Origin of the sequence: Actinoplanes italicus, from assembly GCF_003001815.1 — a bacterium.
Classification (GTDB): Bacteria; Actinomycetota; Actinomycetes; order Mycobacteriales; family Micromonosporaceae; genus Actinoplanes; species Actinoplanes italicus.
Genome location: NZ_PVMZ01000030.1, coordinates 1 through 56,809, shown reverse-complemented (window position 1 = coordinate 56,809; position 56,809 = coordinate 1). Strand labels below are relative to the sequence as shown.

Annotated in this window: 52 protein-coding genes and 1 riboswitch; of the genes, 29 read left to right on the top strand and 23 right to left on the bottom strand. The window is 70.7% G+C overall.

The features are described from left to right. Positions 1-946: 946 nt before the first annotated feature. The gene (locus CLV67_RS44920) at positions 947-1,186 is read left to right on the top strand and encodes a DUF4190 domain-containing protein (RefSeq protein WP_106330025.1); all 240 of its coding nucleotides are present in this window, start codon (positions 947-949) and stop codon (positions 1,184-1,186) included. A 6-nt stretch (positions 1,187-1,192) separates the two neighbouring features. Here CLV67_RS44920 and CLV67_RS44915 read toward each other — a convergent pair whose 3' ends face one another. Both CLV67_RS44915 and CLV67_RS44910 read right to left on the bottom strand, forming a co-directional pair. Beyond that, positions 1,193-2,635, bottom strand: a complete 1,443-nt coding sequence (locus CLV67_RS44915) for a serine/threonine-protein kinase (RefSeq protein WP_146169548.1) — start codon at positions 2,633-2,635, stop codon at positions 1,193-1,195. A gap of 9 nt (positions 2,636-2,644) precedes the next feature. Continuing rightward, entirely contained in the window at positions 2,645-3,268 is a 624-nt protein-coding gene (locus tag CLV67_RS44910) for a TetR/AcrR family transcriptional regulator (protein WP_170154243.1), read from the bottom strand. Between the two features lie 75 nt (positions 3,269-3,343). Between CLV67_RS44910 and CLV67_RS44905 the strand changes: the two genes are divergently transcribed. The 4 genes from CLV67_RS44905 (at position 3,344) to CLV67_RS44890 (ending at position 8,053) form a co-directional block, all read left to right on the top strand. After that, complete coding sequence (locus tag CLV67_RS44905; protein WP_203737137.1) at positions 3,344-5,440, top strand: MMPL family transporter; 2,097 nt, start codon at positions 3,344-3,346, stop codon at positions 5,438-5,440. Positions 5,441-5,457: 17 nt separating this feature from the next. Then, entirely contained in the window at positions 5,458-5,880 is a 423-nt protein-coding gene (locus tag CLV67_RS44900) for a hypothetical protein (RefSeq protein WP_203737138.1), read from the top strand. Positions 5,881-5,958: 78 nt separating this feature from the next. Beyond that, positions 5,959-7,719, top strand: coding sequence for a hypothetical protein (locus CLV67_RS44895; protein ID WP_106330019.1), 1,761 nt, complete (start codon positions 5,959-5,961; stop codon positions 7,717-7,719). After that, positions 7,712-8,053: a hypothetical protein gene (locus CLV67_RS44890; RefSeq protein ID WP_146169547.1), complete on the top strand. Its 342-nt coding sequence runs from the start codon at positions 7,712-7,714 to the stop codon at positions 8,051-8,053. Before CLV67_RS44895 ends, CLV67_RS44890 begins: the two co-directional genes overlap by 8 nt. Before the next feature lie 222 nt (positions 8,054-8,275). Here CLV67_RS44890 and CLV67_RS44885 read toward each other — a convergent pair whose 3' ends face one another. Further along, positions 8,276-9,085: a hypothetical protein gene (locus CLV67_RS44885; protein ID WP_146169546.1), complete on the bottom strand. Its 810-nt coding sequence runs from the start codon at positions 9,083-9,085 to the stop codon at positions 8,276-8,278. Between the two features lie 65 nt (positions 9,086-9,150). Here CLV67_RS44885 and CLV67_RS44880 point away from each other — a divergent pair, with 65 nt between their 5' ends. Both CLV67_RS44880 and CLV67_RS44875 read left to right on the top strand, forming a co-directional pair. Further along, positions 9,151-9,501, top strand: a complete 351-nt coding sequence (locus CLV67_RS44880) for a GntR family transcriptional regulator (RefSeq protein ID WP_106330013.1) — start codon at positions 9,151-9,153, stop codon at positions 9,499-9,501. Further along, positions 9,498-10,478 carry a DUF1648 domain-containing protein gene (locus tag CLV67_RS44875; protein ID WP_106330011.1) on the top strand — a complete coding sequence of 327 codons (981 nt, stop codon included), beginning with the start codon at positions 9,498-9,500 and terminating at the stop codon, positions 10,476-10,478. Before CLV67_RS44880 ends, CLV67_RS44875 begins: the two co-directional genes overlap by 4 nt. Positions 10,479-10,585: 107 nt before the next feature. Here the strand turns inward: CLV67_RS44875 and CLV67_RS44870 are convergent, their stop codons facing one another. Together CLV67_RS44870 and CLV67_RS44865 are read right to left on the bottom strand one after the other, a co-directional pair. Then, a complete protein-coding gene (locus CLV67_RS44870; protein ID WP_170154242.1) occupies positions 10,586-11,974 on the bottom strand; it encodes an MFS transporter in 1,389 nt (462 codons plus the stop codon). Positions 11,975-12,042: 68 nt separating this feature from the next. Beyond that, entirely contained in the window at positions 12,043-12,975 is a 933-nt protein-coding gene (locus CLV67_RS44865; RefSeq protein ID WP_106330007.1) for a DUF1963 domain-containing protein, read from the bottom strand. Positions 12,976-13,019: 44 nt separating this feature from the next. On the opposite strand from CLV67_RS44865, the gene CLV67_RS44860 reads away from it, so the two are divergent. Next, positions 13,020-13,379, top strand: coding sequence for a hypothetical protein (locus CLV67_RS44860; RefSeq protein WP_106330005.1), 360 nt, complete (start codon positions 13,020-13,022; stop codon positions 13,377-13,379). Positions 13,380-13,385: 6 nt separating this feature from the next. Here CLV67_RS44860 and CLV67_RS44855 read toward each other — a convergent pair whose 3' ends face one another. Beyond that, the gene (locus CLV67_RS44855) at positions 13,386-13,928 is read right to left on the bottom strand and encodes a CGNR zinc finger domain-containing protein (protein ID WP_106330003.1); all 543 of its coding nucleotides are present in this window, start codon (positions 13,926-13,928) and stop codon (positions 13,386-13,388) included. Between the two features lie 69 nt (positions 13,929-13,997). On the opposite strand from CLV67_RS44855, the gene CLV67_RS44850 reads away from it, so the two are divergent. The 3 genes from CLV67_RS44850 to CLV67_RS44840 all read left to right on the top strand — a co-directional run bounded on the left by CLV67_RS44850 (position 13,998) and on the right by CLV67_RS44840 (position 17,017). Then, entirely contained in the window at positions 13,998-14,990 is a 993-nt protein-coding gene (locus tag CLV67_RS44850) for an EamA family transporter (protein ID WP_106330001.1), read from the top strand. 9 nt (positions 14,991-14,999) lie between these two features. Further along, positions 15,000-16,304, top strand: a complete 1,305-nt coding sequence (locus CLV67_RS44845; protein WP_146169545.1) for an SMI1/KNR4 family protein — start codon at positions 15,000-15,002, stop codon at positions 16,302-16,304. A 71-nt stretch (positions 16,305-16,375) separates the two neighbouring features. Then, complete coding sequence (locus CLV67_RS44840; RefSeq protein ID WP_106329997.1) at positions 16,376-17,017, top strand: sensor domain-containing protein; 642 nt, start codon at positions 16,376-16,378, stop codon at positions 17,015-17,017. On the opposite strand, the gene CLV67_RS44835 is transcribed toward CLV67_RS44840, so the two are convergent. From CLV67_RS44835 to CLV67_RS44825, 3 genes are read right to left on the bottom strand one after another with little or no spacing between them, the layout of a single operon-like run. Further along, positions 16,941-18,197, bottom strand: a complete 1,257-nt coding sequence (locus CLV67_RS44835; RefSeq protein ID WP_239166358.1) for an RNA polymerase sigma factor — start codon at positions 18,195-18,197, stop codon at positions 16,941-16,943. The genes CLV67_RS44840 and CLV67_RS44835 overlap by 77 nt on opposite strands. Continuing rightward, a complete protein-coding gene (locus CLV67_RS44830) occupies positions 18,182-18,523 on the bottom strand; it encodes a YciI family protein (RefSeq protein ID WP_106329995.1) in 342 nt (113 codons plus the stop codon). Before CLV67_RS44830 ends, CLV67_RS44835 begins: the two co-directional genes overlap by 16 nt. Further along, positions 18,520-18,990: an SRPBCC family protein gene (locus CLV67_RS44825; RefSeq protein WP_106329993.1), complete on the bottom strand. Its 471-nt coding sequence runs from the start codon at positions 18,988-18,990 to the stop codon at positions 18,520-18,522. Before CLV67_RS44825 ends, CLV67_RS44830 begins: the two co-directional genes overlap by 4 nt. Positions 18,991-19,073: 83 nt before the next feature. Here CLV67_RS44825 and CLV67_RS53990 point away from each other — a divergent pair, with 83 nt between their 5' ends. After that, positions 19,074-20,207: a GNAT family N-acetyltransferase gene (locus CLV67_RS53990; protein WP_239166359.1), complete on the top strand. Its 1,134-nt coding sequence runs from the start codon at positions 19,074-19,076 to the stop codon at positions 20,205-20,207. Positions 20,208-20,332: 125 nt separating this feature from the next. Here the strand turns inward: CLV67_RS53990 and CLV67_RS44810 are convergent, their stop codons facing one another. The 4 genes from CLV67_RS44810 to CLV67_RS44785 form a co-directional block, all read right to left on the bottom strand. Next, positions 20,333-20,806, bottom strand: a complete 474-nt coding sequence (locus CLV67_RS44810) for an NUDIX domain-containing protein (RefSeq protein WP_239166360.1) — start codon at positions 20,804-20,806, stop codon at positions 20,333-20,335. Between the two features lie 1,020 nt (positions 20,807-21,826). After that, positions 21,827-22,312 (bottom strand): cupin domain-containing protein, encoded by a 486-nt coding sequence (locus tag CLV67_RS44795; RefSeq protein ID WP_106329991.1) that lies wholly within the window; start codon positions 22,310-22,312, stop codon positions 21,827-21,829. A 10-nt stretch (positions 22,313-22,322) separates the two neighbouring features. Then, on the bottom strand, positions 22,323-23,375 hold the full coding sequence (locus CLV67_RS44790; protein WP_106329989.1) for an NAD(P)-dependent alcohol dehydrogenase: 1,053 nt from the start codon (positions 23,373-23,375) through the stop codon (positions 22,323-22,325). 3 nt (positions 23,376-23,378) lie between these two features. After that, entirely contained in the window at positions 23,379-23,846 is a 468-nt protein-coding gene (locus CLV67_RS44785; protein ID WP_106329988.1) for a DUF4334 domain-containing protein, read from the bottom strand. Between the two features lie 79 nt (positions 23,847-23,925). Further along, positions 23,926-24,139, top strand: a riboswitch (cobalamin riboswitch). Positions 24,140-24,261: 122 nt separating this feature from the next. Between CLV67_RS44785 and CLV67_RS44780 the strand changes: the two genes are divergently transcribed. Both CLV67_RS44780 and CLV67_RS44775 read left to right on the top strand, forming a co-directional pair. Beyond that, complete coding sequence (locus CLV67_RS44780; RefSeq protein WP_106329986.1) at positions 24,262-26,616, top strand: ribonucleoside-diphosphate reductase subunit alpha; 2,355 nt, start codon at positions 24,262-24,264, stop codon at positions 26,614-26,616. Then, positions 26,616-27,611, top strand: coding sequence for a ribonucleotide-diphosphate reductase subunit beta (locus CLV67_RS44775; protein WP_106329984.1), 996 nt, complete (start codon positions 26,616-26,618; stop codon positions 27,609-27,611). Before CLV67_RS44780 ends, CLV67_RS44775 begins: the two co-directional genes overlap by 1 nt. A gap of 50 nt (positions 27,612-27,661) precedes the next feature. On the opposite strand, the gene CLV67_RS44770 is transcribed toward CLV67_RS44775, so the two are convergent. Next, entirely contained in the window at positions 27,662-28,675 is a 1,014-nt protein-coding gene (locus tag CLV67_RS44770; RefSeq protein WP_106329982.1) for a hypothetical protein, read from the bottom strand. A gap of 97 nt (positions 28,676-28,772) precedes the next feature. Here CLV67_RS44770 and CLV67_RS44765 point away from each other — a divergent pair, with 97 nt between their 5' ends. From CLV67_RS44765 to CLV67_RS44745, 5 genes are all read left to right on the top strand, one after another. After that, on the top strand, positions 28,773-29,384 hold the full coding sequence (locus CLV67_RS44765) for a TetR/AcrR family transcriptional regulator (RefSeq protein WP_170154241.1): 612 nt from the start codon (positions 28,773-28,775) through the stop codon (positions 29,382-29,384). Beyond that, on the top strand, positions 29,381-29,884 hold the full coding sequence (locus CLV67_RS44760) for a hypothetical protein (protein ID WP_106329978.1): 504 nt from the start codon (positions 29,381-29,383) through the stop codon (positions 29,882-29,884). The genes CLV67_RS44765 and CLV67_RS44760 overlap by 4 nt, the downstream gene beginning before the upstream one ends. 130 nt (positions 29,885-30,014) lie before the next feature. Continuing rightward, positions 30,015-32,021: an NAD-dependent DNA ligase LigA gene (ligA, locus tag CLV67_RS44755; RefSeq protein ID WP_106329976.1), complete on the top strand. Its 2,007-nt coding sequence runs from the start codon at positions 30,015-30,017 to the stop codon at positions 32,019-32,021. 50 nt (positions 32,022-32,071) lie between these two features. After that, positions 32,072-32,365, top strand: coding sequence for an ArsR/SmtB family transcription factor (locus CLV67_RS44750; RefSeq protein WP_106329974.1), 294 nt, complete (start codon positions 32,072-32,074; stop codon positions 32,363-32,365). 2 nt (positions 32,366-32,367) lie between these two features. Further along, complete coding sequence (locus CLV67_RS44745) at positions 32,368-32,754, top strand: VOC family protein (RefSeq protein ID WP_203737148.1); 387 nt, start codon at positions 32,368-32,370, stop codon at positions 32,752-32,754. A 499-nt stretch (positions 32,755-33,253) separates the two neighbouring features. Here the strand turns inward: CLV67_RS44745 and CLV67_RS44740 are convergent, their stop codons facing one another. From CLV67_RS44740 to CLV67_RS44720, 4 genes are all read right to left on the bottom strand, one after another. Beyond that, positions 33,254-33,565 (bottom strand): hypothetical protein, encoded by a 312-nt coding sequence (locus CLV67_RS44740; protein ID WP_239166361.1) that lies wholly within the window; start codon positions 33,563-33,565, stop codon positions 33,254-33,256. A 505-nt stretch (positions 33,566-34,070) separates the two neighbouring features. Then, positions 34,071-34,748 carry an SPRY domain-containing protein gene (locus CLV67_RS44730; protein ID WP_106329970.1) on the bottom strand — a complete coding sequence of 226 codons (678 nt, stop codon included), beginning with the start codon at positions 34,746-34,748 and terminating at the stop codon, positions 34,071-34,073. Between the two features lies 1 nt (position 34,749). Further along, positions 34,750-35,229, bottom strand: coding sequence for a sigma-70 family RNA polymerase sigma factor (locus CLV67_RS44725; RefSeq protein ID WP_106329968.1), 480 nt, complete (start codon positions 35,227-35,229; stop codon positions 34,750-34,752). A gap of 8 nt (positions 35,230-35,237) precedes the next feature. Further along, positions 35,238-36,062, bottom strand: coding sequence for an alpha/beta hydrolase (locus CLV67_RS44720; RefSeq protein WP_239166362.1), 825 nt, complete (start codon positions 36,060-36,062; stop codon positions 35,238-35,240). 4 nt (positions 36,063-36,066) lie between these two features. Between CLV67_RS44720 and CLV67_RS44715 the strand changes: the two genes are divergently transcribed. The 3 genes from CLV67_RS44715 (at position 36,067) to CLV67_RS44705 (ending at position 39,492) form a co-directional block, all read left to right on the top strand. After that, positions 36,067-37,026, top strand: a complete 960-nt coding sequence (locus CLV67_RS44715; protein WP_239166363.1) for a GlxA family transcriptional regulator — start codon at positions 36,067-36,069, stop codon at positions 37,024-37,026. 162 nt (positions 37,027-37,188) lie between these two features. After that, positions 37,189-38,421, top strand: a complete 1,233-nt coding sequence (locus CLV67_RS44710) for a DJ-1/PfpI family protein (RefSeq protein ID WP_239166364.1) — start codon at positions 37,189-37,191, stop codon at positions 38,419-38,421. Positions 38,422-38,493: 72 nt separating this feature from the next. After that, positions 38,494-39,492: a GNAT family N-acetyltransferase gene (locus CLV67_RS44705; RefSeq protein ID WP_106329966.1), complete on the top strand. Its 999-nt coding sequence runs from the start codon at positions 38,494-38,496 to the stop codon at positions 39,490-39,492. A 288-nt stretch (positions 39,493-39,780) separates the two neighbouring features. Here CLV67_RS44705 and CLV67_RS44700 read toward each other — a convergent pair whose 3' ends face one another. Further along, positions 39,781-41,055 carry an alpha/beta hydrolase gene (locus CLV67_RS44700; protein ID WP_239166365.1) on the bottom strand — a complete coding sequence of 425 codons (1,275 nt, stop codon included), beginning with the start codon at positions 41,053-41,055 and terminating at the stop codon, positions 39,781-39,783. Positions 41,056-41,189: 134 nt separating this feature from the next. On the opposite strand from CLV67_RS44700, the gene CLV67_RS44695 reads away from it, so the two are divergent. Continuing rightward, positions 41,190-42,413, top strand: coding sequence for a sensor histidine kinase (locus CLV67_RS44695; RefSeq protein WP_106329964.1), 1,224 nt, complete (start codon positions 41,190-41,192; stop codon positions 42,411-42,413). A gap of 7 nt (positions 42,414-42,420) precedes the next feature. Then, entirely contained in the window at positions 42,421-43,065 is a 645-nt protein-coding gene (locus CLV67_RS44690; protein ID WP_106329962.1) for a response regulator transcription factor, read from the top strand. Positions 43,066-43,279: 214 nt separating this feature from the next. Here CLV67_RS44690 and CLV67_RS44685 read toward each other — a convergent pair whose 3' ends face one another. Together CLV67_RS44685 and CLV67_RS44680 are read right to left on the bottom strand one after the other, a co-directional pair. After that, complete coding sequence (locus CLV67_RS44685) at positions 43,280-48,676, bottom strand: ATP-binding protein (RefSeq protein ID WP_106329960.1); 5,397 nt, start codon at positions 48,674-48,676, stop codon at positions 43,280-43,282. Positions 48,677-48,975: 299 nt separating this feature from the next. Next, positions 48,976-49,416, bottom strand: a complete 441-nt coding sequence (locus tag CLV67_RS44680) for a GNAT family N-acetyltransferase (RefSeq protein WP_106329958.1) — start codon at positions 49,414-49,416, stop codon at positions 48,976-48,978. Positions 49,417-49,484: 68 nt separating this feature from the next. Here CLV67_RS44680 and CLV67_RS44675 point away from each other — a divergent pair, with 68 nt between their 5' ends. Beyond that, positions 49,485-50,189, top strand: coding sequence for an MOSC domain-containing protein (locus CLV67_RS44675; protein ID WP_106329956.1), 705 nt, complete (start codon positions 49,485-49,487; stop codon positions 50,187-50,189). A gap of 283 nt (positions 50,190-50,472) precedes the next feature. Here the strand turns inward: CLV67_RS44675 and CLV67_RS44670 are convergent, their stop codons facing one another. Then, positions 50,473-51,264, bottom strand: coding sequence for a GNAT family N-acetyltransferase (locus tag CLV67_RS44670; protein WP_106329954.1), 792 nt, complete (start codon positions 51,262-51,264; stop codon positions 50,473-50,475). 165 nt (positions 51,265-51,429) lie between these two features. After that, positions 51,430-52,071 carry an SIMPL domain-containing protein gene (locus CLV67_RS44665; protein ID WP_203737144.1) on the bottom strand — a complete coding sequence of 214 codons (642 nt, stop codon included), beginning with the start codon at positions 52,069-52,071 and terminating at the stop codon, positions 51,430-51,432. Between the two features lie 49 nt (positions 52,072-52,120). Here CLV67_RS44665 and CLV67_RS51470 point away from each other — a divergent pair, with 49 nt between their 5' ends. The 4 genes from CLV67_RS51470 to CLV67_RS44645 all read left to right on the top strand — a co-directional run bounded on the left by CLV67_RS51470 (position 52,121) and on the right by CLV67_RS44645 (position 56,014). Then, positions 52,121-52,654, top strand: coding sequence for a hypothetical protein (locus CLV67_RS51470; RefSeq protein WP_203737145.1), 534 nt, complete (start codon positions 52,121-52,123; stop codon positions 52,652-52,654). Positions 52,655-52,884: 230 nt separating this feature from the next. After that, on the top strand, positions 52,885-53,484 hold the full coding sequence (locus CLV67_RS52950; RefSeq protein ID WP_203737146.1) for an excalibur calcium-binding domain-containing protein: 600 nt from the start codon (positions 52,885-52,887) through the stop codon (positions 53,482-53,484). A gap of 57 nt (positions 53,485-53,541) precedes the next feature. Next, a complete protein-coding gene (locus CLV67_RS44650; RefSeq protein ID WP_170154240.1) occupies positions 53,542-55,323 on the top strand; it encodes a substrate-binding and GGDEF domain-containing protein in 1,782 nt (593 codons plus the stop codon). Between the two features lie 22 nt (positions 55,324-55,345). Further along, positions 55,346-56,014, top strand: coding sequence for a GTP pyrophosphokinase (locus CLV67_RS44645; RefSeq protein ID WP_239166366.1), 669 nt, complete (start codon positions 55,346-55,348; stop codon positions 56,012-56,014). The last annotated feature ends 795 nt before the right edge of the window (positions 56,015-56,809 follow it).

Genomic DNA, 56,809 nt, shown 5'->3' with positions numbered 1-56,809 from the left:
CTCGGGCAGGCCCGCCCTCTCGGTTGCGTGGTGATTGGTGGTGCGTATGTGGGCGCAGGTCACCACGTGGTCGGTGGTGCTGGGTCGCGTGGTGATTGGTGGCGCGTATGTGGGCGTAGGTCACCACGCAGCCGGCGGGGACAGGGCGCGTGGTGATTGGTGGCACGTATACGGGCGTAGGTCACCACGCAGCGGATGTGACGACGAACGAGAGTGCGGAAGTCGCGGGACTGCGAGCGGCCAAGATCGTGATGGCGTGGCCGGGCGACTTCACGACGTGGGCTCGGGTGCTGGCGGCCGGGTGCGATTCTGATGGCTTCCAAACCGCAGGTCATGACCGGAACCGCCGATAAGGGCCGCCATGCATTGCCATATCTGCGGTTTCGCCGTACCGGTCTCGGCGGCCACCTGCACCGGCTGCGGCAGCCCGATCGGCGTACGCCCACAGCCGGCCCCCACCTACGAGATGGCCGGCGCCGGACCCTCCCCGCAGCCGCACGCCGCCCACTCGGCGCCCGCGGTGCCGCACGGCGGATATGCACCACCGCCGGTGCCGCATGGCGCGTATCCGCCGGTCGAGGCGCCGACTGCCGCTTATCCGGCACCCACGGATCCACCTGGCGCGTATCCGCCACCCGCGGCCGCGCACGAAGCGTATCCGTCGCCTGCGGTTCCGGTTGCTGCTTACGCGGCGCCTGTGGCTCCGGCTGGGGCGTATCCGCCACCCGCGGCCGCGCACGAAGCGTATCCGTCGCCTGCGGTTCCGGTCGGTGCGTACCCGCCGCCTGTGGCTCCGGCTGGCGCGTATCCGCCGGCCACGGGTTCTGTCGGCGCCTACTCGGGACCCGCGGTTCCTGCTGGAGCGTACCCGCAGCCTGGTGTTTATCCGCCGGGTGCTGCTTCGCATGCCGGGTCCGCGCCGCGGGAGAGTCATGGTCCGGGCAGCGTGCTGCACTGGGTGGTGCCGGTCGGGCGTTCCTGGCAGTCGGTGGTCGCCGGCTACCTCGCCCTGTTCTCGATCGTCGTGTGGGTCCTCGGCCCGCTGGCCCTCGGGCTGGGTGTCTGGGCACTGGCCCGCGCCCGCCGGGAGAAGGCACGCGGCACCGGGCGGGCAGTGTTCGCCGTCGTCGTCGGGCTGTTGTCGACGTTCGCGATGGGGGTTCTGGTGCTGAGTGCCCTGTCGTAGGAGCGGTCAGGACCGGCGGAAGTAGCCCCCGGTGGACTCGCCGCCGGGGGCGCTGGCAATGCAGTGCAGGGTGGTGTCGGCGCCGACCGGGATCGGCCAGGCGTCGCGCCGCCAGCGGCGGGTCTTCGCCGGCTCGACGCTGCGAGAGGTCATCGCCTGTTCCGAGCAGGACTCGGCCAGGTCGTCCCGTTCGATCAGCGGGGCGTCGCTGTCGATCGTGACGCCGCCGGCGGGCAGGGGCACGGCCCGGAACGTCTCCCAGTAGTGCGGTTCCTCGCAGTCGACGCGGCGCGGTGGCAGGGGGACGCCGCTGTTGGCGGTCATCCCGCCCCAGCACATCGGCTCGACCGGGCAGTACGCGTCACCGCAGGTGGTGAAAAGCTCGGGCTCCCACTGCTGCCCGGGCTTGCCGGGCTGGCCGCCGGACTGCGCGGCCGCGGCCCCCGGCATCTGCAGGAGCGCGTCGGGCTCGTCGTCGCCGAGTACTCCCCAGGCGATCGCGCCGCCGCCGATCACCAGCAGCGCGGTCAGCGCGGCCAGCAGCACCGGCAGGCGCTTCGAGCCTGGCTTCGGCGAGAGCGAGAACGAGAGCGATGGCGGTGTCTGTGCCGGCGCCGCGATCGAGGCCGAGGGCGGGCCGGACAGCACCTGACGCACGGCTGCGGCGAACGCGGCTGCGGACGGCCAGCGGTCCCGTGGGTCGATCGCCAGTGCGCGTTCGACGGCCGCCTGGACCGGGACCGGCAGCGTCACCTTGATCGTGCGCGGGCCCTCCTGCAGACGCTGGAGGGCTACCGCGTATGGGCTGTCGCCGACGAACGGCTTGTCGCCGGCCAGGCACTCGTAGGCGACGAGGCCGAGTGAGTAGACGTCGCTCTGCGGGCCCGCGGGCTCACCGCGTACCTGCTCGGGGGAGAGGTACGTAGGCGTACCGAGAATGGCTCCGGAAACCGTGAGGCGGCTTGCGGCCTCGTGCCGGGCGATGCCGAAGTCGGTGATGACCACCGTGCCGTTGCGGCGGACCAGCAGGTTCGCCGGTTTGATGTCGCGGTGCACCAGGCCCTGGTCGTGGACGGCCTGCAGCCCGATTGCGGCCTGCTCGATGAGCCGCATCGTCTCGTCGGGGGCGATCCGCCCGTCCCGGCTCAGCCGCTGCGCCAGCGACTCGCCGTCGACGAACTCCATCACGAGGTAGAGGACGCCCTGGTCCCGGCCGAAGTCGTGGATCGACGCGACGGCCGGGTGGTTGATCCGGGCCATCGCCGTGGCCTCGGCCTCGAACCGCCTGGCGAAGTCCGGGTCGTCGGCGACCGAAGGCAGCATGACCTTGACCGCGACGGTGCGCCGCAGCACCTCGTCGACGGACAGCCACACCTCGCCCATCCCGCCTGCGCCGAGGCGCTGTTGCAGGAGGTAGCGGTTGCCTAGTCGTACGCCGGCCTGAAGCACCGCGACAGCTTAGAGGCCCGCCGGCTGATTCAGGTATCCGGTGAGTGCCCGTTTCAGCTCGTGGACCAGCGCACTCCGCTCCGGCTCGGGTGCCGCGACAATGCCGCCCATCAGCGCGGCGACGATCTGTACCGCTACGGCCGAACTGCGCCGCACGTCGTCGTCGGGCGACTCGGATGAGCGGGCCCGCAGCAGTGCCGCCACCCGGTCGGCGACGCCGGTGTGCAGCGGCTGGCCGCGCTCGCCGATGAGGACCTTGGCGCCGGGGTGGGTCACGTGGAAGGAGACCAGCGGGTCGACCACCCGGGAGACCAGGTCGGGCAGTGGCAGCTCGGTCACCGCGGTGTCGTCGAAGGCGGCGGCGTGCGCCTCCCGCAGCTCATCGAGCAGCCGCTGGGACAGGGCGTCGGCGATGGCCTCCTTGTTGGGGAAGTACTGGTAGAGGGAGCCGGGGGACATGCCGGCGCGGGCGGCGATCGCGTTGGTCGACGTCTTTTCGTAGCCCGTCTCGGCGAACTGGGCGAGCGCCGCGTCGAGGATCTCGCGGATCCGCTGCCGCCCGCGCGCCTGCCGTTTGACCACAGTGCACCGTCCCTTGACGAATGCGAGCGACCGCTCGTATTCTCGTTTCACGAGCGACCACTCGTATTTTCTCTCCGCTCGGAAGCCTACCAGGGGGTGCTCCCTGTGCCATTTCGTCACCGACGCTTGATTCTGCTGCTCACCGGCCTGTTGACCGTGGTTCTCGGTGCGGTCGCCGCCGGGGCGATGAACGCCATGGTGCTCAGCCGCTGGGAGGCGCCCGGCAGTGAGTCCGTCCAGGTGCAGGAGCTGCTCGCCCGCGACCACGGCACCGGCAACGCCAATCTGGTGCTGCTGGTCAGCGGGGCGATCGACGATCCAGCCACAGCCGCGGCGGCCACAGCGGTCGCCACCGAACTGCGCGGCGAGCAGGCGGTGGGCGACGTCTGGTCCTACTGGTCACGCGGCGGCGACCCGACGATGCGCAGTTCCGACGGCCGGCACGCGGTCATCCTCGCGCACGTCACCGGCGACGCCACCAGTGCGCGCCTGCTGATCAGGGAGCGGATCCTGCCCACCTACACCCGCGACGACGGCGTCCTCCGGGTCGACGTGGGCGGTGCCGAGGCGGTGTCCAGTCAGGTCAGCCAGCAGGCCACCCGCGACTTCCTGCGCGCCGAGCTGCTGATCCTGCCGGTCATGACGATCCTGCTCGTGTGGCTCTACCGCCGGGTCCGGCTCGCTCTGCTCACCCTCGCCATCGGATTGTTCGCGGTGCTCGGCACCCTCGCCGGGCTGCGGATGCTCACCGGATTCACCGAAGTGGCCACCTTCGCCGCGAACATCACCCTGGTGATGGGCATCGGTCTCGGCATCGACTACAGCCTGTTCGTCATCGCGCGGTTCCGCGAGGAGCTCACCGCGGGTGCGACGATCAAGAACGCGATCATTTCCACGGTACGCACAGCGGGGCGCACGGTCGTCTTCAGCGGACTGACCGTGGCCGCGTCGCTGTCGGCGCTGCTGCTGTTCCCGTTCGCCTTCCTCCGGTCGTTCGCCTACGCCGGCATCCTGGTCGTGGCCCTGGCCGTCCTCGGCGCCCTCACGATCCTTCCTGCAGCCCTGGCCGTTCTCGGCCCGCGGGCGCTCCGACGCAACCCTCGGCCCGAGGCCGACGACGGATTCTGGGTCCGCGCCGGTGGGGCGGTCATGCGCAGGCCGGTCCTGTTCGCCGCGTTCGGCCTGCTCGTCGTCGGCGTGCTCGCCGCCCCGGCTCTCGGCCTGCGCCTCGGATTACCCGACGATCGGGTGCTCCCGCCGACCGCCTCGACCCGGCAGACCTATGACGTGATGCGTGACGTGCTGCCCACCGAGCCGCAGGACGCCCTGCACATCGTGACCACCTCGACGGATGTGGCCGGCTATGCCGCGGAGGTGTCGCGCGTTCCCGGCATCGCACAGGTCAACGCGGCGGCCGGGGTGTTCGTCGGCGGCGTCCGTGTCGGCCCGGCGCCGTTCACCGGTTCCCGGCTCGAAGCCGTGCCCACCCGCGAGATCCTCTCCGGCACGGAGACGCCCGCGCTGGTCGCGGCCGTGCGTGCCGTGCCGCAGCCACCCGGTGGCGCGCTGGTCGGCGGCTACCCGGCGGAGCTCACCGACTTCCGGGCCATGCTCACCGACCGTATCCCGCTCGTGGCCGCCGTGCTGCTGGCCATCTCGTTCGCGGTGCTGTTCGCGATGTCGCGCAGCCTGCTCATCCCGGTCAAGGCGACCGTCCTCAATCTGCTGAGTCTCGCCGTCATGTTCGGAGTGCTGGTCACCGTGTTCCAGAACGGCTTCCTCGCCGGCGTCCTGGGCTTCACGCCGATCGGCACCCTCGACCCAGCGTTCCCGATCCTGATGTTCTGCGTCGCCTACGGCCTGTCCATGGACTACGAGGTGTTCCTGCTGTCGCGTATCAAAGAGCGCTACGACGCGACCGGTGACAACACCCGCGCCGTTCTGGAGGGGCTGCAACGCAGTGCCCCGTTGGTCACCGCGGCCGCCGCGATCCTGGCCGTGTCGTTCGCCCTCTATGCCACCGGTGAGGTCATGTACCTGCAGATGGTCGGCGTCGGCACCGCCGTCGCGATCATTGTCGACGCCACGATCATCCGCGCGATCCTGGTGCCCGCACTGATGCGGCTGGCCGGACGCGCCAACTGGTGGCCTGCCCGCCCGGCCGCACCACGCCCGCATGCCGCGAGGTTGACGCGAGTGGAGGCACTTCCCGGTGATCGGTGAGCGGAATACTGCGACGCATGATCGAAGCGCATCTGCCGCGGCGCCGTCTGCACCGCGCCGTGTTCGTGGCCGCCGGCGTCTACAACATCGCGTGGGGGCTGTATGCCGTGGCCGACCCCCAGTGGCTGTTCCGGGTGTCCGGCATGACGCCGCAGAATCAGCCGCAGATCTTCATGACACTCGGCATGGTTCTCGGGCTGTACGGCCTGCTGTACCTGGAGGTGGCACGCCGTCCCGAGGACGGGTTCGCGATCGCCGCGGTCGGGCTGGCCGGCAAGCTGCTCGGGCCGATCGGGTGGCTCGGTCTCTACATCACCGGCGAGTGGCCACTCGCGTCGGGCGTCATCCTGCTCACCAACGACCTGATCTGGTGGCTCCCGTTCGGTCTTTATGTGCGCGACGCGTGGCCGCACTGGCGCCGGACCCTGACACGCCGATGACGATCAGCCGCTCGGCGGACCCCTTCCGCCCCGGCGAGCCGATACGTTGGCCATCTCGTTCCATATCGGAGGGTGGCGATGGTCGATCCGGAGGTTCCGTCCGAACCGTTGTTGAGCACCCCGGGGTACCGGCCGCCCGAGACGATGAACGCCACCACCCGGCACCTGTGCGCGGCGCCCTATGTGGATGTGACGTTTGCCGACGACGTCATCAGGGAGGTCGTCGAGTCGGAGCGCAAGGCGGTGCCACCGTCGTACGGCTTCGACATCGATCCGGTGGTCCGGCACAGCCTGCGGGCCCGGCGGCTGCTGGTGCTGCGGTACGCGCTGGTCACGTTCGTACTGATCGTCGGCTACTGCCTCAGCCCGCTCGCGACGTTCTGCTGGCTGCTGCTGTGCGGGTTCGTGGTGGCCGTCCGCTCGCGGGTGATGCGGGCACTGGCACCGCAGGTCCGGTGGGCGATCGTGGCAGCGATCGTGGTGGTCGGCTTCTGCTCGGTCGCCTTCTCGATGCTGCAGAGCATGGGCGACCTCGAGGATCTGCTCCTCTTCAGCGACTACGGGAGCGGCACCTACGGATCCGACTTCGGCGAGAGCGGGTTCGATGGCGGCGGCTTCGGGCTGACGGTCTTCGACTTCCTCTACCCGTTGCTGCTGGCCTCGGCCATGTTCGCGGTGCTGTTCCTGTCGCGCCGGCACGTGTTCGGCATCATCACCACCGAGCTGGCGCCGGGCACCCCGACGACCGCACCGCGCAGCACCAACCCGCGGGTGGAACGGCGGCTCGCCGTCGTCGCCGGGATGCAGCGGGGCAACATCGCCGTGCACGACCGGGACCCGTTCCTCGGTGCGGGCTGGTTCGAGCACGGGTGGGAGTTCGCCATCACCCTCGGCCCGGCCGAGCGGCCCGAGGGCGAGACCGTGCCGGAGCGCGTCCACCTCGACGGGGCGGAGCTGAACCGGCGGGTATCGAAGGCGATCCTCGACCTGCGGTCGGAGCAACTCGGCGACGGCGAGAAGATCCCGAACGTGTTCGTCGTGCCGTACGTGGCCGCCGACGGGTGGCGGCGCACCGACGACCCTCTCGTCGACCCGGCCACGCGGGCGCCGTACACCATGGCCTCGCCGGAGACCCTCGCCGCGATCGAGGCGTGCCCGCAGGGCGGCATGCGGCACTATCTGCGGGCGGTCGTCCCGGCCCACGGCAAGGAGGTCCGCACCCCACAGGGCAGGCCCGTGCTGCCGGCGCAGGACAGCGGCGTCGCGGTCACCGCCTTCGTCCATCTGGCGCTGGAGGGCGGGTTGCTCTACGCCGAGTTCGTCGCCACCGTGATGCCCGAGGTGCGACGGCTCTACCAGCTCGGTGACATCCTGAAACCCGAGCGGGTGCCGGTGCACGCCGCCGAGACGACGCTGCGGCACTTCTTCCGTGACAACCTGTTCGGCGTGATCCACCTGGCCCGGATCGGCTGGAACGTGATCCGCCTGCAGGGCCGGATGTCCAAGTCGGCGCGAGACGCCGACGAGTTCCGCTTCTACGACTACGGCGCCGACCTCAGTGTCCGGGAGCACGGCTCGGACTGGCCGACCGGCAAGTACATGCACCATCTTGACGCCGCGAAGTACATTGCGCTTCTGGACAAGGCCGTCACACAGTCGATTCTGGACTTTCTGGACGAGCACGGGGTCAACACCACCGAGTTCCGCGCCAAGGCGGCCAGCATGTCCTTCGACTTCAGCACGAAGACGTTCCACGGCGGCCAGCAGGTCTTCGGCAGCCACAACCGGATCAGCCAGACGAACATCCCGAAGACGCCCAGAGGAGGTGCCGGTGGCTGAGCAGCGCTTCGAGAACTTCACCTTCCACGGTGGACAACAGGTCTTCGGCGACCACAACACGGTGAGCCAGACCAACCACTACGGCGACGAGCGGGATGCCATCGTCGGCCAGTTGGAGACGATCCGGCGTACCGCGCCGGACCCGGCGGCCGTCGAGTCCGACGTCGCCGCCATCGAGCAGGCGCTGGCCCACCCGACCGAGGAGAATCGCGGCCGGATCCAGCAGGCGATCGACGGGCTGACCAGCAAACTCGGCACCGTGCAGACCGCCGCCGAGGCGTTCGCGGCGGTCGGTGTGATCGCCGGCATCGTGGCCGCGAACTGGCCGTTCTGAGCCGCCAGCCGTTCTGGGTAGCCAGCCGTTCTGGGTCGCTGGTCGTTCTGGGTCGCTGGTCGTTCTGGGTCGCCTGCCGTTCTGGGTCGCTGGTCGTTCTGGGTCGCTGGTCGTTCTGGGTCGCTGGTCGTTCTGGGTCGCTGGTCGTTCTGGGTCGCTGGTCGTTCTGGGTCGCTGGTCGTTCTGGGTCGCCGGCCGTTCTGGGTCGCCGGTCGATCCGGGTCAGATGTCGTTGGCGGACCGGGTTTTCAGGCCGTTGGCCCGGGCGACCGGGTTCCACTCCCTGAGGAAGGCGCGCTTCGCCGTGCCCGCACTGTCCGAGGCGCTGCGGCCACGGGCGTAACCGGCCTCGTCGGTCGCGTCGCATCCGCCCCGCAGGGTGGGCTCGGCCCAGGTCAGGAAGCCCTGGTCGGCCTCCCACGCGAAGCGCAGCGCCTCGATCAATCCGGCCCGCAGCGTCTCGCCGCCGGACACGGCGCTCAGATCGGCGTTGCGCACGGTGTCCATCTGGGACTGCCGCTCGACGCCGACGGCCCGGATGTCCGCGACCGCGCCGGACAGGTTCTCGCAGTCGCCGACCCGCTCGATCGCCACGTTGAGCTTGCGGCGGCTGGCGACGCTCTCCGACAGCACCGCGTCGACGACCCGAGCCTGCGCCCGCGGGTCGGCGAGGGCCGTCGGCGATGCCGAGCCGGTCGGCGTGGTCACCGCGCTCGGCGTGGTAGCTGCCGCCGCCGGCGGGGTCACTGCTGTCGTCGGATCCGTCGTGGGCACGGTCAGGGACGAGCCGGCCCGCACAGGCGGATCCGGTTCATCGCGGCCGGATCGCAGGTAGAGCCCAGCGGCGACCGCGAGGAGCAGGACCAGCACGCCGACACCGGCGAGCAGCGGGATCCGGATGGTCCGCCGGTTCGGCGGCGGCGGAACCGGTGCGGGCGGGTGAACCGCGGTCTGCCGGGTCAGCGCGGAGTTGCACCGGGCGCACAGCGTGCTGGCCGGGTCGTTGTCCAAGCCGCAGGTGGGACAGACCATGTCACCCATCGTATCGATCGGCATATAACTGGCGCTTGCCTTGATTGTTTGCATACAATGCGAACATGTTGGTTCGCATAGACCCGGCCTCGAGCATGCCGCTCGCCGACCAGATCGCCTCGCAGGTGCGCGGGGCGGTCGCCGCCGGACGCCTCGTTCCCGGCGATCGGCTGCCCGCGGCCCGTGAGCTGGCCGAGGCGCTGGAGGTCAACATGCACACGATCCTGCGGGCCTACGCGCAGTTGCGTGACGAGGGTCTGATCGAGCTGCGCCGCGGGCGTGGCGCCACGGTCCGCCGTGACGAAGCGGCCGACCGGGCCCGCCTGGTCGACGCCGTGCACACGCTGCTCGACGCGGGCCGGCGGCTGGGACTGGACATCGACGAGGTAGTCGAGGAAGTACGGAGGCTGGCATGACCATCGACAACGGAGGCCGGGCGCGCTGGTTGCCGGGCGTCGCACTGACAGCGCTGCCCGCTCTGCTGGTGCCGCTCATCGAGCGGGCCTGGGTGGACCGGCTGCCCGACCCGCTGCCGATCCACTGGAACATCGCCGGTCACGTCGACCGCACCGCGAGCGTCGCCGGGATGACCACCACGACGCTCGTGATCGCGGGTCTCGCGGTCCTGGTCGCGCTCGTGGTGGCCCTGGTGCCGGCCCTGTCCTGGCGGGTGCGGCGGGTCGTGATCACCGTGGCCGCCGTCCACTCGGCCGGTGCTGCCGGCATCTGGATGATGACCGCGGGGATGTCACTGGACGCGGCCACGGCCGAAGACGTGACCAACCCCGGCTGGCAGGTGACGGCGTTGCTGCTCGGCGCGGCGGCGTGGGGCGTGGTCGTCGCGCTGTCGTGCGGGAGGGCTCCGGCACGGTCCGGCGTCACCGACCCGCCGCCGGCCGGGCTCGCCCGTCTCGACCTCGCGCCCGGCCAGCGTGCCGCCTGGACCGAGATCGCGCCGATCCCGCGTATCGCCTTCTGGGTGCTGGCTGCGCTGCTCGGGATCGCCGCCGTGCTCGCCGTCGCCGTGAACGCCTGGGTCGCCGTGCCGCTGGTGCTCGTCGCCGGGATCGTGATGGTCGCGCTCCAGGCCCGGTTCACCGTCGATGGCAGGGGAGTGACGATCGGGTTCGGGCCGTGGGGATGGCCCCGTGTGCGGGTGCCGTTGCGCGAGATCGTCTCGGCCGCGCCCGGCTCCGTCCAGATCGCACAGTGGGGCGGCTGGGGATACCGGGTCAGCCTCGACGGCCACGGTCGTGGGCTGATCCTGCGCAGCAGCGGTCCGGCCGTACGGCTCGAACTGTCCGACGACCGCTACCTGCTGGCCACCGTCCGCGACCCGGAGACCGTGGCCGCCCTGGTCAACAGCCTGCTCGACACCGCCCGAACGTCCTGACCGCCGGTCCTCCACGGGACAGGTGATCCGCGATACCTGTCTCAGGGACGGCGGCTTGCGACAAGGGGTGACGGCGAGCGGGCCGGAGGGGCGGGTGGCGGTGCCGGTCAGGCGGGGACGGCGAGGTGCGGGGCGGCTCGCGGGGTGCGGAGATCGAGGGCCGCGCAGGCGGCGGAGGCGGTCATCATCGCCAGACAGATCGCCAGCGCCGCGGTCACCTGCTGGCCGGCCGCCATCAGGCCGGTGACCGCGGCCGTCGCCAGGGTCGCCGAGATCCGCTGCGAGACCTGCAGGAACGCGCCGGCCAGCCCGGCCGCTCCGGCGGGGGAGTGTGCCAGGGTCAGAGCCTGGTTCGGCGACATCATCAGGCCGCCGCTGAACCCGGACAGGAACTGGGTGGCCGACAGCGCGATCCCGATCGCCGGTTCGGGGACGGTGTGCAGCACCACGATCGTCGCCGCGATCGAGACCGCCGAGCCGATCAGCGCGCCGACCACCCCGGCGCGGCCGAAGCGGGACAGGAGCCGCCAGCTCTGCGACGCGGCCACCGCGAAACCGACCGCCCCGAAGACCGTGGTCGACGCCGCGGCCAGCGGTGACCAGCCGAGCCCGTCCTGCAGATACAGCACCAGCACCAGCACCGTCGACAGCGACGCCCCGAACTGGAACATTGCGGTCAGCGTGCCCAGGCTGAACCCGCGCGAGCCGAGGAGTTCCGGCATCAGCACCGGCGTCCGGCCGGAACGGGCGTACCGCCGCTCCCACCAGGCCAGCGCCAGCAGCGCGACCACGGCCATCGCCGGCCACGCGGCCGTCGGCAACCCCTGCCGGGACGGCAGCACGAACGGCAGCAGCAGGCACAGTGTCACGGTTCCGAGCAGGGCCAGCCCGGGCAGGTCCAGTGTGGTGCGACGTGCACCCGCGGGCCGGCCACCGGGCAGGAACTTCATTGCCATCGGTACGGTGAGCAGCCCGAACGGCACGGTCAGGAGGAGCACGACCCGCCACCCGTGCTCATCACCGGCGGCCCCGAGGACCGCGCCCCCGACGAGCGGCCCGAGCACGGAGGCGATCCCGGCGGCCGTGGCATAGGCGCCCAGCGCACGGGCCCGTTCCCGGCCGGCGAACAGGTCCTGGATGATGCCATAGACCTGCGGGTTCACGATCCCGGCGCCGGCACCCTGCACCAGCCGCGCGACAGCCACCACCCACGGCTGCGAGGCGGTGCCGGCGACCACGGCGGCCGCGGTGAACAGAGCGATCCCGCCCGCGAACAGCCACTTGCGGCCGTGCGCGTCACCGAGCCGCCCGGCCGGGACCATGACCAGCCCGAACGTCAGCGAATACCCCGCGACGATCCACTGGATGGTGGCCGGTCCGGCACCCAGCGACTCGCGTAGCGCAGGGATCGCGGTGTTCAGGCTGGCCTGGTCGACCAGCGTGGTGAAGGCGGCGGCGAGGCAGACGGTGAGGACGACAGTGTTCCGGCGGGGCACCCACCGAATCTATCGAGTACGGGCCGATCCGCGGTGGTGGCCCTTACCACTCGAAGGGCGGCGAACGGTCATTGCATGGCGGTCGCGGTCGGGTGGCCGAACGAGGCCGGGCAGCGGAAGACGTACAGCGAGTAGCCGCGCCCGATGGTGATCCCGGTCGGGGTGAACGGCGTGTCCTCCGACGGCGCCCAGACGCACTCCCGGCCGTTGCGTTCGGAGGAGGCCGCGGTGAACAGCAGCGTCATCGGTGTGCCGCACTCGGCGCAGTCCATCGGCGCCGGGTCGGTGAGCGACCAGTTGGCGTGACCGCCGACCTTGAAGCCCGGCGCCTGGGACACCTCGAAATAGCCGATCACCTCGTCGTCGTCCTCGTCCTCCTCCGAAGCGGTGACCAGTGCTTGCAGATCCTCGGGCAGCAGGTCGGGGTACGGGTACTCGACGACCTGCTCGGGGTGGACCACGCAGGGCGCCGGCAGATAGTCGTCGCGGACGACCAGCGGCTCCGGTGCCGTGCTGAGGGGCGAGGTGATGTCGGCGGTCCGCCGCCAGTAGACCCGGGGCCGGGGGTTGTAGCCCTCCTCCGGGTGATCGAGCGGGCACCACAGCACCTGCAGCAGATCGGTGTCGCCGGGCCCGGTGTAGTCGGGGATGTCGCGGCGGTACAGCTGCGCCACCGGGACCAGGGAGATCGGCTGCTCGATCAGGTGGCCTAGATCCTGGCCGGTCAGGTCGTTGAGTTCTCCGGAGGCCCCCGCGATGATCGCCCGGCTCCGGTGGACCGCCGCCGGGGTGCTGAGCTGGAACACGTAGTGATGGCCGCCGTCCTCGCAGACCGGCCACGGCTCGTCGGCCGGCCACAGCAGCGGGCCACCGATCGAGCTGTCCGCGATGGTCGGCGCTCCGGGCCTCGGGTGCAGCCGGGTGGCGGTCGCCGCATGCCCGGCCAGGTCGGGGAACAGCTCGAGTACGTCGAGTGGGAGCGGCGGCGTGATCGGCGTCATGGCCGGTGATCATAGGCGGCGGTGCGGGACGGTATCTTGCCCCGATGCAGCAGAGCGTCACCGTTCCCGCCCGGCGTCTGACCTGGTTTCTCGTCGTGCTCCAGACGGTCGTGGCGGCCGCCTACTTCTACGGGGTCGTGGCCTTCGCCGCCACCGAGGCCGAGTCCTTTCCCGAGCACGCGCCGCCGGCCTGGGCGATCCCCGCGGTGCTGGCCACGCTCTTCGGGCCGGTGCTGGGTCTGATCGGTGTGGTGGGCGGGCTGGTCCTGCTGCGGGGCGGTGAGTACCGGGCCGGCAACGACCACTGGCGCCTGCTGGCGGCCGCTACCACGGTCTGTGCCCTGATGCTGGTGACGATGCTTTCCCCGTACGGCTGGAAGGTCTTTGACTGGTATGTCTCCTGAGGTGATCTAGCGGTTCCTGCGTGCCCGGAAGGCCGTCATGTTGACGCGGTTGCCGCAGCGGACCGAGCAGAAGCGCTTGGAGCCGTTGCGGGAGAGGTCGAGGAAGAGGCCGTCGCAGTCGTCGGCGCCGCAGACGCGGAGGCGGCCGGTCTCGTTCATCCGGATCACGTCGATGAGGCCCATGGCTGCCTCGACCCGGATGCGCTCGGCGAGGGGCGCGTCGGGTTCGGTGGCGTGGATGTGCCAGTCGTAGTCGTCGTGGCGGACGAGGTGGGGCACGGCGTGTGCCTCGCGGAGCATGCGGTTGACGGCGTCGACAGCGTCGTCGCGGTCCAGCACCCAGACCTCGCGCAGCAGGTCACGGGTCTCGCGGACGGCGGCGAGCTCGGCCTTGTCGCGGTCCTTACGGCCGGTGTAGCCGACCAGTAGCGCGTCGAGCTGTTCGAGGGTCGTCAGCTCGTCGCCGCCGGACCGGGAAGCGCCCGGTGAGGTGTTGGCGAGGTCCACGACGAAATTCAGCGCCTCCTCGGTGTCAGGGGCAAAAAGCAATTTGACTCCTTATCCAGAGCGGCCTAGCGTCAGGGGCGTAAGTAATTTAGCCCATCACAAGGGGATGCCGTGAAATCGCCGCAGCTCGTCGGGCTCGCCGCCGCGGTCACATCCGCAGCCACCTTCGCCACGTCCGGCGCCTTCATCAAGCCACTGCTCGAAGCGGGCTGGTCACCGGCCGCCGCCGTCACCGCCCGCGCGCTCGTCGCCGGCCTTCTCCTGCTTCCGCTCGTGGTGTTCTCCCTGCGCGGCAGATGGGACGCACTGTGGCGCGGCCGCTGGCGCATCCTCGGCATGGGTCTCATCGCGGTGGCGTTCACGCAGCTCACCTACTTCGCGGCGATCCGGCTCATCCCGGTCTCCACGGCGCTGCTCGTCGAGTATCTCGCGCCGCTGCTGCTGGTGATCTGGGTCGCGGTGACCACCCGGCGCGTGCCCCGGCCGATGGTGCTGCTCGGGTCGGTGCTCGCGATCGGCGGGCTGGTCCTGGTCATCGGGCCGGGAGCAATCAACGCCGTCGACCCGGTCGGCGTGGCGCTGGCGTTCGCGGCGGCGGTCGGCTGCGCGGTCTACTTCGTGGTCGCGGCACGGCCCTCCGACGGGCTGCCGCCGGTGGCGCTGGCCGGGATCGGGCTGCTGCTCGGCGGGCTCGCGCTGGGCCTGGCCGGTGCGGTCGGGCTGGTGCCGATGGAGGCGCGCTTCGACCAGGTGCCGCTGCTCGGCGCGATCGTTCCATGGTGGGTGCCGCTCATGGTGGTGGCGTTCTTCGGGACCGCGGTGGCGTACGCGGCGGGGATCTTCGGCTCCGGCCGGCTGGGCTCGCGGCTCGCGTCGTTCGTCGGGCTGCTGGAGGTGGTGTTCGCCTCGGTGCTCGCGTGGATCGTGGTCGGGGAGGCGCTCACCCCGCTGCAGATGGCCGGTGGCCTGCTGATCCTGGCCGGTATCGCGGCCATCCCGGCTGAGCCTGCCGTTCCCGCTGAGCCCGCCGTGCCTGCTGAGCCTGCCGTCCCGGCGGAGCCGGTCGTTCCGGCAGGGGCCGCATACCGGACTCCCGGTGTCTAAAGTGTCCGAGTGGAGCGGGGATGGGCGGGCCGCGGCCCGTGGGTGATTGCGGCGACCTCGGCTGACATCGAGGTGAACGACGCGGTGAAGGCCCTGGTCGAAGGGGACCATGTCGCGACGGTGCTCGTCGGTCCCGGAGATGCGGTGCCGGCGGCCGGGGCCCTTCACCTGACCGATGCCGAGAGTGTGAGTGTCGAACGGGCTCGGGACCTCATCGGTGCGATGACCAGGGCGTACGACCTCGTGTTGATCTCCGGAGGCGCCGGGCTCCTCCTGCCGCTCGGCAAGGACGGCTGGACCCTCGTCGACCTGGCCGTGCGGCTTCCCGCCCCCGTTCTGGTGGTGGCCGCCCCGGGGAAGGACACGGAGAACCATCTCTCGCTGGCCCTCGACGCGCTCTCCGGCCGTGGCATCCCTGCGTCGGTGCTGACCATCGAGGACGGCGACCTCTCGGTGAAACCCGTCGGGCCGGTCCCGGTCGAGACGCGGCCGCCGCTCCCGGCCGAGCCGCGAGCCGAAACGATCAGCGGCAGAAGGTTCGTGGTCTCCCTGGCCGGCGTCTTCGCGGTCATGGTCCTTGCCCCGTGCGGGCTGGCGTTCTGCAATCGGACCGAGACGACCGCCACGACGTCGTTCACCCCTACCGCCGTCCTCTCGATGGCGGCGCCACCCCCGGTTCCGTCGGTGCGTCAGCGGCTCTCCACCGACGTCTGCCCCGAACACGCCGGCCCGGTCACCGTCGGCCGTCCCGGCCGGGCCGCCACTGCCCGGGTCGACCGGGCCTGGCAGCGGATCGAGAAATGGCTGGCCGCCAACGCGCCGGTCAGCCACGATTCCCTGCGACCTCCGGCCTCGTCCGCCTCGATCGACGTTGCCCAGCGGCGGATGTCGGTAGCGTTCCCCGACGATCTGGTCGCGTCACTGCGGCGGCACGACGGCGGCAACCGGTTCAGCCTGCCACCCTTCTTCGCCCCGGAGAGCGTCGACCAGATCTACCGTGACTGGCAGGTCAACTGCAAGGTGCTGGCGGGTGCCGCCGGCGAATGGGCCGAACCCTGGTGGCACCCGGACTTCGTGCCGTTCGCCGAGGCGGGTGACGGCGGCAGCCTGGTCGTCGACCAGCGGCCCGGAGGCCACGGCCGGGTCGGCGAGTTCTACCCCGAGGACGGAACGAACTTCGAGCGCTGGCCCGCGTCGGTCGCCGAACTGCTGGAGAGGACCGCGACGTCGCTGGAGACGGGGAAGCCCTACGAGGGGCGCTACAAGCCGCGGGTCGTGAACGGTGCGGTGGACTGGGAGATCCTCCGGAGGTAGTGCCAGCACTACCATCGAAGGGGAAGCCTGCCATATCCACAACGGACTCCCGCGTGAATAGCGTCTACGGCATGACGACGACGCAGCTCGAACCGGTCCTCACACCCGCCCCGGTCGCCCGTGTCCTGCCCCGGCTGGCCGCCGACACCCGCTACGTCCTGACCGGCCTTCCGCTGGCGGTGGCCGCCGTCGTCGTCTGTGCCACGGCGATGTCCGCCGGGCTCGGTCTCGCGGTGCTCTGGGTGGGCGTGCCACTCACCTTCTTCGCCCTCATGCAGGCCCGCGGTTTCGCCGCCACCGAGCGCGAGCGCATCGCCGGGGTCCTGGGACGAGAGATTCAGAACCCCTCATATCGTACGTCTGAAGTGTCCCGCCTCCTGCCGCGTCTCTGGGCCGTGCTCATCGACGGGCAGACCTGGCGCGATCTGGCCCACGCCACCCTGCGCTGGATCCCGAGCACGATCGCCTTCACCGTCGTCGCGACGTGGTGGGCCGGCATCCTCGGCGGCCTGAGCTGGGTGCTGTGGGGCTGGTCGCTGCCCGACGGCGACCGCGAGCTGCCCGAGCTGCTGGGTTTCGGCGACGCCTACCTCACCAACGTCGCCTTCTACGCCGCGATCGCCGCTTTCCTCGTGGTCACCCTGCCGGCGGTGGTCCGGAGAGCGGCCCTGTTCGAGGCCCGGTTCGCCGAGAAGCTGCTGACCGCTCGGTGAGCAGGCGCCGCTCGGCCTCGGTCGGCGCCAGGTCCACGGCCCGGCTCAGGCTCTTCGCGGCCTCGTCGGCCCGTCCGGCCCGCACCAGCAGCTCGGCGCGGGTGGCGTGCAGCAGGTGATAGCCGTCAAGACCGTCGATCGTGTCCACCAGCGCCAGCCCGGCCTCCGGTCCGGAGGCCATCGCCACCGCGACCGCCCGGTTCAGCTCGACCACCGGCCCCGGCGCGACCGTCCGCAGCACGTCGTACAACCCCACGATCTGCGGCCAGTCCGTCTCGTCCATGCTCGGCGCGGTCGCGTGACAGGCCGCGATCGCCGCCTGCAACTGGAACGCCCCGGCCCGCCCGCGACGCAGCGCCCGCTCGACCAGTGCCGCGCCCTCGTCGATCCGTCGACGGTCCCACCGCGACCGGTCCTGTTCCTCCAGGGTCAGCAGCTCGCCGTCCACCCCGGTCCGGGCCTCGCGGCGGGCGTCCTGCAGCAGCATCAGCGCGAGCAGGCCCAGCGCCTCCGGCTCGTCCGGCATCAGCACGGTCAGCGTCCGTCCGATCCGGATCGCCTCCACCGACAGCTGCTCCCGGCCCGACCAGCCCTCGTTGAACAGCAGATACAGCACGTGGAGCACTGCCGACAGCCGCTCCGGCAACAGGTGCCCCGGCGGCACCCGGAACGGTATGCCCGCCTGCCTGATCCGCTGCTTGGCGCGGAACAGCCGCTGGCCGAGGGTCTTCTCCGGCACCAGGAACGCCCGCGCGATCTCCGCCGTGCTCATCCCGGCGACACTGCGCAGGGTCAGCGCGACCTGCGCCTCGACGTTGAGCGCCGGATGACAGCAGGTGAACATCAGCTCGAGGCGCTCGTCCGGGATGTCGGCGTCCCCGGCGTACGGCGGAGGCACCGGTTCCATCGCCACCTCCCGCAGCTTCTCCCGCTCCACCCCGGCACGCCGGATCCGGTCCAGCGCACGACGGCGCGCCACGGTCGTCAGCCACGCGAGCGGCTGGTCCGGGACACCGTCGGCCGGCCACACCCGCAACGCCTGCGCGAACGCGTCCTGCGCGCACTCCTCGGCCAGATCCCAGTCACCGCCGGTGAACCGGATCATCGTGGCGACGATCCGGCTCCACCCGTCGGCGTAGATTCCGGCGATGGTGTCGTCCATCGTCAGTCGACGCCCCACGGCCACACCGGACGCAGCTCGATCGCGCCGGTCCAGGCCATCGGGTGTTTCGACGCCACCTCGATCGCCTGGTCCAGGTCCTCGCACTCGAGCACGTCGAACCCGCAGATCACGTCCTTGGTCTCGGTGAACGGCCCGTCCGTGACCAGTACCTCCCGGTCCCTGACCCGGACCGTGGTGGCGGCGCTCGACGGCCTGGTCCGGTCACCCATGAGCCGGATGCCCTTGCCGTCCATCTCACCGGCCCAGTCGTCGACCTCCGGCTTGCCGTCGTCCTGCCCCGGCGTGAACTCGGGATCGATGCAGACCAGCATCAGGTACTTCATCGTGCAACCCCCGTCATCGCGTTGATCGTGGACATCATGTTGCTACAGAGGACCGTGAGCCGACCCTCGATCGGGCCGCCCAGCCGCGCGCCGGTCACACCCGGCCCGTGCCGGAACGACTGCCGGACGATCGTGGTGCCCGGCGTGGTGCCGCCGGACAACTCGTACCGCCACGACGACCCGGTGGCCCCGTTGCCGTCGAGCACGTCCCACGCGAACACCTCGGGCTCGCGTGCCTCCGTGACCAGGCACGTGACCGTGCTCTCGAACCCGTTCGGGAACCGGTTCGTCCCGGTGAACCGCGCACCCGTGACCGGCCCCGGCGACTCGTCGCACCAGCGGCCACCGGTCGCCTCCGGGCTCCACTCGCCGATCCGGTCGACGGCCGTGACCAGCTCCCACACCTGCTCCGGTGGTAGCGGCACAACGAGTTCGACCGTCACTCCCGTACCCGTCACCAGGTCCATGTCCCTGTTTCTCGTATCTCTCACACCGGCATGACGAACGGGCGGGGCGGTCTACTACACGTCTGGCGAATAAAGTTTTCCGGGTGACCGAGCCGACCGCAGTGACCGTCCGCCCGATGACCGCCGAGGAGTACCAGCAGTGGCAGCACGAGCTCGCTGTCGGCTATGCCGCCGAGAAGGTCAGAGCCGGTAACTGGCCGGAGGAGGGCGCCTACGACCGTGCCCTCGCGGACAGCGCGTCCCGCCTGCCGGACGGCCTCGGGACCGAGGGCATGCTGCTGCTGGCCGGCGAGGTCGACGGGTCGCTCGTCGGCCGTCTGTGGATCGGGCTCACCCACCCGGCCGGGGTCGCCGACTGCGCGTTCATCTACGACATCGACGTGATCGAGGCCCGCCGCGGTGAGGGGCTGGGCCGGGCACTGCTCACCGCCGGTGAGGAGGCGGCCCGAGCGCGCGGGGCGGCCGCACTGGAACTCAACGTGTTCGGCGCCAACCCGGTGGCCGCCGAGCTCTACCGCACCTCCGGCTACCGGGTCGTCTCCCAGCAGATGCGCAAGGACCTCCGCAAGGACGCCGACGCACCGGTCGCGGCGGCGCCGGAGGCCATCCGCCGGGCGGCCGCCGCCTACGACCGGGCAGCCTTCGCCGGTGACCCCGGCTCGCTGACGGGCGCCGAGCGCGATCTGGCCACGCTGGAGGCGGACCTGTACCTGTCCCGGGCGAAGCTGGCCCACGCCCGCCTGATCACCGGAACCGGCGACCACAGCGAGGAGTCCAGCCTGCTGGACCGGGCGCTCACGCTCTACCGGGGCATCGGTGACGTACGCGGCGAGGCTGAGGCACTGTGCTGGATCGGGATCTACCACCAGTTCGTGCTGAACGACGATCCCGCGGCGCTGCCGTACCTGCGCCGCGCGGCCGATCTGGCCCCCGACCCGCTGCTGCGCTCCTACGCGCTGCGGCACCTCGGCATCGCCGCCCACCACGCCGGCGACCTGCCCGAAGCCCGGGCCCTGCTGGAGGAGTCGACGACCTTGCGGCGAGAGGCGGGCTTCATCATCGGCGTCGCCGCCAACCTGGTCGGCCTGATCTACCTAGCCGCAGCCGAGGGCCGCGACACCGCCCCCTTGATCACCGAGGCGCGGGAGCTGGCCACCGAAGCCGGAGCGACCAGCATCCTGGCCCAGGTCGAGGAGGCAGCCGCGCAGGCGGCTTAGGCAGCCGCGCGGGCGGCTTAGGCGGCCGCGTCCAGCCTTTCCCGCCGTCCGCGGCCTGTAACCCGTTCTCTTTCCCGGCTTCGTCAGGCGGCCTCGTTCGCCTCTGACGCGGCGTCGTTCGCTTCTCACGCGGCCTCGTATCCGTCCTCCAGGTAGGCGCACCCGCCCGCCGGCAGGACCCGCACCGCCGCGGCGATCCGCCGGGCCAGCAACGGCAGCAGCCGCTCACCGGCCTCTGCCGCGGTGCACCAGGCCCATCCCCGCAGCTCCTCAGCGGGAACCCGGATACCAGCGGTCTCCTCAGCCGAGAGGACACCACCATCAAAGATCAACATCAACCCTTCGGTACGCCCATCGCGCGCCGGAACCCAGTCGGTGACGAGCAGCCGCCCCACCGGCACGGAAAGCCCCAGTTCCTCCCGCAGCTCCCGCCCGGCCGCCGCCCGAGGCGACTCGTCGGCCTCGACGCAGCCACCGGGAACCTCCCAGTGCGACTTGTACGTCGGCTCGACCAGCAACACCCGCTCCCGCTGATCGCGAAGCAGAACGCCGGCTCCTATCCGCTTACGGGGCAACGTAGCCGTCCAGTCCACACTCACCACCCCAACCTAGGCACCATCCGCCACCAGTTCACCGCCGTCCGCCGCGACCGGCGCCGCCCGCCGTCCGCCGTCCGCCGTCCGCCGTCCGCCGTCCGCCGTCCGCCGTCCGCCGTCTGCCGTCTGCCGTCTGCCGTCCGCCGTCCGCCGTCTGCCGTCCGCCGTCTGCCGTCTGCCGTCTGCCGTCCGCCGTCTGCCGTCTGCCGTCTGCCGTCTGCCGTCTGCCGTCCGCCGTCCGCCGTCCGCCGTCCGCCGTCCGCCGTCCGCCGTCCGCCGCCCGCCGCCCGCCGTCCGCGGCCCGCGGCCCGCGGCCCGCCGATCTTGTGGGGTTGTGCCGTCGGCGTAGCCGGATCCTCACAAGATCTGGGAGGGTTGTAGTCAAACACCGACCGCCGACCGCCGTCCTGCCCCGCTGCTTGTTGCGCTTGCCGCCGCCCACGCGTTGTCTGCGCCGTTTGCGGTCCGCTGCCTGCCGATCTTGTGGGGTTGTGCCGTCGGCGTAGCCGGATCCTCACAAGATCTGGGAGGGTTGTAGTCAAACACCGACCACCGACCGCCGACCGCCGACCGCCGACCGCCCCCTCCCGACTGCCGCTCGCCGACCGCCCTCTCCCGACCGCCGACCGCCCCCTCCCGACCGCCGACCGGAAGGGGCGGTCTGAACTTGTTCGGTTTGGCCGTGGAGGCGACCCGAACCTCACAAGATCCGCAGATGGGTGGGTGGCGCAGGATCGCCGCTCGTCTGGATGGACAGATCTTGTGTGGCGGCTGCGGCTCGGCGAAGTCGCCGATCACATCGGCAGGCGCCGTTGTGGATATGGGTGCTGGTGGTCGTTGGGGCAGTGATTTGCCCACCAGGCCGCCACAAGCGGATATCGCCGGTGACAAGGGACCAAGATCCTGGTGCGTGGGTGCGTGGGTGCGTGGGTGCGTGGGTGCGTGGGTGCGTGGGTGCGTGGGTGACGGTGGCTGAGGGACGTGGCCGGGACGGCCGGCGGGGTGGCCGGCCGTCGCGGGTGGTCAGTCCAGCCAGTAGTTGTCGTGTTCCAGGTAGAACGCGGCCTTCTCCGAGTCGCTCATCGTTCCGATGTCGGCGAGGCCCTCGAAATAGCCCTCGCGCGGCGCGCCCGGCGAGAAGTGCAGCAGCATCGAGGCGGGTTCGCCGGAACGGTTCTTGAAACCGTGGATGCCGCCGATCGGGACGTGCACCCAGTCGTGCGGCTGGGCTTCGATCCAGCGTGTTCCGTCGTAGATGCTCATCACGCCGGACAGGATGTAGAAGGACTCGCTGATCGTACGGTGGAAATGGGGGTCGGGTCCGGTGACGCCGGGCCCGCATTCCCAGCGGTAGAGGCCGAAAAGTCCTCCGGTCGAGGCCCCGCTGGACAGATAGTGGACCTGGGTGCCGTTGTTCGGATAGACGAAGTCGGGGGCCGTGCCGGCCGGCCGGTAGACCGCGCTCTTCTCCCCGTCGTCCCCGTGGTATTTCGGCGGCGGATATGTCATGGATCTATGTCTACCCGAAGGTCAGCACCGGTTTGACGACTTTGCCCGCCGCGGCGTCGGAAGCGGCGGTCTCGATGGCGTCGAACGGGTATTCGGTGACCAGCCTCTCGACGGGCAGGCGGCCGAGCCGGTGCAGGTCGACGAGCTGGGGCAGGAATGTGGCGGGTGCGGCGTCGCCCTCGATGACGCCGCGGATGCGCAGGCCGTTGTACATCACGGTCATGATGTCGATCTCGGCCTTGCCCCCGAGGCCGACCAGGGCGAGGGTGCCGCGGCGGCGCAGCAGGCCGAGGGCCTGGGCGATCACGTCGGCGCGGCCGGTGGTGTCGATGGCGTGGTCGGCGGTCTTCGGGTCGGTGCCGAGGGCGGTGCTCGTGGCGCCGAGGGACACGGCGAGTTCGCGGCGGGCGGGGACCGGGTCGACGGCGATGACCTCGCAGCCGAGGGAGACGGCTGCCATGACGGCGGACAGGCCGACACTGCCGGCGCCGAAGACGATGACGGTGTCGCCGGGGGCGGGGCGTAGCACGTTGAGGACGGTGCCGGCGCCGGTCTGGACGCTGCAGCCGAGCGGCGCGGCCACGCTCGGTGACAGGCCGGCGGGCATCCGGACGATGTTGCTCTCGTAGGCCAGGACGTGGGTGGCGAAGCTCGACTGGCCGAAGAAGTTGCCGAACACCCGGTCTCCGCCGCTGCTGAGCGGGCTGCTGCCGTCAGCGCGGGTGCCACGCATGTTGAGGTCGCTGAGCAGGCAGTACGCGGGATGGCCGCCCCGGCACAGTTCGCAGCTGCCGCAGCTGCGGTAACTGAGCGCCACGGTGTCGCCGGCCGCGACCGAAGTGACCGCGTCGCCCGCGGCTTCGACCACGCCGGCGCCCTCGTGGCCGAAGACCATCGGGGAGATCCGGGCCGGCCAGCGGCGGCGCATGGTCAGGTCGGTGTGGCAGATGCCGGCCGCGGTGATCCGGACGAGCACCTCGTCGGAACGGGGTGGTTCGAGGTCGATGTCACGGATGGTGAACGGCCCGCCGGCCGTTTCGACGAGGGCCGCCCGGATACGCATCGGTCACTCCCGATCGAGGACGAAGTAGTAGTGCCGGCCGTTGTCGAGGACGCCCTTGCCGTTCATCACACCGAGCAGGGTGTCGTCGTCGATCCACTTGAAGTGGTCGAGCACCGGCTGTCCGTCGTAGACCATCGTCGCGGTCGGCTCGCCGCGGAACTCGACGGTCCACAGGCTCGCGCCGCCCTTGGCGCGTTCCAGGTCGTCGAAGAGCTCGCCGTTCTCGTCGCGGCAGACGAGCGGGGCGACATCGGTGTACGAGGTGAACCGCTTGCCGTGCCAGCGGATCTTCGGCAGGTAGCCCTCGAAGCGGTGGCCGCTGGTGAACTCGCTGCCTTTCCAGGAGCCGAGGATGTCGTCGGGGCGGGCCGGTGGCAGGGCCGCCCACAGTCCGTCCAGCTCATCGATCGTGGTCTGTCCGCCGGTGGAGCGGATCTCCGTGATGCGGGTTCGAGCTGCTGTGGCGTCCATGGCCGACCCCTCTTATTGGCGTTCCGCCAATATAAACGACACGCCATGTGGTGTCGACGGTCGCGAGGAGCGGCCATATATAGTGCCTTTCGCAGCTGGTTCGGCCGCGTCCATCAGGGCGTGTCCGAGGCAAGAGGGAACCCGGTGTGAATCCGGGACTGCCCCGCAGCGGTGAGTGGGAACGACCGCCGTCAGGAAGCACTGGGCCTTCACGGGCCTGGGAAGCGACGGCCAGTAGGTGGCGTCAAGCCGTGCCCATGAGTCCGAAGACCTGCCAGCGCGCCGTACGCCATCGTGGTGTCCGGCGGTCGAAGGCCGCGTGGGACGGCCGACGCCGGATGTGTCCTCGCGGCCGTGTGCCCGGGGATCGTTGGTGTCTGCCTCCACGCGCCGAGCTCGCGAGGAGAGAGCAGGCATGACACTCACGCCGCAGAAGTCGGGCGTGCCGGAGCAGCGCAGGCACGTGATGCAGGTGCGCAAACGCAACGGCGACCTGGTGCCGGTGGACGTCAACAAGATCGTCAAAGCGGTCGAGCTGTGGGTCGCGGACCTCGACGAGGTCGACCCGCTGCGGGTGGCGACCAGGACGATCAGCGGACTGTACGACGGTGCGACCACCGCTGAGCTGGACAAATTGTCGATTCAGACGGCGGCCGAACTGATCGGCGAGGAACCGCAGTACTCCCGCCTCGCGGCCCGGCTGCTCGCCGCGTACGTCGGCAAGGAGGTTCGCGGGCAGGGCGTCGAGAGCTTCAGCCAGTCGATCCGCTTCGCGCACGGCCTCGGCCTCATCGGCGACGAGACCGCGGCGTTCGTGGCCCGCAACGCCCGCAAGCTCGACGACGCCGTCGACCCGGACGGTGACCGGCGGTTCGAGTATTTCGGGTTGCGCACTGTCGCCGACCGCTACCTGCTGCGCCACCCCACCGGCCGCGTCGTCGTCGAGACGCCGCAGTACTGGCTGCTGCGCGTCGCCTGCGGGCTGTCGCGGAACGCGAACGAGGCGATCGGCTTCTACCGCCTCATGTCGAGCCTGGCCTATCTGCCCAGCTCACCGACCCTGTTCAACTCCGGCACCCGGCACACCCAGATGTCGTCGTGCTTCCTGGTCGACTCCCCGAAGGACGAGCTCGACTCCATTTACGAGCGTTACCACCAGGTCGCGAAACTGTCGAAGTTCTCCGGCGGAATCGGCATCGCCTGGTCGCGGATCCGCGGTCGCGGCGCGCTGATCCGGGGCACGAACGGGAAGTCGAACGGCATCGTCCCGTTCCTGAAAACGCTCGACGCGGGTGTGGCGGCGGTCAATCAGGGCGGCCGGCGCAAGGGTGCGGCCTGTGTCTACCTCGAACCGTGGCATCCGGACGTCGAGGAGTTCCTGGAACTGCGCGACAACACCGGTGAGGACTCCCGGCGTACCCACAATCTGAATCTGGCCAACTGGATCCCGGACGAGTTCATGCGCCGGGTCGAGGCGGACGCCGAATGGTCGCTCATCGACCCGTCGGACGCCCCGGAACTGCCCGATCTGTTCGGCGAGGCCTTCGACGAGGCCTACCGCGGGGCGGAGAAGAAGGCGGTCAAAACCATCAAGGCACGGGATCTGTACGGGCGGATGATGCGCACGCTCGCACAGACCGGCAACGGGTGGATGACGTTCAAGGACCGTTCCAACGCGTTGTCGAACCAGACCGGTGAGCCGGGCAACACCATTCACCTGTCGAATCTGTGCACCGAGATCCTCGAGGTCAACAGCGACGACGAGACGGCGGTCTGCAACCTGGGATCGATCAATCTCGGCGCGCACGTCGGCGCCGACGGTGTCGACTGGGTCAGGCTGCGGGAAACGGTCCGCACGGCGGTCGTCTTCCTGGACCGGGTCATCGACATCAACTATTACCCGTCGGCGCAGGCCGCCGCGTCGAATCCGCGCTGGCGGCCGGTCGGGCTCGGGCTGATGGGCCTGCAGGACGCGTTCTTCCGGCTGCGCCTGCCGTTCGACTCGGCCGAGGCTCGCGAACTGTCGACCCGCGTACAGGAGGAAATCCTTCTCACCGCCCTGGAGGTGTCGGCCGATCTCGCCGCGAACCACGGAGCGCATCCGGCGTACGCCCAGACCCGTGCCGCCAAGGGTGACCTGCATCCGGACCTATGGAACGCACCGATCTCGCAGCCGGACCGCTGGAATGCGCTGCGGACCCGGATCGCCGGGCACGGCCTGCGCAATTCCCTGCTCGTCGCGATCGCGCCGACCGCGACGATCGCCTCGATCGCCGGCGCCTACGAGTGCATCGAGCCGCAGGTGTCCAATCTGTTCAAACGCGAGACGATGTCCGGCGAATTTCTTCAGATCAATACCTATCTGGTACGGGAACTGAAGTCCCGGAATCTGTGGACCGCCGGCATCCGGGAGCGGATCAAGCGCGCCGAGGGGTCGGTGCAGGGCATCACCGAGCTGCCCGAGGACGTGCGGCAGCTGTTCCGTACCGCCTGGGAACTGCCGCAGCGAGCCCTGATCGACCTGGCCGCCGCGCGGGCCCCGTTCATCGACCAGTCGCAGTCGCTGAACCTCTTCATGGCGGCGCCCACCATCGGCAAGCTGTCGTCGATGTACCTCCACGCCTGGAAAGCCGGACTGAAGACCACCTATTACCTGCGGTCGCGCCCCGCGACCCGGATCCAGCAGGCCACCGTGTCGCTCATTCCCGAGCTCACCCCGGCTGAGACCTGCTCCCTGGAGAACCCCGAATCGTGTGAGGCCTGTCAGTGATGCTGCTCGACCCCGGAATGGACCTGACCCTGCGGCCGATGAAGTACCCGCACTTCTTCGACCGCTTCAAGGACGCCATCAAGAACACCTGGACGGTGGAGGAGGTCGACCTGCACTCCGACCTCGCCGATCTGGCCCGTCTGAGTGACGCCGAGAAACACCTGGTGTCGCGGCTCGTCGCGTTCTTCGCCACCGGCGACACGATCGTGGCGAACAATCTGGTCCTCAACCTGTATCAGCACGTCAACTCGCCCGAAGGCCGTCTCTATCTGTCGCGGCAGCTCTTCGAGGAGGCCGTGCACGTCCAGTTCTATCTGAACCTGCTCGACACCTATGTGCCCGATCTCGACGAGCGCGCGGCCGCGTTCGCCGCCGTCGACAACATCCCGTCGATCGCGCGCAAGGCCGAATTCTGCTTCAAGTGGATCGACTCGGTCTTCGAGCTGCGCCGGTTGGAGACCCGTGAACACCGGCGGGCTTTCCTGCTCAACGTGATCTGTTTCGCCGCGTGCATCGAGGGCCTGTTCTTCTACGGCGCTTTCGCGTACGTCTACTTCCTGCGCTCCCGCGGCGTCCTGCAGGGTCTCGCGTCCGGGACGAACTGGGTGTTCCGCGACGAGAGCATGCACATGGCGTTCGCTTTCGACGTCGTCGACCAGGTGCGCGCCGAGGAGCCGGATCTGTTCGACGCCGAGATGGAACGGCAGGTGCGCGACATGCTCGCCGAGGCCGTCGAGTGCGAGGTCCAGTTCGCCGGGGACCTGCTCGAACAGGGCGTCTCCGGGCTTTCGCTCGGCGACATGCGCGAATACCTGCAGCACGTGGCGGACCGGCGGCTCGCCGCGCTCGGCATCGACCCGATCTACGGCAGTAAGAATCCGTTCGCGTTCATGGAGTTGCAGGACGTCCAGGAGTTGTCGAACTTCTTCGAGCGCCGCGTTTCGGCGTACCAGATGGGGGTTTCGGGTTCTGTCGGTTTCGACGAGGATTTCTAGGTAGGCAGCGGGAAGCGGCCGCCCCGAGAGGCGGCCGCTTCCCTTTCCGGTCAGACCGTGACCGGCTCGGTTTCCCGCGAGGCCGGTCCGGCGGCAACCGCAGCCGGCCGCCGGCGGGCACGCAGCGCGCTCGCCACGCAGAGCAGGGCGCCGAAGGCGAGCCAGGAGAGCAGGACGACGACCGCGTGCGTGGCGCCGGCGCCGTCGAAAAAGGCGGTCGAGCGCAGCAGCGACCCGCCGGCGCCCGGCGGCAGCAGCTGGCCGAGCTCGCCGGCCCAGCCGGGCAGCATCTGCGGGGCGCTCGACACACCCGACAGCGGGTTGCCGACCAGCATCATCACGGCGGCGCCGAGACCCAGACCGGCGGTGCCGAGCAGTGACTCCAGGCCGAGCAGGGTGAGCGCCGTGGCGCCGATGCTCAGCGCGATGCCGCCGGCGTTGGCCGGATAGTCGCCTTCGAGCGAACCCAGCCAGTACTGCAGGATCGCGGCCATCGCCAGCCCGCCGGTGATCGCGAAGGCCAGGGCGCCGGCCACCCGGCGGCCGGTGCCGCGAAGATGTGCGGTGAGCAGGGCGGCCGCCATGATCCCGCCGATCACCAGGGGGAGGGCGCCGGCGGCCAGGCCCGCACCGCGCGGATCGTCGGCCGGCAGCGGCACGAGGTCACGCGCCGCCACCGCGGGCGACTCGCCCTGTGCCAGACCGGCGGCCAGTGCCTGGAGGGTCTGCGCCACCGGGGCGCTGGCCGCCGAGGCGGTGATGACCTGGGGTTTTCCGCTGGTCAGATCGATGGCGCCGTACGCCTCGCGGTCGCGGACGAGCTGCTCGGCGGCAGCCGTGCCGTCGACGGCGGTGACCTCGAACGCACCGGGCAGGCGCTGTTCCAGGGCCGCCGTGACCTGCTGGACGGCCGGGGCGGGCCCCGCGACGGCGATCGGGATGTCGTGCACCGTGGATCGCACGGCCGGCCAGGCGAAGGCGGTCAGCAGCACGCTGATGATGACCGTGAGCAGCCCGACCGTCGCGGCTACCTGCGGCCAGGACGACGGTTTGTCGCTGGTCATGTCGACTCCCTGTTTTAAGAGAACGGTTGTTCGTTTTCGAGAGTCCTCCGAGTTCTGTCGTTTGTCAAGAACGACCGTTCGTTTTAACTTAGGACGCATGCCACGTATCACCGAGTCGCACCGGGCCGAGCGCCGCGCCGAGATCCTGGCCGCGGCCGCCCGGCTCTTCGCCGGCAACGGATTCCACGCCACCTCGATGGCCGGGATCATCACCGAGTCGGGCCTGTCGGCCGGTGCCGTCTACAGCTACTTCCGGAGCAAGGAGGAGCTGATCGGGGCGGTCGCCGACCTGGTCATGTCCACCGCCGACGAGGTCTTCGCCGGGTTGCTGGCCGGGGACGCCGTCCCCTCGCCGGCGGACGTGGCGAGCGCGATGGTCGAGGGCATCACCGCGCAGCTCATCGACGATCCGGAGATCGGCGTCGACCTGACTCGCCTGGCCGTTCAGGTGTGGGCCGAAGCACTCCGCAACCCCGAGGTGCTCGCCCGGGTCTCCGGCGTCGTGGTCCGGCTCCGCGGACACTGCGCCGAGGCCGCGCGGCGCTGGCAGGAGGCGGGGAACCTGCCCGTCGACGCCGTACCCGACCAGGTCGGCGCGGCCATGCTGAGCCTGGTCCAGGGCTACATCCTCCAGCGACTGCTGCTGCCGCCCACGTCCGCGCCCGAATACGTGGCGGGAGTGCGGGCGCTGCTGCTCCCGGCGTCGTGATCCCGGTCTGGCTGCTCGACGTGGACGGCGTGGTCAACGCCTTCCGCGCCGGCTGGTACACCGGCCCTCGCCTGGTCCAGGTCTACTCGGCGGCCGACGACTACCTCTACCGGATCCGGTACGAGCCACGCGTGCTCGAAATGATCCGCCGAGTCCATGAGGGCGGGCTGGCCGAAGTAACCTGGTGCTCCACGTGGTGTGGCGACGCGACCGCGCTGGAACAGGGTCTCGGGCTGCCCGAGCTGCCCCGCGCGTTCGCCTCGACCGCCGCCGGGGAAGCCGCCTGCCAGGCGAAAGCCGCCGCTGCCCGCCGGGTGATCGCCTCCGGGCGTCGCCTGGTCTGGACCGACGACGTCGAGATCGCCCACCACGCCGGCGAGTGCGGGACCTGGACGGCCGACGGGCGGGCGCTGGTCGTGGCTCCGAACGAGAGCCGCGGTCTGCGCCCTCGCGACCTGCGCCGCATCGAGGAGTTCCTGGTGCGGCCGGACCTCTCCTGACCCGTCGGTGCTTCTCGCTTCTCCTGACTCTGTCGGTCGTGCCGCGGCCCGTCGCGTGATCGCGCTGAGGGCGGGCAGGTGGGCGATGGAAGGCGCAAAATTTGTCGGACCCTGGCCGTACCCTTCGGGCATGGTCAATCGTTCACCGGAAACATCCGCCTTCGCCGGCCGTGCCGAGTTCGACGAGGCGGTGGAGCAGGCTCGCGGCGCCGCCCAGGCCTATTACGACACCGGCGACGCGGTGATGACCGACGCGGATTACGACGAGCTGGCCGACCGGATCGCGGCGTCGGTCGCGGCGCATCCCGAGTGGGACGACCGTGGCGTCACCACCGCAGTGGCCGCGGGGGCCTCTGCGGGCGGCGACGTCCGGCACCCGACCGCGATGCTGTCCCTCGACAAGATCAAGACGCCGGAGGAGGCCGACGCTTTCGTCGCCACGCTCGGCGGTGACGGCTGCCTGGTCGAGGTGAAACTCGACGGCCTCGCCATCCGCGCCGAGTATGCCGACGGCAGGCTCACCCTTGCCGCGCTGCGCGGTGACGGCGCCACCGGTGAGGACGTGACCGCCCAGGTGCGGCGTGGGATCGCCGGTCTGCCGTCCGAGCTGGCCACGCCATGGAGCGGCGAGGTGCGCGGCGAGGTCTACATGACGGTCGAGGACTTCGAGGCGGCCAGCGCCAACCGGGTCGCTGCTGGCGGCAAGGCGTTCGTCAACTCGCGGGGTGCGGTGGCCGGGGCGATCCGCAGCATCGACCGGGCCTACGAGGCGCCGATGACCTTCGCGACCTATGAGATCACCGGTGACGGCATCGACCCTGCCGGCACCCACCTCGGCCGGATGGACAGGGCCCAGGAGCTCGGTTTCCCGGCCGCCTGCCGGCTGATTCCCGAGGTCGCGGGCGAGTGCTTCACCGCCGAGCAGGTCAACGCCGCCATCGAGGTGATCGGCGGCAGGCGTGCGGCGCTGGTCTTCCCGATCGACGGCGCGGTGATCAAGGCGAATGCCGAGTCGACCCGGCGCCGCCTGGGCCTGGCGAGCCGCACGCCCTACTGGGCGGTCGCCTTCAAATACCCGCCGGACACGGCGTCCACCGTGCTGCGCGACATCGAGGTGCGGGTCGGCCGGACCGGGCGGATCAGCCTGCGCGCCATCATCGACCCGGTCGTGGTCGGTGGCACCACGGTCACCAGGGCCACCCTGCACAATCCGCAGTGGGTCGCCGAGCAGGGCCTCGCCCTGGGGCAGACCGTCGCGGTGTGGCGGGCCGGTGACGTCATCCCCCGGGTGACCTCACCGATCGGTGAGCAGCCGCACGGCCTCACCCCGTGGCTCGCACCGGAGTTGTGCCCGCAGTGCGGCGAGGCGTGGGACAAGTCCTCCCTGCTCTGGCGCTGCCACACCGCGTCGTGTGCGGCCGCGAACGCGCTGGCCTACTGGTGCAGTCGCGAGGCCCTCGACGTGGACGGCGCCGGCGACTCGTTCTGTGACGCGGTGATCGAGGCCGGGCTGGCCCGCAACGTGGCCGACCTCTACGCGCTGACCGCCGACGACATCGCCGAGCTGCCGGTCGGCAAGACCACCGCCGGGGGCACGGTCATGCTCGGCCGTTCCAACGCCGAGCGGATCATCGCGGGCCTGGAGGCCAGCAAGCAGCAGCCTTTCAACCGGGTCGTGACCGGCCTCGGCATCCGGATGACCGGGCGCAGCGTCGGCCGCTGGCTGGCCGCCCGCTTCAAGTCGATGGAGGCCCTGCGGGCCGCCTCGGTGGAGGAGATCGCCGAGATCGACAAGATGGGTCTGATCAAGGCGCAGCACGTGGTCGACGGCCTGATCGCGATGAGCGACGTGATCGACCGCCTCGCCGGCCACGGGCTCACCATGCGGGTCGTCGACGACGGCGGGGCGAAACCGCTGGCCGGCCAGACCTACGTGGTGTCCGGCTCGGTTCCCGGCTACACGCGCACCACGGTCAGCGAGCGGATCGAGGCCCTCGGCGGCTCGGCCAGCAGCAGCGTGTCGGCGAAGACCACGGCGCTGGTCACCTCCGAGACCACCACGAGCAAGGCCAAGAAGGCCGCCCAGCTCGGTATCCCCGTCATCGAGCCGGAGGAGTTCGCGCGCATGCTCGCCTGACGGTTCGTCGCTCCTTGACATGCAAGTGGTGACTTGCCTATGAAGGTTCTGTGGGTGAGGGAGCCGATCTGTTCAAAGCGCTCGGCGACGCTACCCGGCGCATCATCCTGGACGAGTTGACCGAGCGTGACAGCCAGACCCTGTTCGAGATCTGCGGCAGGCTGACCATGAAGCACGGGCTGGCCTCCTCGCGGCAGGCCATCTCGCAGCACCTGGCGGTGCTCGAGGAGGCAGGTCTGGTGCACACCCGGCGACAGGGGCGATACAAGTTTCACCATCTCGACACGAGTCCGCTGCGGGCGATCGTCGAGCGGTGGCCCGCACGGCGAGAGGAACCGAGTTAATGATCCGCGTCAAACTCACCAGCGTGTGGGTGGACGACCAGGCCAAGGCGCTGGCGTTCTACACCGGGAAGCTGGGCTTCATCAAGAAGACCGACGTGCCCACGGGCGACGCCCGCTGGCTGACCGTGGTGTCACCCGCCGACCCGGACGGGGTCGAGCTCCTCCTGGAGCCTGCGGGCCACCCGGCGACCAAACCGCTCAAGGACGCCCTGGTCGCTGACGGTATCCCGTTCACCCAGTTCGCGGTCGACGACGTTCACGCGGAGGTCGAGCGGCTCAAGGGGCTGGGCGTCGTCTTCACGCAGGACCCGATCGACTACGGCCCGGTGGTGACCGCCGTCCTCGATGACACTTGCGGCAACCTGATCCAGCTCGCCGCGATGAAATAGCCCTCGACCCTGGCCCGGCCGGCCGCCGTCTGTCGGTTGGTCGGCTCGGGCGTTTGTCGGTTGGTCGGCTCGGGCGTCTGTCGGTTGGTCGGCCCGCGCGTCTGTTGCATGGTCGGCTCGGGCGTCTGTCGCATGGTCGGCCGCCGTCTTTCGCCTGGCTGGCTCGCCGACCCGAGCCGGGTGCCTTGGCGGGGTCCCTGATATCGAGCTCGGCCTGGGCCTCCTCTGCAGCTCGGACCCGTCGGTCTTGGCCTGGCCATTCGCCTTGAATTGGCTTGCGGCCTTGGATTGGCTTGCGGCCTTGGATTGGCTTGCGCCCTTGGATTGGCTTGCGGCCTTGGATTGGCTTGCGCCCTTGGATTGGCTTGCGCCCTTGGAATGGCTTGCGCCCTTGGAATGGCTTGCGCCCTTGGAATGGCCGTTGGCCCGGACCTTTGACCGCCATGACTCGAGCGTCGGTGCCGAGCCGGGCCGCTGGGTCAGGGACGCTTGGCGACGGTCAGCAGGATGACGCTGCCCTGCAGAGCGTCGAGCCGACGCGGCGCGTCCGGGATGACGAGCAGTTCACCGCTGGAGGCGTCGGCGCTGTCGTCGCCCGCGCTGAGGCGGACCCGGCCACGCAGTACTTGCAGGGTGGCTTCGCCGGGCTCTCGTGGTCGCCGAGACTCTGTCCGGGGGCCAGGGCGATGAGGGACTGGCGCAGGATCGCGTCGTGGCCACCGGGGACGGTGTGCGCGCTGCGGCCGGCTGGTGGGGTGCGGGCGGCGGCGAGGTGCTGCTCGACGAGGTCGGCGAGCGACGTCTTCTGCATCCGAGGCGAGGCCTTTCACGGATGGAGGGGTAGGCCGGTCAGCCGTGGGTGGCGGGCCCTCCCAGCCGGGGCGGTGGGGCGCAGGCCGGCGCGATGGGGGGCGCCGGCCCGCGCGCGGGCCGCGGGAGCGGTAGACGACGTAGGGGCGGGTCAGGTTCCGGATCAGCGCAAGACGGGAAAATCGCCCTGGCGACGACCCGCGCCCGGGGTGGTGCCGGCCGAGGTGGCCGGGGACCTCGGGCCGCGTCTCCTCGGCGCGGCCGAGTGCGGGACTGGCGGGTGGCCGCCTACGAGGTCGTCGACGGCGTGACCGTCGATTCCTGCCGAGCTGGAGAGCCGGTGGCTCGACGCGCTTGCGCCGGGTCATGCGCCGCACCACGGTGACCTGCGCCGCGACAACGTCATCCGGGAACCCGGCGGCCGTTTGCGGATCGTCGACTGGACGCATCCGTGGGCGGCGCCCGGATGGATGGACCCGGGCCGGTGACCTGCCTGGTCGTCCGGTTCAGGCGGGGGTGAGGCCCACGGCGACCGCTTTGAGTTCCTCGGCGGGGACCTGCGTGTTGGCCTCGATCGTGATCACCGAGAGGTCGGTGGCCATGATCACTACGCCGTAGCCTTCGGCCTTTCGCGTGAGGTGGGCGGTCCCGGCCGGAACGCTGAAGGTCTCGACGGGGGTACTGCCCGCCGTCGATCGGTTCGCCAGGGTGTTCAGGAGGATGGCGGAGCCCTGCCCCGGGGACTGTGGGAACGGCCGTGACACGGTGATCCACAGGTAGGAGCCGCCGTTGGCCTTCTCGAAACGGCGTGTCGACTGCATCACGGGGGTGTCCAGCGGGCCGGCCGGTCGGCCGTCGGTGACCTCTTCGCCGTCCTGCGAGATGATCAACGTACTGCTGCTCAACCGCGGGTCGAGCGTGATGCCGTCCGGGACGAAGCCGATCCGGTAGCGCTCAACGTGGCCGATCACCACGGGCGCCGGGCCGAGCACGGTGGCAGGCGCTGGCGGTGCCGGTTCATGTGGCCGGGCGACCGCGAAGACGCCGCCGGTGACCGCGAGAACCGCGCAACTCGCGACGGTCAGCCGGAAGGCCCGCCGACGGCGGACACCACGCTGGACCCGGTTCAGGAACTCCTCCGTCACGGGGAGATCGAAATCGGTCGTGGACAGGATTTCCGGCATGTCAGCCCTCCGCCGTCATCTGGGTACGAAGTGTTGCGAGGCCCCGGGACAGGTGGGACCGGACCGTCGCCGCGCTGCAGCCGATCGCCGCGCCGATCTGGTCGTCCGGCAGATCGGCCAGGTAGCGCAGCGCGATGGCGGCCCGCTGCTGCGGCGGCAACCCGGCCAGCAGCTGGTGGACGTGCGCCGCGTCGTCGACCGACGTCAGCGCGGTGTCCTCGCGTGCCCGGTCCGGAACCTCCGCCACCGGAACGGGACGGCGGCGCCTGCGCTCGTTGAGGAACAGGTTGACCATGGTGCGCTGCGCGTACCCGACCGGATTGCCGTCCTTGCGCACCCGCGACCAGGCCAGCCCCACCCTGATCAGGGTTTCCTGGGCCAGATCCTCGGCCGCGGCCCGATCCAGCGTCAGGGCGTTGCCCAGCCGCAACAGGCCGGCGGCGCTCTGCCGCAGGAACGTTTCGAACCCAGGACCTCTCATACCTATGACTACACGCCGGGACCTCGGATCTGTTGAGTGGTTCCGGCAACGACATCGAAAGCCTGTCGTACGGCGGCGCGGGACTCGTCGGTGTGGTCGAGCATGTCGAAACCGTGCCGCCCGTTCGGCGCGTCGACGATCGTCAGGTCGGTCCCAGCGCCGCGGGCGGCCACAACGAACGCCTCGACCCCCTGGGCAACCTCGGGCCGTTCCCGGCCGGCCCGCGTCAGGACGATCTTGAGTCCGGGAGCACCTGTGCCCACAGCCTCGACCGGCCGGAACGCCGGGTCGACGGTCCAGCCCGGCGGCGGCATCAGCAGCGGGTATGTCGCGGCCACGCAGCGCAGCCACGGCGGCGGGGTACGCAGCCAGTCGGCGAGCAGCAGGCCGCCGCCGGAGAAGAACCAGATGGCGATACGGTCCGGATCGACCTGCGGAAGATCGCGTACGGTGCGGACCGCCGCGGCCACGTCGGCCGCCGCCGGATAGGCGATGAGGTCGTGGAGACGGTGGTCGACGGTCACACCGACCATCCCGCGGGCGGCCGCGAGCGAGCCGTAACCCCGGTACACCGGCCAGTCGCGTGGTGTCGGGCGCAGCTCCGCCGGGACCGGACCGCCGTGCACGAAGACGATCGCCGGGCTCTGACCGGCGGCTTCCGGCAGATACACGTCGAGGGCGCCCCGGCGGTCCAGCGTGACGGCGTCGACCGGGAGGACGAACGGCTGCAGGTGATCGGGAAGAGGAATCCCCGGAGCGTACGGCTGCCGGATCCGTCCGGTCGACGGCCTTTCCGGCCCTCCTGCCAGGCATGGCAGATCGCTTACCGTCATTGCCGTGAGCAGCGAAGACCGTGGAAGTGGACGAGTGGTCGTCCTGGTGATGCCCGAGGTGAACCTCCTCGACCTGGGCGGCCCGGTGCAGGCCTTCGACGCGGCGGCGCAGCGGGGCGCGGGTTACCGGCTGGAGTTAGTCGCCGCCGAACCCGGCGAGGTGTCCTCGGCGCAGGGACTGCGGCTGGCCGGGCTCGGCCCGCTGCCCGGCGTGGCAGCCGGCGACCTGGTGCTGATCCCGGGACCGCGGTTGCGGCCGCCCGGACCGGTGGTCGCGACCGCCGTGACCGCCTGGGTGCGGGATGCGGTCCGGGCCGGAGCGCGCGTCGCGTCGGTCTGCACCGGTGCCGCCGTGCTCGGAGAGGCGGGTCTGCTCGACGGGCGGCGGTGCACCACGCACTGGTCGCTCGTCGACCTGATGCGTGTGCGGTACCCGGCTGCCCGCGTGCGCGACGCGGTCCTGTTCGTCCACGACGGCCCGGTCAGCACCAGCGCCGGCATCGCCTCCGGGATAGACCTCGCGCTGTCGCTGATCGAACGCGACCACGGACCGGCGCTGACCGCCGCAGTGGCCCGCGACCTGGTCGTCTACCTGCGGCGGGACGGTTCGCAGCGGCAGGTGAGCCCGTTCCTCGAACATCGCGGTCACCTCCATCCGGGCGTGCACCGGGTCCAGGACCATCTGGCCCAGCACCTGGACGAACCACACACGCTTGCAGGCCTGGCCCGCGTGGCGAACCTGTCGCCGCGCGGCCTGAGCCGGGCGTTCACCGCGGCCGCGGGCTGCACACCTCTGGAGTACCAGCAGCGGCTGCGACTCGAGCTGGCCGCTGGTCTGCTGGCCGAGACGACGCTGACGGTCGAGTCGGTGGCCGCCCGGTGCGGGTTCCGCGACGCCCGCCACTTCCGGCGGCTGTACAGCAACCGGTACGGCATGCCGCCGTCCGCGAGCCGGGCGGCCTGACCGTGCGGCGTGCCGTGTCGAATTTGCTGGGTGCCGCCTTGGCGGCCGCCGTCCTGGGCGGGATCGCCGTCGGCGGCGTGACCTTCACCATGCGAGAGCTACCCCACCAGCGATGAGAAGGGCGAATGGCCGGCGCCCCGGAGCGTGCCATCCGGATCGACCGTGGTCGCGGTCGTGCTCGGAACCGGCGGTTCGGTGGTCAGCGACGCGCTGCTGCCCTACGAGGCGTTCGCCCGTGCCTCCGGATTCTTCGTCTACACGGTCGCCGGGCAGCGGCGGCCGGTGCCGCTGTCCGGCGGTCTGCGGGCCGTGCCGGAGCACACCTTCGACACCGCGCCCGAGCCCGACGTCGTGGTCGTGCCGGCGGTCGTCCATCGGGAGCAGGCGCTCGAGGGGTGGCTGCGCGGCGCGGCCGGGCGAGGAGCGTACGTCCTCGGCGTCTGCGCCGGAGCCGAGGTCGTGGCCGGAGCCGGACTGCTGGCGGGACGCCGGGCGACGTCGTTCTGGCAGCGCCTCGGAGCGCTGCGGCGCGGCTTCCCGGGCACCACCTGGATCGCGGGGGAGCGGTTCGTGGAGGACGACCGGATCCTCACGACGGCCGGTGTCACCTCCGGCCTGGCCGGCTCCCTGCGCCTCATCGAACTGCTCGCCGGCCGGGCTGAGGCGATCAGGATCGGACAGGAGGTGTCCTACCGCGACTGGACACCGGGCACGAGCACCCGGATCCCGGGGCAGAGCCTGGCCGTGGCCGACCTCCCGTACGCGATGAACGCCGCCTTTCCCTGGCTGCGCCCGACCGTCGGCATCGGCCTGACCGACGGTGCCGGCGAGATCGACGTGGCCGCGGCCTTCGAGACCTACGCCGGAACGTCGTTCACCGCCCGTGCTGTCCCGATCGCCGGCAGGTCGGCCGTGACCACGCGCCACGGCCTGCTGCTGATCGCGCTCCCGACCGGCCCCGGCGCGGACCGGGGTGGCCGGCAACCGGCAGCCGACGACGCCTCGTTGGATCGCCTGATCGTTCTCGACGCCGGTCACGCCGGAGCCGAGCTGACCGCGTGGGGTGCCGATCGCGGCCTCGACATCACCGCCCCGAACGCCGGACGGCGGCCGGAGGAGTTCGCGTTCGACCCGCTGCTGCGGGATCTCGCCGAGCACGCCGACCGTGCCACCGCCCGGACAACGGCGAAGTTCACCGAACACCCGGCCGGTCACCTCGACCTCACCGGAGCAGCATGGCCGTGGCGTTCGACTCTGCTCGGACTCGCCGCCCTGACGTTGGCCGTAGGTATCGGTATGCTCCCGAACCTGATCAGATCCAAGATGCTCTCCAGACGACTCGAAGTGGTGCGGCCGGCCATCGGTTGCCGATCCCCGGAAGGGACACCCGGGTGACCTTGACGGCTCGCGATCGATCGATGACCTGATCGGGCATCGTGGTTCATGGGTGGTCGGTAGTCTCGCCGGATGGAGATCAGGAGGCTGGCGACGTTCGATGGCCCCGAGGCGGCCGCCTGGTACGACGCGTGGCGCAGCGGCGCGACCGCGGACCGGTATGCCGCTCTGGTCACGTCCCGGGACAGCCAGCTGAAGTCGCTCGCCGCGAACGCCACCAACCCGAACCGGCACCGGGAGGCCTGGGGCGCCTGGAACGGCGACAGCTGTGTCGGCGGGATGCTCGTCGAATGGGCGTTGCAGGAGAACCTGCACCGCGCAGAGATCGACATCGCGGTCCCGCCCGCGCACCGCCGCCGGGGTGTCGGCGCCGCCCTCTGGACCGCGGGCCTGAACCGGGCCCGAACCACCGGACGCGACACCGTGATCGCCGAGGTACACGTTCCACGAGGACGGGAACTGGCTGGCTGGCCGGGCGGCCGCTTCGCCCTCGCCCGAGGTTTCGGGTCGGCGCTCGCCGAGGAGCGGATGGTGCTCGACCTGCCCGTCGCCGAACACGTGCTGGCCACGCACGACCTCGCTAAACCCGGCTATCGGGCCGAGACCTGGCATGGCCCGATGCCGCCGGGCAGCCTGGCCGCCCTCGCCGACCTGACCAGCGAGATGGCCACCGACGTTCCGACCGGCGAGCTGGACGTGGAAGCCGCCCGCTGGGACGCCGAACGCCTCGGCACCAACCAGGAACGTCTCACCACCATCGGGTACGCGCTGGTCACCACCGTGATAACCACCGACTCCGGTGAACCGGCCGGATACACCCAGCTGCTCGTGGACGCCGACGGCATCCACGTCCACCAGGACGACACCTACGTCCGGAAGGCACACCGCGGCAACCGGCTCGGCGCGTTCGCAAAGGCTCGCAACGTACGCGAACTCGTCAGCCGGCACACACGGACCCAGCACATTCACACCTGGACCGCCTCGACCAACGACGCCATGCGAACGATCAACGAGAGCTTCGGCTTCCGCCCCGTCGAGGTGACCCACAACATGGAGTCGTCCGGGCACTGACCGGCATGACGACGCGCTGGCCCTTGCTCCCGCAGAGTCCGCCGTTTTCCTGGACTGTCTGGGCCGTGCTCCCGCAGGGTTCGCCGTTCTGCTGGACTGTCTGGGCCGTGTTCCCGCAGGCTTTGCCATCTCGCTGGACTCGCTGATCCGACAGTGCGCCTGTCTGGTCGCAGCCCTCGGCTTCATCGGAATGGCCGGTGTGAGGGGCGATCCTCTCTGGTCGATCGGTGATGCCGCATGGACGACGGGGCCTGCCCCAGCGGGCGAGCAACTCGAAAGCGTCGATGATCATCGGGAGTTCGCCTCCGTCTGAGCTGCCGGGTCTGCCCAGCCGACAGGCTCGCCGGCGACGAATGCTGACGTGAGAGCGCCTGCGACGAGACGTGATGCGGCAGCGCCGGTGGCGGGTGACGGCGAGGGGATGCCTATGACTATGTCGGCGATGGCCGGTAACGCTGACGCGCCGGGCACGAAGTAGCCGTCGTGACCCTCGACGTCGTCGCACGGCAGCGGGAGGGCGCCGAACTCCGGGTCGGATGGCAGGGTGCCGTGGCCCATGCCGAGGAACCGCACGCCTGGAACTCGCCGGATCCAGTCGTCGGGAGCGGCGCAGGCCCATACGCGGGCGGAGGTGTGGAGTGCAGACCTGTCGGCGACGCCCATGCCGGGGCTGCCGATCGCGACCATGTCGGTCACCCGTCCGCTGAGGTGAGGCGCGGCGAGCCCGGCCACGGTGGACCCGTAACTGTGGCCCACGATGGCGACGGACCGGTCGGGACGCCCGAGCAGCAGACCGTCGACGAACCGGGTGAGTGCCTCGGCGCCGGCAGCCGCCCTGTCCTCGCGGACCACCGCGACGCCCATGCCCTCGGGCGGGTCGTAACCCAGCCAGGCCACCACGGCGGCCCTCGCACCTGGATCGGCTGCCTGGATCCGCTCCTGGAGCCGGCGGGCCTGCCATCGTGGCGACCGGCGTTCGACATCGCCGAGCCCGTTGTCGAAATTGGCTACCTCGGTGTCCGCACCGGGGATCAGGATCACCACGCGGTCGGCGGTGTCGAGGTCACCGAGGACCTCGACGACACGGCCGTCGGCGTGGTCGTCGAACGCCAGGATCTGCCGGTCGGCCGACTGCGGGAACCGCGCGGCGTTGGCGGTGTAGCGCAGGGCCGTCGGTGCGCCGTCGAGGTTGCCGACGATCTCCGGATGGCTCCGGGCCAGTATCGCGGCCTCGTCTGACGAGACCCGGGCGAAGAATGCCGAGACCTCGGCGGGTGTGGTGGTGAGTGGGTCCGGTGGTGAGAGCGGGTCGGCCAGCCAGGCGTGCACGACCGCCGGGCTGGGAGGTGCCACCGCCCGCGGCCGTCTGAACAGGGGGACGGCGGCAGGTTGCCCCGGCAGGGGTGGTCTGAGCAGGGTGATCGGAGCGCCGAGCGATCCGGGAGGGAAGGCCGTCGCATCGTGCGGCATCGGCAGGCTCAGGCCGCACACGGCGAGGCCGGTGAGGCCGGCGAGAGCGGCGGTCATGCGGGCGTTCCGGGACTTGATCAGGGCGTGGGGCATGCCATTGAGCCTGGCCACAATCGGCCGTGGACACAGTCGGGCAGGCATGCGGCTGATGGTTCGGTTATCCGAACCAACCTTCCTAGTGCTGGCACCATCGCGCCCGAGGACCCACCGGGGCATGCTGAACCGCGATGAAGAGGATATTGGCCCCGATCTTTGATCGCCGCTCACGCCAAGGGCTGGGATATCTGCTGCTGGTCGCCCCGATCGACCTGATCAGCGGCATCCTTCTCCTGCTCGGTGGGGTGCTCGGCGCGGTGTTGCTGCTGACCCCGCTCGGTGCGTGGCTGCTGGCGGCGGTGCTGCGTGGTGCCGCCGGTCTCGGTGCGAGACGGCGTGAGCTGGCGGCCCGCCTGCTCGGTGACCGGGTTCCCGCGCCGGCACGGCTACCGGTGACGGGCAAGGGCTTTTTCGGCTGGCGGCGGGCGGTTCTCAGCGACCCGGTCGGCTGGCGTGTCCTGGCCTACGCGTTGATCAAGCCGCCGCTGGCGGTGGTGTCCCTGGCGCTGGCCGGTGGCTTCTATCTGTATGGCTTGATCAGCCTGATCTACCTGCCGTTCTACGAGGGCGAGTTCGGCGCGGAGGCCGTCGCCATCATGGTGACCAGCGTGATCCTGCTGCTGCTCGGCCCGTGGATGGTGCGGTCCGTGCTCGGCGTCGAGCGTCTGCTGATCCGGGGACTGCTCGGGCCCAGCCGGGCGAGCCAGCGGATCAGCGACCTGCAGGATTTTCGTGATCGCGCGGTCAACGACGCCGACATCACGCTCCGGCGACTCGAGCGCGACCTGCACGACGGCACCCAGGCCCGGTTGATCGGTGTCGGGATGCATCTGGCCATGGTTCGCGAGCTCGTTACCGCGCAGGCGTCTCCCGACCGTGTCGTGGCGGCGGTCGACACGGCGCAGGCGACGCTCGCCACCGCCGTCGCCGAGCTGCGCGACCTGGTGCGCGGCGTTCATCCGCCGGTGCTCGACAGCGGTCTGGACGCGGCGCTGGCCACCGTCGCGGCCGGCAGCGCGGTGCCGGTGACGGTCGAGACCGACCTGCCGGGCCGACCACCTCCGGCATTGGAGAGCATCGCCTACTTCACGGTGTGCGAGCTGCTGACCAACGCGGGCCGGCACAGTGGCGCCCGCAACGCTTCGGTCCGGGTCGATCTGCGTGACGACGTCCTGCACCTGCGGGTGCACGACGACGGACAGGGTGGAGCCCATCCGCGGGCCGGTGGCGGGCTCGCCGGGCTGACCGAGCGGGTCCGGGTGGTCGACGGCGGTTTGTCGATCGACAGTCCGCCGGGTGGCCCGACGACCGTGACCGTGGAGATTCCCTGTCCGGCACCGATGGAGAGGCGGTAACACCCGGATGCGCATCGTCATCGCCGAGGATTCCGCGATCCTCCGTGAAGGGCTCGCCCAACTGCTCACCATGCGGGGGCACGAGGTGCTGGCCACTGTCGTCGACGTTCCGGCGCTGTTCGAGGCGGTCGCCGTTCAGCCGCCCGATGTGGCGATCGTGGACATCCGGCTTCCGCCGAGCCACACCGACGAAGGGCTGCGGGCCGCGATCCGTCTGCGGCGGGAGGTGCCCGGGACGGGGGTGCTGATCTTTTCGCAGTACGTGGAGACGGCTTTCGTCGCCGAGTTGCTGGCCGGTGGGTCCGAGGGGGTCGGCTACCTGCTGAAGGAGCGCGTGGTTCAGCTGGACGACTTCGTCGACGCGCTGGATCGGGTCGCGGCCGGCGGCACGGCGCTCGACCCGCAGGTGGTCAACCAGTTGTTCGGCCGCAGCCGGAACCGTGACCTGCTCACCGAACTGACCCCACGTGAACGGGAGGTGCTCGACCTGATGGCGCAGGGCCGCTCGAACACGGCCATCGCCGGCGCGATCCGCGTCAGCGAGCGGGCCGTCGAGAAACACGTGACCAACATCTTCGGCAAGTTCGACCTGCCACCGTCCGACGCCGATCACCGACGGGTCCTGGCGGTGATCCGCTATCTCCAGAACTGAGAGGGCAGGCGCCCGGGCCGCCGCATCCGCGACTGGGAGGGCAGGCGCCCGGGCCGCCGCGTCCGCGACTGGGAGGGCAGCCGCCCGGACCGCCGCATCCGCCCGTGTGCCGGCGCGACGAGAACGGCTACGCCACACCGCAGAGGGAACGCGGCGGCCCGGAGACCGGACCGCCGCGCGGGAGTTGGACGGGTTCAGGCGAGGCGCAGCGTTCTCAGCTCTTGAGGCCGTGCTCGATGGCCTCGATGATGCGCGGGCGCAGTTCGGCGGTGCCGATGATGGCGTCCACCGATCCGACCTCGACGGCCCGCTGGATGCTGTGGACGCGGTCGAATTCGGACGCCACCTCGCCCAGCTTCTCCGCCCGTACCGAGGACTGCACCTCAGCCAGGCTGGCCGTGAGGGCCGAACGCTCGGCGGCGGTCGCGGCGGCGACCTGGGACTGCAGCTCGGTGACGCGCGGATCGTTCGCGGTCCGGTTGTTGACCTCGCCGGAGAAGACGACCGCGGCGGCGGGGGCGCCACCGAGGACCGAGGCGAACGAACCCTCCAGGGCCAGGACCGTCATGTTCGGGTTCAGGGCCTTGGAGAAGACGACGAACGCGCCGCCGTGGTACCGGGAGATCACCGTGAAGACGATCGGGCCGTCGAAGTTGACGATGGCCCGGCCGATCTCGGCGCCGTATTCGAGCTGCAGGTTCCGCATCGACTCGGGGGAGCCGTCGAAACCGGACAGGTTCGCGAGGACGACCAGCGGGCGGTTGCCGGAGGCGGCGTTGATCGCCCGGGCGGTCTTCTTCGACGAACGCGGGAACAGGGTGCCCGCCGTGTACGTGTCGGGGCCGTCGGTGGGCGGGAAGCCGCGCCGCGACACCGAACGGGACTCGATGCCGATCAGGCAGACCGGGCGCCCGCCGATGTGCACGTCCTGGACGACCGACGTGTCGGCGTCGGCCATCCCCGCCCAGCGCTCCAGCACCGCGTGATCCTGATCGGACACGGCACGCATGACGGTGCGGATGTCGAACGCCTTCTTACGGTCCGGGTTGTGCGTCGACGAGAAGATCTGGCCGACCGTGGTGAAGTCGCTTCCGGCGAACGTGTGCGGGAAGTCGGACACGTCACGGTCCGCCGGGTCCGCGGTGGACGCCGGACGCGGGCCGCTCTCGCCGGGCGCGACGTACGTGTGGTCGTAGTGCGCCATCAGTACGTCCCGAGCCGCCGGAAGCGACGGCGCCCAGTACTGCGCCTGACCGTTCGGGCCCATCACCCGGTCGTAGCCGCCGATGCCGAAGTTGTCCTCGGCCGAGACACCGCCGGAGAAGTCGAGCGACTGCTTGCCGGTGAGCACCATCGCCGAGTCGGGAGTCATGACCAGGATGCCCTTGGTGTGCATGAGCATCGTGGCCTCGGCGTTCCAGTACGGCTGGGCGCCCACGTTGATGCCGGCCACCACGATGTTGATCTCACCGCCGGCCTGGGTGAACGTGACGATCCGCTTGAGCGCGGCGGCCACCCAGTCCATGTTCTCGGTTCCGGAGGTCATCGAGATCCGGGCGCCCGCGGACAGTGCGAACCACTCCAGCGGCACGTTCATGGACGCGGCCAGGTCGAGGGCGGCGATCACCCGCGCGCACTCCGGCTCGGACAGCGCGCCCAGCGACTTGGTCGGGTCACCGAGCAGCACGACCCGGGTGATTCCCTCGGGGTAACGGTCGGTCGGCGTGGTGACGACGCCGGCCACGATCGCCGCCGAGTTCTTCCCCTTCGGCCGGTCGACGGGCTCGAGCACACCGGACGGCGCCAGGTCGTACTCGGTGAAACTGCCGAGAAGACCGGTGAGCTCGTACGGGTACACCGTCCCGCGTCGCGCGGCCCGCAACACCTTCTGGCGGTAGTCGTCGAGCGGCTGCACCGGATCGGTCGACGGCTCGCCGACGTGAAGGTTCGCGCCGTTGCCCGGTTCGAGCGTGATGGTCACCGCGACCTCGGTGAGCTCACCGCTGGACCGGCGCTGCCGGGCGATGAACTGCACCTCCTCCAGACCCGCCCCGCTGGCGGTCGGGAGGATGCGCTGGACCAGCGCGTTCAGTTCGTCGATGGACAACTCGGTGACCGGCCAGACGTACATCATGATCCGGTTGGTGTCGAACCGCTTGTTCTGCGGACGCAGCGCCTGGATGTTGCGGATCGCATCGAGGGTGAGGGTGATGCCCTCCTCCAGCGCTGGCAGCGCGACGAGCCGGCCGTCGGTCTCGCGGAGCGCGGTCAGGTCGCGGACCTGGTACATCGCGATGAGCCGCTCGTCGGACGGGTTCGACTTGGCGACCGCCTTGAAGAGGTACATCTCCTCGTCGGTGGACGGCAGACGGGTCAGGTCGAACTCGCGCAGCCGCTCAAGCTGGAGGCGCAGCGCGATCTGCGGGTGCAGTCCACGGATGAGGCGGTCCTCGGTGAAAACTCCGGACTCGTCGACGCGGAACGTGAAGTGGTGGTGCATGACCGCGCCGCTGGTGCCCGCGATCGTGGTGGTGATCCGCCGGGTGCCCGACAGGGAGAGGCCGGAGAAAAGGGCGCTGAGCTGCGCCGCCATCTCATCGGCGCCGGGCTGGTCGTCCCAGGCGACGTAGATGTCCGCGACGTCCGAGGAGAGCGCGGCGAGCGTTGCCGGCAGGTCCGCGATGTCGACGGCGGCCGCCGCGACGCGGGTGACGCGGGAACCGGTGTGCGTCGTGGTCATGAACCGGATGTCGCCGACGGACTCGACCGAGAAGGAGGAGAGATCACGGTTCTCGTAATAGCGGCGGGTGAGGACCTCCAGCAGCGGCATGTGGTCCCGCCCCGGCCGCCCGATCCGCTGCCCGACCAGCCGGACCAGCGGTTCCGAGCAGGCCACCATCCGCTGGATGCGCTCGTCGCGGTCCTCCGAGTCCGGGTGGTGGTCGAGGTGCCGCAGGTCGGCGCGGACCGACGCGTACACCTCGGCGCGGGTGCGCCGCAGCAGCGGCTGGGCGTACCAGCGGAAGACGATGCCGCGGGCCAGGTCGGACACCGACGGGAACCGCACCTGGGTGGCCTCGATCAGGTGCTCGAGGGCGATGCCGGCCCGCTCGGCCAGCGTGTCCTGCGGCGGGTTGCCGGCGATCCACTGGTGCAGCACCGACGAGACGACGCCGACGTTCGCGGCCGACCGCTGCAGCGCCAGGAAGATCCGGAAGACCGCGTCCTCCAGCTCCGGCGTCCGGTCGAGGCTCGTCACGCCGTAATGGGCGAGCACCCGCGACAGCCGGTCCTGGAACGCCTGCGGGACACCGGCCCGCTCGATGTCGAGGCTCTGCAGGTAGGTGTGGAAGTTCTCGCGCGGGCTGCGGACGGCGTTGCCGGGTTCGGTCTGCCAGTCGTCGCCCGGCTTGTTGCGGCTGAGCTCGAGCAGGTCGGCGCAGATGGTGAGCAGGTCGATCTCGCCCGGCACGGGGCGGCGGCCGTGGTCGGTCAGGTAACCCTTGACGACGGCCGGCTCGACGTCGTACCCGAGCAGCAGCGCCCGCAGGTCGTCCACATCCTGACCGGCCGGCACCCCGGCGGGCAGGTCGATCTCGACGGCCGCGACGGGGTCGGAGGCGGTCTCCTCCTCGGACGAGAGGGGCTCCAGGCGCATCAGCGGCGCGCCCGTCTCCACCTGGCTGCCGACGGCGACCGGGCACTCCCGCACCCGGGCCTTGAACGGCGCCCGCAGCACGTTCTCCATCTTCATGCTCTCCAGCACGAGGATCGGCGCGCCCGCCTCGACCTCGTCGCCGACGGCCAGCGGCGTGGCCACGACCAGCGCGGGAGCGGGGGAGCGGACCACGCCGCCCTCGTCCCGGCTGACCCGGTGGGTGACCCCGTCGACCTCGATCGTGTGGATCGGCCCGTGCGTCGCCGTGATCAAGCGGAACCGGTGGCCGTTGACGTACATCTGCGCGCTGTGCTCGTCGAACCGCTCGCTGACGACGTCAGCGGTCTTGAACGCCTCGCCCGCCGAGATGCCGACCCGGAAACGGTTGCGCCCGAGCCGGGAGACCTGCACCCGGTAACCGACGCCACGCAGTTTCAGGTCGAGCGGACGGCCGCTGTCGTGCTGCACCTGTGGACGGCCGCCGTGCGCGGTGGCGAGCAGCCGCTGCCGGCTGATCTCCTCCTCGTCCTGGTAGGCCTCGATACCGGCGGCGGCCAGCGCGATCGCCGAGTGCTTGTGGCTGACCAGACGGCCCTCGGCGCGGACCCGGTCGATCCAGCCGGTGTCGGCGCTGCCGTCGATCACCTCGGGCTGGTCGAGCAGGTCGAGGACGAAGCTCTTGTTGGTCGAGCCGCCCTCGATGATGACGGTCGTCTCGGCCATGGCGCGGCGCAGACGGCCGAGCGCCTCGTCGCGGTCCTTCCCGTACGCGATGATCTTGGCAATCATCGAGTCGAACGCAGCCGGGATGCTGTCGCCCTCGCTGACCCCGGTGTCGACCCGGATACCGGGACCGGCCGGCAGCGCCAGCCGCGAGATACGGCCCGGCGACGGCGCGAAGTCACGGTCCGGGTCCTCGGCGTTGAGCCGTGCCTCGACCGCGTGGCCCTGCTCCGCCGGGGGGTCACCGACGAGGCGGCCGCCGGCGGCCACGTGCAGCTGGAGCTTGACCAGGTCGGTGCCAGTGGTGATCTCGGTGATCGGGTGCTCGACCTGCAGGCGGGTGTTGACCTCGAGGAACGCGAACAGCCCGTCACCGGGGTGGTAAAGGAACTCGACCGTGCCGGCGCCCTTGTAGCCGACGGCGAGCGCCAGCCGGACCGCCGACGACTTCAGCTCCGCCGCCTGCTCGGGAGCCATCACCACCGAGGACGACTCCTCGATGATCTTCTGGTTGCGCCGCTGCACCGAACAGTCCCGGACACCGAGCGCCCACGCGCCGCCCTGACCGTCCGCGATCATCTGGACCTCGACGTGCCGGGCGCCGGTCACCAGGCGCTCCAGGAACACGACGCCCGAACCGAACGCCCGCAGCGCCTCCTGGCTCGTCCGCTCGTACGCGTCGGTCAGGTCCTCGCCCGAGTCGACCCGCCGGATACCGCGCCCGCCACCACCGGCGGTCGCCTTCAGCATCAGCGGATAGCCGATCTCGTCACCGGCACGCAGGGCGTCCTCGAGCGTGGCGACCTCACCGCGGCTCCACGGCGCGACCGGGACGCCGACCTCCTCGGCGATCAGCTTCGAGCCGATCTTGTCACCGAGCTTGCGCATCGCCTCGGCGCTCGGCCCGACGAACGTCACCCCGATCCGGTCGCACAGCTCCGCGAACACCGGGTCCTCGGCCACGAAACCCCAGCCCACCCAGGCCGCGTCGGCCTCGGTGTCCTTCAGCGCCTGCTCCAGCAGCCCATGATTGAGGTACGGGCGCGCGGCCGCCGGGCCCAGCGGATACGTCAGATCCGCCTCACGCACGAACGTCGCGGTCCGGTCCTCGTCGGTGTAGAGGGCGACCGTCTCGATCCGGGTCCCGGTCTCCGCGGACAGATCCCGCACGGCGTGGATGAGCCGCATCGCGGCCTCTCCACGGTTGATGATCGCGACACGCCTGAACACTTGCCGAGCCTCCCTGACGCCCATCCAGCTATCTCCACCCTCACCCTCCCGGCTACCGACCGGTCGAGCCATGGGCCGGATCATGCATGTCGCGCAGCGCAATTTGTAGGAATCCCACAAACCCGGTTGTCCGCCATGGCCAGGAAGGCGGTTCTCACCGTCCGTCAAACCACAAACCACGCTGAGGTACGGCCAGTGCTGACCCAAAAGCACCATTCGCGAACCGGGGCACCCCCGGCGACGCAGGCGGGACCTCCCGGCCCCGGCGCCGCCGCCGGGATGGAAGGCGACCCCTGCGGCTACAGCCTGTCCGCGGCCAGCCGGAAGACCTTCGAGTCGCGGACCTGGAACCCGAGCCGCTCGTACAGCCGATTCGCCGCGGCCCGCGAAGGCCGTGACGTGAGGTCCACGGTACGCGCACCGGCTGCCCGCGCGATCCGTACCGCCTCCGTGGTCAGCGCCGCACCGACCCCGCGCCCACGGGCGTCGCCGTCCACGACCACGTCCTCGATCCACGCCCGCAGACCCGTCGGGATCGGGAAGGTGACCAGCGTCAACGTGCCCATGATCCGGCCATCGACCCGCGCCACCAGCAGATGGTTGCCGGGCCACCCGACCAGCTCACCGAGCGTCCCCGCGTCGAGGACAGGCGCCGAGCCGGACAACTGCGGGAGCAGCCGGCCGAACGCCTCCACCAGCTCATCGGTGACCGACCGTACGACCTCGATGTCGACACTCACAGCGGCGACCCTAACAGCGGGTCATCACCATCGGGCCGGCGCTTCCCCGCATCTCCTACTGTCGGGGCGTGGAGCTGATCGAGATCCGCCGCTACCCGGTTAAATCCCTGCTCGGCGAGTTCCTGCCGGTGGCCGTGGCCGGCGACCGGGGTCTGGAGGGTGACCGGCTGTGGGCGGTACGCGACGCTGACGGCAAGTTCGGCAGTGGCAAGAACACCCGCCGGTTCCGCCGCATGCCGGGCCTCTTCGGTCTCCGTGCCTACACCCTCGGCCCACTCCACGTCGTCGAGTTGCCGGATGGGCGCCGCTTCGACACCGAAGACCCCGGCGTCCACCCGGCGGTCAGCGAGGTGCTCGGCCGCCCGGTCACGCTGGCACGCGAGGCCGCGGTTCCGCACCACGACGAGGGCCCGATCAGCGTGATCACCACGGCCGGAATCCGCGCACTGACCGCCCTGACCGGCGGCGGACCGGACGGCGCCGCCGTCGATCCGCAGCGTTTCCGGGCCAACCTGCTGATCGGCACGCCCGGCACCGGCCACCCGGAGGACGACTGGGCAGGCCGCCGCCTGCGCCTCGGCGCGGACGTGATCCTCCGCGTGATGCGGCCGCTGACGCGCTGCGTGATGATCGACATGCCGCAGGACGCCGCTCCCGCACGCAACGACCTGCTCAAGACGCTGGCCACCCACCACGGGATGACCTTCGGCGTCGTCGCGACCGTCGAGTCACCCGGCGTCCTCCACACCGGCGACGCGTGCACCCTGCTGTAACCCCACCCGCGGCCGAACGTCAGGCCGGCTGCGGGGTGGGTTTGCGGGCTGGGCGGGTGGGGTTTGTGGGCTGGGCGGCGGCCGACGCGGGTGGGGTTTCTGGGCTGGGCGGCGGCCGGTTGCGGCATGGGGCTCGTGGGCTGGGCGGCGGCAGAGGCCGGTGGGGTTCGTGGGCCGGGCGACAGCTGGCGCGGTGTGGGTTTTGTGGCTGGGCGGCGGCTGGCGCGGTGTGGGGTGTTGTGGCTGGGCGGCGGCTGGCGCGGTGTGGGGTGTTGTGGCTGGGCTACGGCTGGCGGGGTGCGGGCATGTTGTACGGGGTGGTCGTGGTCAGCACGGCGAAGCCCAGGCGCTCCAGGATCGGGCGGCTCTGGTCGGAGGCGTCCACCTGCAGGTACTCGTAGCCGAGGTCGGCGGCGATCCGGGCCCGTTCGGCGACCAGGGCACGGTAGATGCCGCGGCCCCGCCACTGCGGCGCTGTGCCGCCACCCCACAGGCCGGCGAAGGCGGTGCCGTGGTTGACGTCCATCCGCGCGCCGGACACCGGCTCGTCACCGGCCATCGCCACGAACAGGTACGCGTTGCCGGGATCGTTGGCCAGCTGGTCCAGCGCACGGTGCCGCAGCCAGTCGGCGCTCTCACCGAACGCCTTCTCACTCGCCTGGACCATCAGCTCGACACCGGCCGCGTCGGTGACGCGATCAATCCGTACGCCATCGGGAAGTTGACCTTCGACCTTGAGATCTCGGATCGCGCCGACCATCAGCGTCTCCTGCTCGTCCGGGACGAGGCCCGCGGCGAGCAGGCGTTCCGGCAGGTCAGCGGGCTGATCGTAGGCGTAGAGCTTCCATTCGAAGCCGAAGCCCAGCTCGGCGAACCGCTGCACCTGCCGGGCAATCACCGCGTCGGCATCGGACTCGCCGAGGCCGGACCAGATGACCGCGTTCCACCCCAGCGGATCGGTCGCGACGTGCCGGATCGCCGGTCCATCCGGTTCGATCCGGGAATCCGAGCCCTCGGCCCGGACCTCCCGCCGCATCTGCCGGTCGAACAGGGCGAGCACCTCATCATGATCCATCCGCTGAGCCCAGCATCCCGCCGACCGATTCGGCAACACATTTTCACTACAGCGCCGGCCGCCGGGGGCACCGACTGATCGATTCGCGGAGAAGGCTCAGGGCCTGCATCGAAGTGGGGGACACCTGGACCTCGCCTCGCTCCGACCCCCACTTCGGTGCGGGCCCTAGTTCCCGGCGATCTCGAAACCGAGGATCACCGCGGCCGAGACGACGACCTGGCCGGGCGCCAGGTCCTCCGCCGAGGTCTCGCCGCCGCCACCGTGACTCCGGTAGCGTTCGGCGCCCGGGCGCTCCGGGTCGACGTCCTCGATGTGCACGACCGGCCCGAGCACGACCCCGGCCGCCTCCGCGTACAGCTCAGCCTTGCGCCGGGCGACGGCGACCGCCTCCCGCCGGGCCCGCGCCCGCAGGTCGGGCTTGGTGACGGTGTCGAAGTCGACGGACTTGATCTCGGTGACACCGGCCGCGATGAGTTCGGTGAGCAGCCCCTGGGTGTCGTCCAGGTTCCGCGACTCGACGACGAACGAGGCCGTGCACTCGTGACCCCGGAACTTGCGCTCGGCGCCGTAACCGTTCCACGCCGCCGACAGATCGAGCCCGGACCGCTGCACCGCTGAGTCCGGGACACCGTGCTCCCGCAGCACCCGCCTGACCTCTCGGACCGTCCCGTTGACCTGCGCGAACGCCTCGGCTGGCTGCGGCTCAATCCGGGACACCTCGAAACGCACGCGAACGAGATCCGGCTTCGACTTGACACTCGCCGCCCCGAAAGCGGTCACACCCCATGGGTTCTCGATCAGCTGCACGGTGCGGAGCGTAGCGACGGATGTCCATCCCGGCCGGAATGATGATCGCGTGCTGACTGACGAATGGCTGGCCGGATGGGCGGAGCTGCTCCGGGCCGCGGTCGGGGCGGCGCTGCGCGACGTCGTCGCCGGCTTCCCGTTCGAGGCGGGTGAGCACGAGGTCGGCCCGCCCGCGCCGCCGGAGCGACTGGCCGAGCTGCGCGAACGGATGCCGTGGGTGCCGGACGGGATCGTCACTCTGCAGCGCGTCGTCGGCCCGGCGTCGCTGCCGGACATCTGCAACGGGTACTTCCTGTACTCGGCCCGCGACCTGCCCGGCTTTCTCGATCACCGGGACGGCCGGCCGGACCGGCTGGACGAAGCGGCGGTCGACGTCGTGGTGTTCGGCGGCAACGGCGGCGGTGACCAATATGCGACAACGCTCGACGGGCGGGTCTTCCGGCTGCAGGAGGCCGGGTACGTGGGTGGCGTCTACAGCGGCCCCGGAATCACCGCCGTGGCCGATGACCTGCGTGAGTTTCTCGAGAAGCTCCTCGAAGCGGTCGTCGCGTTCGGTGACGGCGGCCACATCACGGACCTCTGAGGCGCAACTAATCGCCCATCCGGGTAGCGGCGGCATCAACCGGACGGCCAATACCGTACGTTACGGAGCGACACCAGGCTCACGCTGTGAACTTGCCGCCTCCTCAGGACCCGTGGGCTGCCCCGGGGGAGCCGCCGCCCACCCACTACGTTCCGTATGCGCCTCCCAGTGACCCGGTGCCACTGGGGGTGAGCCCGGCGCAACTGGGAAGGAGCCCGGCGCCCCTGGCAATGAGGCCGCCCGCGCGCTGGCAGCCCTGGCACAAGGCGGTGCTGGGCGCCCTCGGCGTAGTGACCCTGGGCCTGTGCGCGATCGTGATCTTCGCGCCCGACACCGGGTCCGGGCCGGCCACGTATCCGGGTGGTAGCGCGGCCGCGGCCGTACGGCAGGCGGCCACCGTCGATGCGGACGAGAGCCCGGCCCGGACCGCGACCACGGCCACGGGCCAGAAGCCCGGCACCACCCCGGTCGCGTCGAAGTCCGCCAAGCCGTCGGCGACCACGCGCGGGCCGGACGCGACGAAGACCCCGCCGAAGACTCCGGTGACCGTCCACTACGCGGACTGCGACGCCGCTCCCGGCGAGCTGGCCAGCGGCGACCCCGGCTATCGCGCCGGACTGGACCGCGACGGCGACGGGATCGCCTGCGAGTCGAACGGCGACGACCACGTGCCCGTCGAGACCGAGGAGCCGGCCACCGGCACCGACCCGCGGTTCGACACCTGCGCGAAGGCCAACGCCGCCGGCTACGGCCCCTACGTCCGCGGCACCGATCCGGAGTACGACTGGTACATCGACCGCGACTCCGACGGGATCGCCTGCGAGCGGTAATAGTCGCTTCCGCCCGGAATCGCCTGTCGGCCGCCGATTTGCGGGATCATGAAGAGCGTGATTGGGCGCACGTTCGGGATCCTGTCGCCGTTCGTCGGAGGGGACTACTACGGGGCGATCATCGAGGGGATCAACGCGGCCGCGGTGGCCGGTGGTGACCGGGTGATGGCCGTACAGACGCTGGACCCGGGGTCGCACAGCGCGGACCGCAGCGGTCTGCCGGACTTCCACCGGCCGGTGGCGTGGCGGCACGTCTCTGGGCTGGCGGTGCTGCCGGGAGCCGTGTCACCCGAATACGCGGCGGCCGCCCGGCGGGCCGGGCTGCCCGTCGTCATGGTGGCGGCCGAGTCGGCGGGCCCCGGCATGTCGGTGGTGGCGGCCGACAACCGCAGCGGAGTCCGCGACGCGGTCGCCCACCTGATCGAGCACGGTCACGAACGGATCGCCTTCGCCGGTTACATGGCCCACTTCGACCTGCGGGAACGCGCCGCCGGGTACGTGGCCGGGCTGTCCGAGCACGGGTTGTCACCGCTGCTTTTCGACGCCGGCGACAACCACGAGTCGGGCGGCGAGTCGGTCGCGGACGCGCTGATCCGGGCCGGGATGCCGGTGACCGCGATCGTGCTGGGCACCGACCGCAACGCGATGGGGCTGATCGCGCGGCTGATCGATGCCGGGTACGACCTGCCGCGTGACCTGGCGGTGGTCGGGTTCGACGACATCGCCGACGCCGCGTACCTGCGCCCCGCCCTGTCCAGCGTGCGGCAGCCGCTGGACGCGCTGGGTGCGGCCGTCTACGACCTGATGGACAAGCCACCGCAGACCCTCCAGGTGCCGACGCTGTTCCAGCCCCGCGAGTCGTGCGGCTGCCGGACCGGCGGTCTCGCCGTCTCCGAGGAGCACACCCGGGAGCTGTTCGGCCAGGTCCGCTACCTGCAGGACACCCTCAACGTGCAGTACGAACTGGGCGTCGCGCTGCTGGCCGGGCAGGGCGGCGGCGACCCGGCGCATCTGGACTGGCTGGACCAGACTCCGGCGCTGGCCGGTTGTCTCGGCATGTGGGACAGTGGCGAGCCGGAGAAGCTGAACGTGGTGGGCGCGTTCCGGTGCCGGGTGTCCGGCGTACTTCCCGTGGATGAATTTCCGCCGGCCGATCTGTTCGAACTGGCCGACGGGCCGGCCGGCGACATCGTGTTCACGGTGCCGGTCCGCAGCCGGATGCGGGACTGGGGGATGCTCGCCGCGGTCGGCCGCATCCAGTCGGCCACCCCGCCCGGCCGCGAGATGATGAACCACTCCGGGTCGCTGCTGGCAAAGGCCCTCGACTACCGGGTGATGGAGGAACGGCTGCGTACGGCCGCGATGCGCGACCACCTGACCGGCCTGCCGAACCGTCTGCTTCTGGAGGACCGCCTCACCCAGGCCGGGCTGCGGGCGGCACGCGAACCCGGCTACCGTTTCGCGGTGCTGCTGCTCGACCTGGACGGGTTCAAAGCGGTCAACGACGCACTCGGGCACGCGGCCGGTGACCAGCTGCTGGTCCAGGTGGCGAGGCGGCTGACAGCGGCGTTGCGGCGCACCGATACGGTAGCCCGGCTGGGTGGGGACGAGTTCGTCGTACTGATCGACGACGTCTCCGGGCCGGGCGGGGACGAAGCGGTCCGCGCCGGGATCGAGGCCACGGTGACCGAGCCTTACACGATCGACGGGCAGGTCGTCGAAGTGGGGCTGAGCATCGGGTCCGCGGTCTCCGGTGACGGGTCGGCCGACCCCGACCTGCTGCTGCGCGAGGCTGACGCCGCCATGTACCGGGCGAAGTCGGCCGCGCGTCGACGATGACGGATGCCGTGGAGAAAGCGACGTGACGACTGATCAGCCCGGCCAACTCGCCAGGTGGGGACATGCCGAGGCCTGGCACGAGCAGTGGACCGATCTGAACCACTTCCTCATGGTGTACAAATTCGGACTCGCTGAGATCAACACGAAGATCACCATCCTCGCCGAGGAGCTGACCCACCGCGGTTCCGGCAATCCCATCGAACACGTCAGCCCGCGCCTCAAGTCCCCGGCGAGCATCACGGCGAAGGCCCGGCGGCTCAACTGCCCGCTGCACTTCGACGACATGCGGGCCCGGATCCGCGACATCGCCGGAATCCGGATCGTGTGCAGTTTCGTCTCCGACGTCTACACGGTCGCGAACATGCTCACCCGCCAGCCCGACGTCAACCTGGTCGTCACCAAGGACTACATAGCCAAGCCCAAGCCGAACGGTTACCGCAGCCTGCACCTGATCGTCGAGATCCCGGTGTTCATGTCCGACCGGGTGGTCGCCGTGCCGGTCGAGGTCCAGCTCCGCACGGTCGCCATGGACTTCTGGGCCAGCCTCGAGCACAAGATCTACTACAAACACGACCCGGACGTCGTCCCTCCGCGCCTGCGCGACGAACTCACCGCCGCCGCCGAGGACGCCGCGCGGCTCGACCTGCGCATGGAACGCCTGCATCGCGAGATCCACGGGCCAAGGCGCTGATTTTGTACGGGACTCGCAGCCCTTCGCCGGACCACACAGTCCCGTGATAGCGGCGCGACGCAGGCCCGGCGCACGGCCCCAACGCGACCGCCGGGGCTGAGGCCTTCGGTCACCGCTACCGCCCCGCCGCGCCCCCACTCCTCCCACGCCCGGCCTCCCCGCCGCCCGGCGTTCGTGTTGTCCGGCGGTCGTGCCGTCCGGCGTTCGTGCCGTCCGGCGGTCGTGTTGTCCGGCGGTCGTGCCGTCCGGCGGTCGCGTCAGTCGGCGGTCGCGTCGCCGCTCGCCCCTCACCCTCGCCTCCCAGATCTTGTGCGGTTGCGGTTGATCGGGCGGCGTAGCCGCACAAGATCGCCTTTCCCTTCGCCGTTTCGCCATCCTGGCGGCAGATCTTGTGAGGTTCGGGTCGAGATGACGGCCGAACCTCACAAGATCTGCCGCATCGATGAGCGTTGGCGGCGGCCAGGGCGGCCGGCCGCCCCGCGTCGCAACCGTTTGACAGCGCCCCTCGCCGATCTTGTGAGATTCGGGCTGCCCGGTGGGCGGAAGCTCACAAGATCGGCGAGGGCTGAGTCAAGCGACCCCTTCGCCTCCGTTCTCGCGCCCAGATCATGTGAGCTTCGGTCAGAAGTTGATCATCGCTCCAGGTTCCTCAACGGTTGTGGACCTTGACTATTGATAGTCGCCGATAGCACAGGCAACGCCAAGATCGCGGCGAGAGCGAGGGCGAGGGCGAGGGCGAGGGCGAGGGCGAGGGCGAGGGCGAGGGCGAGGGCGAGGGCGAGGGCGAGGGCGAGG

What these genes read in the sequence shown, in the direction of transcription:
- CLV67_RS44900 (WP_203737138.1), top strand. Translation starts at nt 5,458, where the DNA reads ATGATCGAAGCGCATCTGCCGCGGCGCCGTCTGCACCGCGCCGTGTTC.
- CLV67_RS44895 (WP_106330019.1), top strand. Translation starts at nt 5,959, where the DNA reads ATGGTCGATCCGGAGGTTCCGTCCGAACCGTTGTTGAGCACCCCGGGG.
- CLV67_RS44885 (WP_146169546.1), bottom strand. Translation starts at nt 9,085, where the DNA reads ATGGTCTGTCCCACCTGCGGCTTGGACAACGACCCGGCCAGCACGCTG.
- CLV67_RS44880 (WP_106330013.1), top strand. Translation starts at nt 9,151, where the DNA reads ATGTTGGTTCGCATAGACCCGGCCTCGAGCATGCCGCTCGCCGACCAG.
- CLV67_RS44875 (WP_106330011.1), top strand. Translation starts at nt 9,498, where the DNA reads ATGACCATCGACAACGGAGGCCGGGCGCGCTGGTTGCCGGGCGTCGCA.
- CLV67_RS44865 (WP_106330007.1), bottom strand. Translation starts at nt 12,975, where the DNA reads ATGACGCCGATCACGCCGCCGCTCCCACTCGACGTACTCGAGCTGTTC.
- CLV67_RS44860 (WP_106330005.1), top strand. Translation starts at nt 13,020, where the DNA reads ATGCAGCAGAGCGTCACCGTTCCCGCCCGGCGTCTGACCTGGTTTCTC.
- CLV67_RS44840 (WP_106329997.1), top strand. Translation starts at nt 16,376, where the DNA reads ATGACGACGACGCAGCTCGAACCGGTCCTCACACCCGCCCCGGTCGCC.
- CLV67_RS44830 (WP_106329995.1), bottom strand. Translation starts at nt 18,523, where the DNA reads ATGAAGTACCTGATGCTGGTCTGCATCGATCCCGAGTTCACGCCGGGG.
- CLV67_RS44825 (WP_106329993.1), bottom strand. Translation starts at nt 18,990, where the DNA reads ATGGACCTGGTGACGGGTACGGGAGTGACGGTCGAACTCGTTGTGCCG.
- CLV67_RS44795 (WP_106329991.1), bottom strand. Translation starts at nt 22,312, where the DNA reads ATGACATATCCGCCGCCGAAATACCACGGGGACGACGGGGAGAAGAGC.
- CLV67_RS44790 (WP_106329989.1), bottom strand. Translation starts at nt 23,375, where the DNA reads ATGCGTATCCGGGCGGCCCTCGTCGAAACGGCCGGCGGGCCGTTCACC.
- CLV67_RS44785 (WP_106329988.1), bottom strand. Translation starts at nt 23,846, where the DNA reads ATGGACGCCACAGCAGCTCGAACCCGCATCACGGAGATCCGCTCCACC.
- CLV67_RS44780 (WP_106329986.1), top strand. Translation starts at nt 24,262, where the DNA reads ATGACACTCACGCCGCAGAAGTCGGGCGTGCCGGAGCAGCGCAGGCAC.
- CLV67_RS44775 (WP_106329984.1), top strand. Translation starts at nt 26,616, where the DNA reads ATGCTGCTCGACCCCGGAATGGACCTGACCCTGCGGCCGATGAAGTAC.
- CLV67_RS44770 (WP_106329982.1), bottom strand. Translation starts at nt 28,675, where the DNA reads ATGACCAGCGACAAACCGTCGTCCTGGCCGCAGGTAGCCGCGACGGTC.
- CLV67_RS44765 (WP_170154241.1), top strand. Translation starts at nt 28,773, where the DNA reads ATGCCACGTATCACCGAGTCGCACCGGGCCGAGCGCCGCGCCGAGATC.
- ligA (WP_106329976.1), top strand. Translation starts at nt 30,015, where the DNA reads ATGGTCAATCGTTCACCGGAAACATCCGCCTTCGCCGGCCGTGCCGAG.
- CLV67_RS44740 (WP_239166361.1), bottom strand. Translation starts at nt 33,565, where the DNA reads ATGCAGAAGACGTCGCTCGCCGACCTCGTCGAGCAGCACCTCGCCGCC.
- CLV67_RS44730 (WP_106329970.1), bottom strand. Translation starts at nt 34,748, where the DNA reads ATGCCGGAAATCCTGTCCACGACCGATTTCGATCTCCCCGTGACGGAG.
- CLV67_RS44725 (WP_106329968.1), bottom strand. Translation starts at nt 35,229, where the DNA reads ATGAGAGGTCCTGGGTTCGAAACGTTCCTGCGGCAGAGCGCCGCCGGC.
- CLV67_RS44720 (WP_239166362.1), bottom strand. Translation starts at nt 36,062, where the DNA reads ATGACGGTAAGCGATCTGCCATGCCTGGCAGGAGGGCCGGAAAGGCCG.
- CLV67_RS44705 (WP_106329966.1), top strand. Translation starts at nt 38,494, where the DNA reads ATGGAGATCAGGAGGCTGGCGACGTTCGATGGCCCCGAGGCGGCCGCC.
- CLV67_RS44700 (WP_239166365.1), bottom strand. Translation starts at nt 41,055, where the DNA reads ATGCCCCACGCCCTGATCAAGTCCCGGAACGCCCGCATGACCGCCGCT.
- CLV67_RS44695 (WP_106329964.1), top strand. Translation starts at nt 41,190, where the DNA reads ATGAAGAGGATATTGGCCCCGATCTTTGATCGCCGCTCACGCCAAGGG.
- CLV67_RS44690 (WP_106329962.1), top strand. Translation starts at nt 42,421, where the DNA reads ATGCGCATCGTCATCGCCGAGGATTCCGCGATCCTCCGTGAAGGGCTC.
- CLV67_RS44670 (WP_106329954.1), bottom strand. Translation starts at nt 51,264, where the DNA reads ATGGATCATGATGAGGTGCTCGCCCTGTTCGACCGGCAGATGCGGCGG.
- CLV67_RS52950 (WP_203737146.1), top strand. Translation starts at nt 52,885, where the DNA reads ATGAGGCCGCCCGCGCGCTGGCAGCCCTGGCACAAGGCGGTGCTGGGC.